The sequence below is a fragment of the Xylanibacter ruminicola 23 genome (assembly GCF_000025925.1).
In the GTDB taxonomy this organism is placed as follows: Bacteria; Bacteroidota; Bacteroidia; order Bacteroidales; family Bacteroidaceae; genus Prevotella; species Prevotella ruminicola.
In genome coordinates, this window is sequence record NC_014033.1 from 3500072 (window position 1) to 3557742 (window position 57671).

Below are 57671 nucleotides of genomic sequence, written 5' to 3' on the forward strand. Positions count from 1 at the left end.
TAACAGTCAGTTTGCCATTAGGCGATACGGGCTGCTGAGCCGACAGGCTGAGCGATCCCAAGCAGATGGTAAGTATAATCAAAAACTGCTTCATGGGAATTATAAATGTTTCTTGATATGAATACGATAACCGTAGGCTGTTACCACGAGGAAACAGATGAGTGGCAGTACGAACGAGATGTTGGTGGCTGGCATACCCATCAACGTGCCCTCGTCGATAATCATAGCCTGCAGCGGGGGCAGTACCGAACCGCCTAAGATGGCCATGATAAGACCTGCTGCACCAAACTTGGCATCGTCGCCCAGTCCGTCGAGTGCAATACCATAGATGGTGGGGAACATGAGCGACATGCAACCGCTAACGCATACCAGACAGTACATGCCCAAACGATCCTGGAAACCGATAACACCCAGTGTAAATACCATGGCCAGTACACCAAAGATGGCCAGCAGCATGGCGGGCTTTACGTATTTCATCAAGAAGGTGGCGATGAAACGCGAACAGATGAAGAACAGCATGGCAAAGATGTTGAATCGCTGCGACAGTACTTCGGCAGCCTGTTCGTCCATACCCTCGGCCATAAATACGCGCGTACCATATTGTATAATAAAGGTCCAGCACATAATCTGCGCACCTACATAGAAGAACTGGGCAATCACACCCTCGCGGTAGTATTTGAGTGCAAAGATTCGCTTGATGGTTACCAGGAAGTGGATGTCGTGGTTGGCATCGCCGATTTTGGGCATCTTGGTAAAGCGCATCAGTAGTAGCATGCCCACAATCACCAGTCCGATAATCAGGTAAGGCGAAATCAGTACGCTCAGGTCGGCATCCTTCAGTGCCTCGAACTCTGTGTCGCTCAGCAGGGCACGCTCGTCGCTGCTCATGGGGTTGAGCTTGGCCTGAATAAAGTTCATGGCCACAAACATACCGATGATAGAGCCGCAGGGGTTAAAGCACTGTGCCATATTCAGGCGGCGCGTAGCTGTTTCGGCTGGGCCCATGGTCAGAATGTAAGGGTTGCACGAAGTTTCGAGGAACGAGAGTCCGCACGTCATGATAAAGTAGGCGATGAGGAAACAGCCGTAGATACCGATGGCCTTGGCAGGGAAGAACAGCAGGGCACCGGCAGCATAGAGTCCGAGTCCCATCAATACGCCCGCCTTGTACGAGAACTTACGGATAAAGATGGCTGCAGGAAACGCCATGCAGAAGTAACCGCCATAGAACGCTACCTGCACCAGTGTACCATCGGTTACGCTCATGCGGAAGATTTTAGAGAATGCTTTCACCATGGGGTTGGTAATATCGTTGGCAAAGCCCCAGAGTGCAAAGCAGAATGTTACGAGTATAAAGGGGATGAGGTAGTTAACCCCATCCTTGACTATCAGAGATTGTTGTTGCTTTTCCATTTTCTTTAGTAGGTTTTTAGAAGTGAACTAAGATACGGAATACCTTGCCAGGTGCCTCGCTCCACTGCAGCATGGCCTTGGGGGCCTGCTCGGGTGCTACGTCGGCACTAATCAGACGGTCAACCGGACATGTGCCACGCTCCAGGTAGTGGATCACTGCACGGAAATCCTGTGGCTGGGCATTACGCGAACCACGAATGTCGAGCTCCTTCTGTACAAAGAACTTGGTTTGGAACGATACGTCGGTCTTGGCATAGCCGATGCAAACCACGCGACCGGTGAAAGCTACTTCGTTTACAGCCATCTGGTAGGTAGGTGCGCTACCCACAGCCTCGATAATTACATCGGGACCGAAACCCTCGGTCAGCTCCAGCAATCGGGCATGTACATCCTCGGTCTTGGTGTTGATGGCGTAAGTGGCGCCCATCTCCTTGGCCAGTGCCAGCTTCTCGTCGTCGATATCGGCAGCAATCACGGTAGCACCGCGCAGGGCCGAACGTACGATAGCTCCCATGCCAACCATACCGCAACCAATCACCACTACGGCGTCGATATCGGTTACTTGGGCACGATTCACGGCGTGGAAACCAACACTCATAGGCTCGATGAGGGCGCAGGTGCGGGGATCGAGATTACCAGCGGGAATCACCTTCTCCCAAGGCAGAGCGATGAACTCGCGCATGGCACCGTTGCGCTGTACGCCTAGTGTTTCGTTATGCTGACAGGCGTTTACGCGCTGGTTACGGCACGAGGCGCACTTGCCGCAGTTAGTGTAAGGATTGCAGGTTACCACCATGCCGGGCTTCAGGTGTTCGGGCACGTCGGCACCCACCTTTTCAATCACGGCACCCACCTCGTGGCCAGGTATAACGGGCATTTTTACCATGGGGTTCTTACCCAGCCATGTGCTCAGGTCGGAACCACAAAAACCTACATACTTGAGGCGCAGCAGCACCTCGTTGGGCTTCATTTCCTGCTCAGGAATGTTTACTATTTCCATCTGGCGCTCGCCAGGAATCTGTATTGCTTTCATTGGATTATTTGACTATTTCACTATTTACTATTATACTATTCGCTCATGTTTTTGATGTAAGGGAGCTCGGGCAGCTCGCCGAAGCCGAAGAACTGCTTGGCGTTCTGGCCTAGGAACATACGCTTCTCATCGGCGGTTAGGTCGGCCGATTTTTCTACAAAGTCGTAACTCATCTTGTAGGTGATGGCGGTGATGGTGCGGGGATAATCGCTACCCCACATCAACTTGTCCATGCCCACCTCGTCGGCAGCCTGCTTAATGGCGCGGATGGCTGATGGGAAGGGGTAGAACTCGTCGTTAAACAGCCAGGTAATACCACCGCTTTCCACGTATACGTTCTTGTGGCGTGCCAGGCTAATCTGACTCATCCAACCCTCGCGTGTTACCATGCCGAAATGGCCGATGGCTATTTTCAGGTTGGGGCACTCCTGTATCAGCTCTTCCATCTGTCCTACCTGTGTGTCGCCGTCCTGCAACTCGATGCCTAGTATCTTACCCTGCTTCTCCATCAACTGCAACAACTGCAACATTGCATCGGTTAGGAACTGCTGGGGTAATCGGGCAGCGGGTATCTTGATGCCTTTAAAGGCCTCTACCACGCCTGGAGCGTTCTGCATAAAGTCGGGATTGCGGTAATCCAGCATACCGAAGGTGAAAAAACGGTTGGGGTAGCGGCTCTCTACCTGTAGCAGGTAGCTATTTTGTATGCCGTCGATAAACTCCTGCGTAACCACGGCGGCTGCCACCTGGGCGTAGTCCATGTTACTCAGAAAGCGCTCGGCCGTATTCTGTCCGTCGGTCATAAATGGCGGCAACATCTGTCGCTCCTCGCCGAAAAACAGCGAGCGACTGCGGTTGGGCTCTAACTGGCAGATACGCTGGTTGTTAACCACCGTGTCCTGGTTCAGCCACAGATGACTGTGGGCATCAATTATGAGTTTTTCCATCTTACAAACATTTGGTCGCCGATAATCTCCTGTACCTTCTTAACCAGCTGCTCGTCCATAGGCTCGTTAACGTACTGTATGTTCTTGAGCACGTTCTTGGGGTTGGCGCTGCTGAACAGGGTAGTAGCGATGCGTGGATTCAGACTGGTTGAGAACTGGATGGCCAGCTTGTCGATAGGATAGCCCTGCTCTTCGCAGTACTTGGCAGCCTTGGCACAAGCCTCCTGCAAATCCTTGCCAGCTGGGTGCCATGCGGGGGCGCCACGTTGCGACAGCAGGCCCATTGAGAATGGCGAGGCGTTGATAACACCTACGTTGTGCTGCTCAAAAAATCCCAGGTAATCGGCCAGCAGGGTGTCGTTCAGCGAGTAGTGGCAGAAGTTCAGGATGCTTTCTACCGTACCCTCGGGGGCATGCTCTACCACCCACTTCAGGTTCTCGGGCTGCAGGTCGGTAATACCCACGTGCTTTACAATACCTTTTTCGCGAAGTTCTACCAGTGCAGGCAGGGTTTCGTCAACAATCAGTTGCAGGCCGCCTTCCATGTCGCCCTGGAACTCAATGTCGTGTACATTAATCAGGTCGATGTAATCCACGTTCAGGCGTTCCATACTCTCGTACACACTCTCCTGAGCGCGCTTGGCGCTGTAGTCCCAGGTGTTCACGCCGTTATGTCCGTAGCGGCCCACTTTGGTAGATATGAAATACTTACTGTGTGGAATCTCCTTCAGCGCCTTGCCCAGTACGGTTTCGGCCTTCAGGTGACCATAGTAGGGCGACACGTCGATAAAGTTGATACCATTGTCAACGGCTGTGTGTACAGCCTCTATTCCCTCTTCTTCGCGGATGCTATGGAACACGCCGCCCAGCGATGAGGCACCAAAACCTAAGTTCGATACCTTCATACCTGTTTTCCCGATTTCGTTATAAATCATATTTATTGATATAAGTTAGTTCTGATATGCTTGGTTAGTCATCTCTACGGCTACGGTTTCCTGGCAGAAACGTGCCATGGGATAGTATTCCAGTCCGCCGTACGGACCTTGGTCGCCCCACGAGTTCTTCATGATAAAGTAGCGCTCGCCATCCTCGTCGTGGGCCAAGCCTACGATGGCCATGGCGTGGTTCTCGTCTTCCCAGCACACACCGTGGTGGTTACGCACGGCACGCTCGGTCTTAGCCAGCAGCGAGTCCATCGGTATGTTCAGATAGCGCTCGTGGGTCCAGTTGTCGGGCACCTCCAGCTCGGCCTCCTCGTTATAGGACTGATGGCTGTTGCTGGTCAGGGCAATGTACTCGCCAGGCTTGCACACGCTGCGGGCAAACTCCTGCGGGGTGTACTGTGCGCCCAGCATAAACACCCACTGGGGGGCGGGCGTCGTAATCTTGCGCATGGCGTCGTAGCCGCATATGCCGTATTTCTCAATCATGCTGATAAGGGTGGTGGGCTCGCCACGCTTGGTGGCGGGACAGGCCTTCTCCTGCTCAATCATCTTCTCGATATAGTAGGGTGACAGGTTTACCGAGTCGCCCCAGCTCAGGTGCTCGGTCTCAATGGCGGCCAGCATGGCGTAAATCCAGCAAGTCTGGCTTTCGCCCTGGTCCTTAATGGGGGTCATGCGGTTCAGTACTTCGTTGGTAAAGTGCTTGCCCCCAGGGGTATAGACACTTGGCTGGTGGGCACAACTTCCCATCAGCATCACCAAAGCAACTGCACATGCCATCACGGTTTTAAGTTTCATGCTGCAAAGATAATATATTTTGGAGCGAATTCTGCGAATTAACATGAAAAATATATGGCCGAACGAAAAAAAATCGATAAAATCCATAATACGTGCCGAAAAAGTAGTATCTTTGCAGCCCAATTCAATTAAGTATGCATATCGCAGTAGCAGGAAATATAGGTAGTGGCAAGTCTACGCTCACCAAGCTCCTGGCCAAACACTATGGCTGGGAACCGAGGTTCGAGGCCGTAGAGCATAACCCGTATCTCGAGGATTACTACCGCGATATTCACCGTTGGTCGTTTAATATGGAGGTGTATTTCCTGAAGGAACGCTTCCGCGATCTGATTACGATTGCTCAGGCTGATCACACTATTATTCAGGACCGTACCATCTACGAGGGTGTGTATGTGTTTATGGAGAATAACCGCGATATGGGTAACCTGAGCGAGCGCGACTACGAGACTTACATGGAACTGTTTGAGCAGATGATGACGGTGGTGAAAGTACCCGACCTGATGATTTATCTGCGTGCTTCGGTGCCCCATCTGGTTAGCAATATCCAGAAGCGTGGCCGCGACTACGAACAGAGCATACAGCTGGAGTATCTGCAGAACCTGAACCGTCGTTACGACGATTTCATTAAGAACAAATACCCCGGCCGTGTGATTACTATCGAGAAAGACAATCTCGACTTCCTTAACATTCCTAAGGACCTCTCTGGCATCATCGACAAAATCGATGCAACTCTCTTTGGACTGTTTTAATGTTTAATATTTAATCTTTAACGTAAAGATAGTATGCATATTGCAGTAGCAGGAAACATTGGTAGTGGCAAGACCACGCTTACTAAGTTGTTGGCACATCGTTACAACTGGATTCCCCGTTTCGAACCAGTTGATAATAACCCGTATCTGGCTGATTTCTATGCCGATATGCCTCGTTGGTCGTTTAATCTTCAGATCTATTTCCTGAACAAACGTTTTAAGGAGGTGGTTGAGATTTCGCAGAGCAAGGATACTCTGATTCAGGATCGTACCATTTTTGAGGACGCTCGCATTTTTGCGCCCAACCTGCACGATCAGGGAATGATGAGCGATCGCGACTTTGCTAACTATACCGACCTGTTCGACCTGATGATGTCGCTCGTGAAACTGCCCGACCTGATGATTTATATCCGTTCGAGCATACCTACGCTGGTAGAGCAGATTGCCAAGCGCGGACGTGAGTACGAGCAGACCATGCGCCTGGATTACCTGCAGGGATTGGAGAAACGTTACGAGGACTGGATTGCTACCTACAAAGGTCCGCTGATTATTGTGAATGGTGATACCTGTAAGTTTGGCGATCGTCCAGAGGACTTCCAGAAGGTTTGCGAACTTATCGACCAGAAGCTGTACGGTCTCTTCCCCATGGAGTAAAAAAATAAGGATATGATACAAGATTACGAAATAATGGCACCTGTGGGCTCGCGCGAGAGCCTTGCAGCTGCAATACAGGCTGGTGCCGACAGTATTTACTTCGGCATCGAGAAGTTGAACATGCGTGCCCATTCGGCAACTACTTTTACCATCGACGATCTGCGCGAGATTGCCCAGACCTGCGATGAACATGGCATTAAGAGCTACCTTACAGTTAATACCATCATCTATGGCGAGGATATCCCCTTGATGCACGAGATTATCGATGCCGCCAAGCAGGCTGGCATTTCGGCTGTGATTGCCAGCGATGTGGCTGTAATGACCTACTGTCGCAAGGTGGGTCAGGAGGTTCACCTCTCAACCCAACTTAACATCTCTAATATCGAGGCCCTGAAGTTCTACGCACAGTTTGCCGATGTGGTAGTGCTGGCCCGCGAGCTGAACATGGACCAGGTGGCCGAGATTTTCCGTCAGGTTGAGGAGGAGCACATCTGCGGTCCCAGTGGCAAGCAGATACGTATCGAGATGTTCTGTCATGGTGCCCTGTGCATGGCCATCAGCGGTAAGTGCTACATGAGTTTGCATGCTGCTAACCGCAGTGCCAACCGCGGCGAGTGCATTCAGATTTGTCGCCGTTCGTACACCGCTACCGACAACGAGACTGGCTACCAGCTGGATATCGACAATAAATATATTATGAGTCCGAAGGATCTGAAGACCGTACGCTTTATCGACCGTATGATGAAGAGCGGCGTGCGTGTATTTAAGATCGAGGGTCGTGCCCGTGGTCCCGAATATGTTTACACCGTGGTTACTGCCTACAAGGAGGCCATTAAGGCTGTGCTGGATGGTACGTTTACCGAGGAGAAGAAGGACGAGTGGGATGCCCGTCTGGCTACTGTGTTTAACCGCGGTTTCTGGGATGGCTACTATCAGGGTCAGACCATGGGCGAGTGGAACAAACACTATGGTAGTAACGCCACCGAGCGCAAGGTTTACATTGGTAAGGGCGTGAAATACTTCTCGAACCTGGGTGTGGCTGAGTTTACGGTTGAGGCAAACACCTTTAAGGTAGGCGACAAGATGCTGATTACCGGTCCTACCACCGGTGTGATGTATGTAACGGCCGAAGAGATTCACGGCGATAACGGTCCGGTTGAGGTTGCCGAGAAGGGCACCCGCGTATCGATAGCCGTAACAGGCAAGGTACGTCAGAGCGATAAGCTGTTTAAACTCGAACAGGTTGAACCTGCTGAATAACAATAAATTAGGGGCGCATCACTGCGCCCCTAATTTGTCTAACTTACTAACCAATTACTAATCATTATACTAACAAAAACTATAAATGTATGAAAAAACTAACTCATTACCATTAATTATATGTACTATTGATCACTTTTTCTGGTGCAAAGGTATGCCGAAAGGTTGAACTATACAAATCTCTTCAACCAAATGGGCTTATTTTTCAGCCAATCGCCCGATTTATATTTTCTTAAGAAGCCCGAAAATCAAAAAGTTTACAGAAACGTTTGGATGTTTACGGAAAAAACACTATCTTTGCCACCGCAGAAACCTCTTAAAACTATATTGTTGATACTGTCATGGATACGAAACGTCGGATGCTTACGGTCATCCTAACCCTATGCTTTAGTATGGTACCGTTTACAATGGCGGCACAGGACGAAACCATTGTGTTTACCCCCCAGTGGACGGCGCAGGCGCAGTTTGCCGGCTATTATGTGGCCGAGGCCAAGGGCTTTTACCGCGAGGCCGGTGTAAAGGTGCGTATTGAGCACCCCACGCCCACGCAGCCCGCCATGGCCCGATTGCAGCAGAACCGGTGCCAGGCCACCACGTTGCAATTGTGCCAGGCCTTGGAGATAGTGGATGGCGGCGTACCACTGGTAAACATTCTGCAAACATCCATGAACAACGCCATGGTGATTGTATCGGCCCGTAACGAGGACCCGCTCAAGCAAAAGGGCGCTCGCGTGGGTATCTGGAGTGTGGGCTTCGGTCAGCTGGCCATCTGCATGAGTATCATGGATCACCTGAACTACGAGTTTGTGCGTTTTGCCCAGAACGTGAATCTGTTTGTGGCGGGGGCTCTGGATGCTACGCTGGCAATGAGCTACAACGAGTACTACCAGCTGGTGCAAGCAGGTATTACCGTAACCGATAAGAACGTGTACCGATTTTGCGACCACGGCTACAACGTGCAGGAGGATGGTGTGTACATGGCGCGCAGCTACTACGAGAAGCACCGCGACAAGGCCATGCGCTTTGCCCAGGCCAGCAAGAAAGGGTGGGAGTATGTGGCTAAGCACCCCGACGAAGCGCTTGATATCGTGATGAAGTATGTGGACAGGGAGAAGATTGGTACCAACCGTGTGATGCAGCAGCTGATGCTGAAGGAGGTGTTGCGACTGCAGGTGGATCGCGAGTCGAAGAAGCGCGAGTTCCGTTTGCGCCCCGATATGGTAAAACGTGCCAGCCACCTGATGGTACAGAACCGCATGCTTGATCGCGAGGTAACATACCAGGAGTTAATAGCAAAATGATAGTTGACCGTTATGAATGAAGTAATTGCATATATACGTCGTAAGCTATCCATCAGGGTTAGTTTGTGGGTGGTAATGTTTGCCGCCGTTATCTTTGTGGCTGCCCTCGGGTTCCTGTTCTATCAGTCGCGCGAGGCAGTGCGCCAGGAGGCCATCCATCGTGCCACCACCATTCTTGATCGTACATCGCTGCAGGTAGAGGGTATCCTGAACCGTGTTGAGGTGGCCACTAACATGACCGTGTGGCTGGTGCAGCGCCATCCTAACGTGGCCGACTCGATGTTTGTGTATAGCGAGGGTACTCTGCGTAATAATCCCGATTTCTACTCGTGCTCAATCGCCTTCGAGCCTTACTATTTCAAGGAGTATGGCCGTTATTTCTCGGCCTACTCAAAATACGAGGGCGACAGTATTCGTACCCTGCAGGGCGGTAGCGATAACTACCAGTACTTTTTTATGGACTGGTACCTGATGCCCACGTTGCTGGGGCACCCCTGCTGGACCGATCCTTACATGGATCTTGATGCGCCCACCAATACTTACGAGATGGTTACTACCTACTGTCAGGCCATCAAAAACAAGCAGGGCGCGGTAATTGGCGTTATCAACACCAGTTTGTCTATCAACTGGTTGTCGCAAACCATCTCGGCAGTAAAACCCTATCCTAACTCTTACAGTATTATGATAGGTCGTGGCGGTACGTACTTTGTGCATCCCGACAGTACCAAGATTACCCGACAGACTATTTTTACGCAGACCATGCTGGAGCCCGACACGGCTCTGACAGCCCTGGGCCATGCCATGCAGCGTGGCGAAGAGGGTATGCGCCGTATGGTGATAGATGGCAAGGATAGCTACGTGTTCTACAAGCCGCTGGGCAAAACGGGCTGCTCTATGGCCATTGTGTGCCCCGAGAGCGACATTTTTGGCGGCTTTAACCGCCTGCGCCACACCGTGATGGGTATTGTGTTTGTTGGCTTGTTGGTTATGTTGTGCGTATTTATTAATGTAATTACGCGCGAGCTCAAGCCTTTGCACCGCCTGGCACGCGAGGCCGAGACCATCGCCTCGGGTAATTTTGATGCCGAACTGCCCGACTTTGAGCGTACCGACGAGATTGGTCAGCTCAGTCACTCGTTCGGTTACATGCAGCAATCACTGGTAAGGTATATCGACGAGCTGAAGCTTACCACCGCCCAGAAAGCGTCTATTGAGAGTGAGCTTAACGTGGCCAGCAACATACAGATGAGCATGCTGCCCAGTGTGTTCCCCAACCGCGAGGGACTGGATATGCATGCCTCAATGACACCCGCCAAGGAGGTTGGTGGCGACCTTTACGGCTATCTGCTCAAGGGCGATAACCTGTACTTCTGCGTGGGCGATGTGAGTGGTAAGGGTGTGCCAGCCTCGCTGTTTATGGCGCAGGTAACCCGCCTGTTCCGTACGCTGGCCAACCAGCAGATGGCACCTGCCGATATCTGTACCCACATGAACGAGGCCCTGTCGGGCGACGAGAACCCCACCAACATGTTTGTAACCATGTTTGTGGGCATGGTTAATCTGCAGTCGGGTCACCTCAAGTTCTGTAATGCCGGTCATAATCCACCTGTGATAGGTGGTGGCGAGCACCATGGTGAGTTCCTGCAGATGCTGCCTAACTTCCCTATCGGTGTGCTGCCGGGTTTGGAGTTCCAGGGCGAGGAGATTGATACCATCAAGGGACGTGCGCTGTTCCTTTATACCGACGGACTGAACGAGGCCGAGAACCGCGAGCACGAGCAGTTTGGCGACGACCAGCTGCTATCTATCCTGCGCAACACCCATTTCGAGAGCGCCCAGCAGGTAGTTGAAACCCTTTATAACGAGGTTCAGCGCCACCGCGACGGCGCCGATCCGAACGACGATCTTACCATGATGTGCCTGCGCATGCAGTAAAGTTTAAGTGAGTTTTGATTGATATGAGAAATCGATGAGGTTGAGTGTTAAATTACACTAATCGTCGATTTCTCCTTTTTTCTTGTCTATTTCTCCCTGATTTTCAGTACCTTTGCAGCCCAAAAGGAAAAATTAAACGGGCTGGACATGATAGGATAACAACACAGAACAATGCCCTGAACTTACTAAGTACTGAAGATTTTTTTATGACAGATGACAAGAAGCTGAGTGTAGCCGATCTTGAAGAACGCTTACTCTACGATGATGACGATGATGCCGCCTCCAGTATCGACATGTCGATGCGCAAGCACGGCTATTATTATGGCTACGGCTTTTATGGTCGCTACGGGCGTTATGCCTACTCGCACTACGGAAATAATAACGATAAAAGTATAAAGAGATGATTATTGCAGTTGATTTCGACGGTACCATCGTTGAGAACCGTTACCCTTACATTGGCAACGAGAAACCCTTTGCCATCGAGACCCTTAAGTTGCTTACCCGCGACCACCATCAGTTAATACTATGGACCTGTCGCGAGGGCCGTTTGCTCCAGGAGGCCGTAGAGTGGTGTCGCCAGCGCGGTTTAGAGTTCTATGCTGTTAACAGTAATTACCCCGAAGAAACGCCCGCCGGCAATCCCACCTACTCACGCAAGCTGAATGTAGATGTGTTTATCGACGATAGCGGTCTGTGCCCACTGCCCGATTGGGGCACCATCTACCAGATGATAGCCCATCGCCCCGCCGTGCTCCAGTCGCAAAGCCACTGCAGTCGTCGCTGCCGCTGGTCGGTAGGTGGAGGTTTGGTGCTGGTGCTGTTTATTATGAGTATGCTGTTCACCTCGTGTGGTAGCAGTCGTGATGTGGCCTATCTGCAAAACAGCGAGCAGGTAGATCTGAGTAGCTCTCAGCGCCTTTACGATGCCCGTATCATGCCCAAGGACCAGCTCACCATCACCGTTAACACCACCAATCCCGAGGTGTCGGTACCATGACCACCCTCTGGTTCAGCGCCACCGGCATTGCCATCTCCCTCACCACGCTGCTGTATAATATACTGAAGTAAACAACAGTATCCTATTAATAGTTGCGGTTGTTACTATTAATGGTAGCAATTGCTACTATTAATACACGCAAATTTTCAGCCTGCTACGCGCTACAGTGCTACAGTTAGTTTTCGAGCCATTGCACACCTACAACTAACGTCTATATTATATATAATATATATTATATAAATATAGGTATTTGGTTTGGGTTTGGTGCCGACTTGATTTCTAACTGTAGCACTGTAGCGTGTAGCAATCCCTACCGTTTGGCCTCTCTTTGCAGTGAAGCCTAAAGGGAATCGGGGCAAGATTCTGTTTATCAATACATAACAAAAATGGGGGCAAAATATTAACCATATTTAATACGGGAGATGTTTGGTGGGATAGGGGAAATTTAGTAACTTTGCAGGCAAATTATATAAGCTATGACAATAAACGAAATACAAGACGAGATTATCGACGAGTTCAGTGGTTTCGACGACTGGATGGATAAGTATCAGCTACTCATCGACTTAGGTAATGAGCAGGAGCCGCTGGACGATAAGTATAAAACAGAACAGAACCTGATTGACGGCTGTCAGAGTCGTGTATGGTTGCAGGCCGACCTGGTGGATGGTAACATTCACTTCAGCGCCGAGAGCGATGCCTTGATTGTAAAGGGTATCGTGGCCCTGTTGATACGCGTGCTGAGCGACCACACGCCACAGGAGATTCTGAATGCCGACCTGTATTTTATTGAGCAGATAGGACTGAAAGAGCATCTGTCGCCTACTCGCAGCAACGGACTGCTGGCTATGGTTAAGCAGATAAAGATGTACGCACTGGCGTTTAACGAGACATTGAAGAATTAATCATAAATAATTAGAAACCTCATGATACAAACTGTAAAGAAGCGCGATGGGCGCATAGTGGGATTTAACGAACAGAAAGTGATGGCCGCCATACGTAAGGCCATGTTACATACTGACAAAGGCGAGGACGAGCGACTGCTGTACCAGATTACCGACCGTATTGCCCAGCGTGGCGAGAGTCAGATGACGGTAGAGGAGATTCAGGACTTGGTGGAGATGGAGCTGATGAAGTCGAGTCGTAAGGACGTGGCTCAGAAGTACATTGCCTACCGCAACCAGCGCTCGATTGCCCGTAAGGCCAAGACTCGCGAGGTGTTCCTGGATATCGTGAACATTAAGAATAACGATGTGACGCGCGAAAACGCCAACATGAACGCCGATACACCTGCGGGCATGATGATGAAGTTTGCCAGCGAGACTACCAAGCCATTCGTAGACGACTATCTGCTGAGCGAGGAGAGTCGCAACGCCGTTGAGCATAACTATCTGCACATTCACGATAAGGATTACTATCCTACCAAGAGTCTTACTTGCGTGCAGCACCCATTGGACAACATCCTGCAGAACGGTTTTACTGCCGGACATGGTGCCTCGCGTGCTGCCAAGCGTATCGAGACGGCCAGCGTACTGGCTTGTATCTCGTTGGAGTGCGCTCAGAACGAGATGCACGGCGGACAGGCTATTCCTGCCTTCGACTTTTATCTGGCACCATTCGTGCGCCTGAGCTATATCGAGGAACTGAAAGCACTCGAAGACCTGTATGGTGAGAGCTTACAGGACTTGTACGACGAGCCTTTGATGGACTATCTCAAGGCCCCTCTGGATGGCCTGGAGGGTAGAGATCGTGCCCGTCAGCATGCCATCAACAAAACGGTGGCCCGTGTACATCAGGCCATGGAGGCATTTATCCACAATATGAACACAATCCACTCGCGTGGTGGTAACCAGGTGGTGTTCTCGAGTATCAACTACGGTACCGACACCAGTGCCGAGGGCCGTTGCGTGATGCGCGAGATACTGCTGAGCACCTACGAGGGTGTGGGTAACGGCGAAACAGCTATCTTTCCCATTCAGATCTGGAAAAAGAAGCGCGGCGTGAACTACCTGCCCGAGGATCGCAACTTCGATCTGTATCAGTTGGCATGTAAGGTTACAGCCCGCCGATTCTTCCCTAACTTCCTGAACCTGGATGCAAGCTTTAACCAGGACAGCGAGTGGCGTGCCGACGATCCTAAGCGCTTTGTGCACGAGGTGGCTACGATGGGATGCCGCACACGTGTGTTCGAGAACCGATTCGGACCTAAGACCAGTATCGGTCGTGGTAACCTGAGCTTCTCGACTATCAACATTGTAAAGCTGGCCCTGGAGTGCCGCGAGGAGCAGGACGAGCAGAAGCGTATCGACATGTTCTTTGCCAAGCTGGATCAGATGCTGGAGATTACTGCCAAGCAGTTGGACGACCGCTTCCAGTTCCAGAAGACAGCCTTTGCCAAGCAGTTCCCCCTGCTGATGCAGTGCCTGTGGATTGGTGCCGACAAGCTGAAGCCTATGGACAGCATTGAGAGCGTGATTAACCAGGGTACACTGGGTATCGGCTTTATCGGACTGGCTGAGTGCTTGGTAGCCCTGATTGGCAAGCATCACGGCGAGAGCGAAGAAGCACAGGCGCTGGGTGTGAAGATTGTTACTTACATGCGCGACCGTGCTAACGAGTTCTGCGAGCGCTACCACCACAACTACTCGGTACTGGCCACACCAGCCGAGGGATTGAGCGGAAAGTTTACCAAGAAGGACCGTAAGGAGTTTGGTATCGTGCCCGGCGTAACCGATCGCGATTACTATACCAATTCTAACCACGTGCCCGTATATTATAAATGTAGTGCACGCCACAAGGCCGAGGTTGAGGCTCCTTACCACAACCTGACTCGTGGTGGACACATCTTCTACGTAGAGATTGACGGCGACGCTACCCACAACCCACAGGTAATTATGAGCGTGGTTGACATGATGGACCAGCTGGATATGGGTTACGGCAGTGTAAACCACAACCGCAACCGCTGCATGGACTGCGGCTACGAGAATGCCGACGACAACCTGGAGAAGTGTCCTAAGTGCGGTAGTAACAACATTGATAAGTTGCAGCGTATTACCGGCTATCTGGTAGGTACTACCGATCGCTGGAACAGCGGCAAGCTGGCCGAGCTGAACGATCGTGTAACCCACATCGACCACAGCGCACAGGATCAGGACTTGTTTAAATGATAAGAGTATTAGATATCATAGAAGATACAATGGTGGACGGGCCTGGGTTCAGGACGTCCATCTATTGTGCTGGATGCAATCATCAGTGCCCAGGCTGTCATAATCCGCAGTCGTGGGCATTTGATGGTGGCCGCGAGATGACCACACAGCAGCTGATGAAGATTATCGTGGCCGACCCCTTTGCCAACGTGACCTTCTCGGGTGGCGACCCGATGTATCAGGCTGCTGGCTTTGCCGAATTGGCACGCGCCATACACCAGCAAACCAATAAGGATATCTGGTGCTTTACAGGCTTTACGTTCGAGAGCCTGATACAGGAAGATCAGCGCGAACTGCTCGAGAATATCGACGTGCTGGTTGACGGACCTTTTATCGAGCGACTGAAAGATCCCGACCTGCTGTTCCGCGGCTCATCAAACCAACGCATAATAAACGTGCCCGCATCGCTTTACGAGGGGCACGTAGTATTGTGGAAGCCTGATGTTAGCGTTTAGACTTGGCTAACTTCAGTTCGTAATCGTTTATTTTCTTCATGTAGTGTTCGCGGAAATCGCGATAGTGATAGTAGGGTGCTATATCAGTTGGTATGGGTAGTGTAGCCTCGTTCTCGTTAAGTAGCACCTTGAAGATAATGTCAAGATCGTTCTCGTCCTTACGGTAGAACACAAACTGGATGTTGGCTGCCATGGGGAACACCTCGAAGTTAATCCAGCCGTCGATATCCAAACGGTCCAGATCGCGAATCGTGCGGCCGTAGCCGTTAAGATCCAGCAGACATGTTAGCGGCAAGATAATCGTCTCGTGTCCGAAACGCAGCGTGGCACCCGGGTGAGGGCGGATAATACAGCTGTCGGCATCCTCGATGATACGTTGCAGCAAGCGGCGCTGGGTAAACGGCTGTTTGCCGCCATTGTAGGGATTGCTGCCAAAGCTGAGGTACCAGAAAGCGTTGGCCTGCAACCAGTTGTTATACAGCTCGTCGGGGGTGTAGATGTCGAACAGACTGAACAGCTCGCGCATCTCGGTGCCCTGAACGCTCGAGGCAATCTTGAAAATGGCCTTGTTAAGCTCGTAGGCATCCACCTCGCTGTTAAAGTAAACCGAATCGTTAAACATCTTGCCCATGGCTGGCTTGTGGATTGCGTACTTGGCGCAGAAATCCCTGTAGGCCTGCTGGGTTTTCTTTGAGTAACGCTGCTTGTACAGCACCGAATCCTGCATGTTCATGTAGTACATATCGTGCTGCGAGGCATCGGTATTGAATATCAGCTTGGGATTGTTCTTGGCCAGCTGCAACAGCTCGTGCTGCATCGACAGGATGCAACGGATAACCACCGTACTCTTGGCCTCGATAACCGAGCGCCCCTCGAATACCTCAGGAAAGCGGTCGTACATGCGCTGGGCTATCTGCTGATGCTGTACGGCACCCAGGGGGGTCAGATCACCATATCGGCCACTCGCATCGTCGCGCAGGTAGCCAAGCAGTCGCAGAGCCTTCTGTCCCAACTCGGTAAGCTTGCCCAGACTGTCGGCTTTAAGCAGTACCAGATATGGGTAGTCGTACTCTTCGGCCTTGATGAGGTAACGCGACCCGTGGCGCGAATAGCTACTGATGTAAAACGGCTTCTCGCCCGATGGCGGAGGTGTTAGTTCGCGTGTTGGCCCCTGGTAAGCATAGTAGTTACTGCCAGCCTTCAGAAAATCGCGTTTCAACGTTTCGCGAACGTTTTGACCGCACACCGAGGCTACCGACAGTGCCCAAAAGGCAAATAATACCACTTTTCTCATAGTTTTTTCTCCTTTTCGGTGCAAATATACAAAAAAATCACTATTTTTGCAAAAAAATAGCGCATAATATGGCAAAAAACTCAAAATGGCAGGATGAATACTGGCTTCTGCTCATGCAGTTGTACTTACAAAAACCCACTGGCATAAAGCCCATGTACAGCAAGGCAATGGTTGATTTGAGTCTGGAGTTGCATATCGCACCCCAGCAGCTCTTCAATAAAATGTGCCAGATAGCCAACCTCGAAACACCGCGCATCGAACACATCTGGGAGGTGTACGGACAGAACCCGCGTAAGCTGAAGCGGGCCGTAAACCTGTTGCGCGAAATGTGGGGATTCAACAACGCCCTGGAGTTTTACGAAGGGGTGGAGACGATTGAGAGTTTCGAGAAGGAGTTTAAGCCTATAGCTGATGATACCACGCTAACACCAATGATGCTGGTGCTGATACTGGATGAGTACTTTCGCTTAACACCTATTACGATGGTGCCCGAGACCCCCGAGGTGCAGGCATTGGCCAAGATGATGAGGCTGAAGCCCCAGGAGGTGGTAGATGTGATGGAGGCTTTTCAGCACTGCGACCCATATCTGAATCGCAAGGACGAGATGAAGGGAAACTTGGTATTGGCCTGTCAGCAGGTGTGGCGCCGCTTTGGCAACAGCGAACCGCAGGAGTTGGCTTCGTATGCCGAACAGTTGAAGGACTATTTTGAACATTGAATATTGAAAATTGAGCATTAAGAATACACAGATACAGGAACAGCAGCAACTGCAGAAACTGGGACAGACATTCTCTCAACAGCAGTTGTTACAATCGTCGCTGATAGAGTTGCCAGTGACGCAGTTGATTGACCGTATCAACACCGAAATGAACGATAACCCCGCTCTGGAGAGCGAACAGCCCTACGACGATGATGCGATGGCCACCGAAGAGACCGACTTTGGCGGTGGTAGCGATAACGATGGCGCCGAGGATTTTGAGGCTGCCAGCGAGCGCGAAGAACGTCAGAGTGCACTCGACGAGGCCCTGAGCGGTATCGGTCGCGACGATGAAGACCTGCCTGTGTACCAGAGTGGCAGCTCGTATGCCGAGGAGCGCGAGGAGATCGTGTACGGCGAAACCGAATCGTTCTACGACCAGCTGAAAGAGCAGGTGGGCGAACTCGACCTGACTGATAAGGAACGTGATATTCTGGAATATCTGATTGGCTCGCTCGACGACGACGGATTGCTGAGAAAAGACCTCTCGATTGTTAGCGACGAGCTGGCTATCTATCATAACATCGATGCCACCGATAAGGAGATTGAGCACGTGCTGCAGATGCTGCAGGCTTTCGATCCCGCCGGTATCGGTGCCCGCTCGCTGCAGGAGTGCCTGCTGCTGCAGATTGAACGTCGCGACCCATCACGGTTGCGCGATCTGATGGAGCGTGTTATCAACCATTACTTTGAGGCATTTACCCGCAAACATTGGGACAAGATACAGGCCGACTTGCAGTTGAACGACGTGCAGGCCGAGGCCCTGTTCCGCGAACTGCGCAAGCTGAATCCACGTCCAGGTGCATCGCTTGGCGAAACCGTGGGTCGTAGCATGCAGCAGATAACCCCCGACTTTATTGTGGATACCCAGGATGATGGCACCATCACCTTTACGCTGAACAACGGCGAGGTGCCCGAACTCAAGGTGTCGCAATCGTTTGTTGATTCGATGCAGGAGTATCAGCAGAACAAGGACCACCTGAGTCGCCAGACCAAGGAGGCGCTGCTGTATATCAAGAAAAAGGTGGATGCCGCACAGGGCTTTATCGAGGCCATCAAAGTGCGCCGCCACACACTCACGGTTACCATGCGGGCCATCATCCAGTTACAGCGTCAGTTCTTCCTGGATGGCGACGAGGCCTCGCTGCGACCTATGATTCTGAAAGATGTGGCCGAAAAGGCCGGACTTGATATATCTACCATCTCGCGTGTAAGCAATTCGAAATACGCCCAAACGCGTTGGGGCACCTTCCCCTTGCGCCATTTCTTTAGCGACGGCTACGTTACCGAGAGTGGCGAGGAGCTGAGCACTCGACAGATTAAAGCTGCCCTGCGCGACCTGGTGGATGCCGAAGACAAACGTAAGCCGCTGAGCGACGACCAGCTGAAAGATCAGCTTGCTGCCAAAGGCTTTCCTATCGCCCGCCGCACCGTGGCCAAGTATCGCGAACAGTTGGGTATTCCTATAGCAAGATTAAGAAAATGAGTAGGGAAAAGAATATCATATTAACGGCAAGGGTGATGAGCATGGTGTTTACACCGTTCTACCTGCCTATTGTGGGGTTGCTGTCGCTCTTCTTTCTGAGCTACCTCAGCTTAATGCCCTTGGGCTACAAGCTCCAGGTGTTAACGCTGGTGTATTTCTTCACCATCCTATTGCCTACGGTGCTTATTCATCTGTATCGTAAGTACAACGGCTGGAACCTGATTGAGCTTGGACATAAGGAGCGTCGTATGGTGCCTTACGTTATCTCTATTCTCTGCTACTTCTTCTGCGTGTACATCATGGACATGCTGCACATACCGCACTTTATGGGCACCATCGTATCGGCTGCATTGGCCATCCAGATAGTGTGCGCCTTGGTAAACGTGTGGTGGAAGATTTCAACCCATACCTCGGCTATCGGTGGTGTGGCAGGCGCGCTGTTTGTGTTTGGCGAGCTGTTTGCCTTTAATCCCATCTGGTGGCTCTGTCTGGTGTTCATCCTGGCAGGCATGTTAGGCACCAGTCGAATGATATTGCGCCAGCACTCGCTTGCGCAGGTGGTAGCCGGGTTCCTGGTAGGCCTTGTGTGCTCCGTACTCGGTCTGCTGTATTTATAATGTTTTCTGAAATTTAATGTTTAATATATTATGAAGCCATTAGTAAGTATTATCATGGGCAGTACAAGCGATCTGCCCGTTATGGAAAAAGCGTTTAAGTTGCTCGACGAGATGCAGGTACCTTTCGAGGTTAATGCCCTGTCGGCTCACCGCACTCCCGATGCCGTCGAGGAGTTTGCACGTACCGCTAAGGATCGTGGCATTAAGGTGATTATTGCTGGTGCCGGTATGGCTGCTGCCCTGCCTGGTGTGATTGCCGCATCAACCACTCTGCCCGTTATCGGTGTGCCCATCAAGGGTATGCTCGACGGCTTGGATGCCATGCTTTCTATCATCCAGATGCCCCCAGGCATCCCTGTTGCTACAGTAGGTGTAAACGGTGCTCAGAACGCAGCTATCCTGGCTTGCGAGATGATGGCCTTGGCCGATCAGGAGTTGGCACAGCGCCTGGCTGTTTATAAAGGTAATCTGCGTATCAAGATCGAGAAAGCCAACGAGGAGCTGGCCGCGATTAAATACCAGTTCAAAACCAATTAATGTTTAATTTTTAATGTCTAATCTTTAATGTATAGCAGAAGACAATCTTCCGAAGCCCGTGTCGGCGGTATCGGCATTGGCGGTCAGAACCCCATCCGCATTCAGTCGATGGGAACGGTAGATACCAATAATACCGAGGGCTGTGTGGCCCAGGCCAAGCGTATTATCGACGCTGGTGGCGAGCTGGTTCGCTTTACCACCCAGGGTACCCGCGAGGCTGAGAACATGAAGAACATTTCGGCCCAGCTTAAGGCCGATGGTTACAATACACCACTGGTGGCCGATGTGCACTTTACTGCTCATACCGCCGATGTGGCTGCCCAGTACTGTGAGAAGGTGCGTATCAATCCAGGCAACTACGTTGATCCAGGTCGTACGTTCAAGCATCTGGAATATACCGATGAGGAGTATGCTGCCGAGTTGCAGAAGATCGAGAAGCAGCTGGTGCCTTTCCTGAATATCTGTAAGGAGCATCACACGGCAGTACGTATCGGCGTGAACCACGGTTCACTGTCGGATCGTATCATGAGTCGTTACGGCGACACTCCCGAGGGTATCGTTGAGAGTTGCATGGAGTTCCTGCGTATCTTTAAGCGTGAGAACTTTAACGATGTGGTTATCAGTATCAAGGCCTCTAACACCGTAGTGATGGTAACCACTATGCGTCTGCTGGTTAAAACCATGGATAAGGAAGATATGCACTACCCCCTGCACCTAGGTGTTACCGAGGCTGGTGAGGGCGAAGACGGTCGTATCAAGAGTGCCGTTGGTATTGGTGCCCTGCTTACTGAGGGTATCGGTGATACCATCCGTGTATCATTGAGCGAGGAGCCTGAGTGCGAAATCCCCGTGGCTCGCAAGCTGGTAGATATGATTCCTGAGTGTACCGCCCTGCGCGAGAAGGCTGAGGCAAGCATCAAGGACGATACCATCACGCTGGATGTGGATGCCCCCGATTGGGAAACCCTGCAGCTCAAGGCCGCTATGGCTGTTGGTGCTCTGCTGATAGATAAGAAGGCCCACAACCTGGTAATCAACAGTTCAACGTTCAAAGATCAAAGTTCAAAGTTGGTAGAGCTTTCTGACGCCATTCTGCAGGCTGCCCGTATCAAGTTTACCAAGACCGAGTATATTTCGTGCCCAGGTTGCGGTCGTACGCTCTACAATCTGCAGGAAACTATTGCCAAGATTAAAGCTGCCACCAAGGACATGGTAGGCTTGAAGATTGGTATCATGGGCTGTATCGTAAACGGTCCTGGTGAGATGGCCGATGCCGACTACGGTTACGTAGGTGCCGGACGTGGTAAAATCTCGCTCTACAAGGCTAAGGAGTGTATCGAGAAGAATATTCCCGAAGAAGAGGCTGTAGAACGTCTTATCGAATTCATCCGCAAAGACCGCGGCCAGAAATAAAGACACGATTTTATAGGCACGGATAAACACGGCTCTTTTTTATAAAGAAACACGGCTTTAGTTGCAATACCAAAGCCGTGTTTTTAATTTATTAAAGCCGTGTAATCCGTGCCAAAACCTTATTCGCTAAGAATCTTTACGAGTTCTTTCATACCCTCGCTGGCGCCTTTCTGTATCTGTGTTACGCGACCACCGGCGTTGATGGGATTGGGATCGATAAGGTAAACGGGCACATCGGGACGGGCATAGTGCAGCAAACCTGCGGCAGGATAAACCACCAGCGAGGTGCCGATGATAATCAGAATGTCGGCCTCCTGTACCTCTTCGGCTGCTATCGTGATGTTAGGCACCGCTTCGCCAAAGAATACGATAAACGGACGCAGTAACGAGCCGTCGCCAGCCTTGGTGCCTGGTTCTATCTCGCAGTTGTCGGGTGTAAGCTGAATTTGGTAGCGTGGGTCGTCCACATCGCGACTCGAACAAACCTTCATCAGTTCGCCATGCAGGTGAATCACCTTACTTGAGCCTGCCATCTCGTGCAGGTTGTCAACATTCTGCGTTACAACCGTTACGTCATAGTTTTTCTCAAGTTCGGCCACCAACTTATGTCCCTCGTTTGGCTGCACGTTCCAACACTTCTTACGCAGCATATTGTAGAAGTTTGTTACGAGCGTAGGATCGGCCAGCCAACCCTCGTGGGTGGCTACCTTCTGTACGGGATAATTCTCCCACAAACCATCGGCATCGCGGAAAGTCTTCAGTCCACTTTCTACCGACATACCTGCACCAGTTAAGACAACAATCTTTTTCATAAGAATGATTTTTAAGTTTGATGTTGCAAAAATACAACTTTTCTGATATAAAAAAGAAATTTTAGCAATTATAATGCATCGGAATAAGAAAAAAAGTGTAACTTTGCAGCCGTTTTTTAGACGTTACACATTATTAATAAATAGAGAATGGATAAATTAAGTTATGCTTTAGGTCTGGGCATCGGTCAGCAGTTGGCTCAGATGGGTGCTGACAACATCAGTGCCGAGGACTTTGCACAGGCTATCAACGACGTGTTGAAAGGCAACGAGCTGAAGGTTTCACACCGTGAGGCTCAGACAATCGTACAGGACTATTTCCAGAAGCAGGAGCAGAAGCTCCAGGCTGAGCGTGCCGAGAAGGGAAAGGCACATAAGGAGGCAGGCGAGAAGTTCCTCGCCGAGAATGGCAAGAAGGCTGAGGTGGTAACACTTCCCAGCGGACTGCAGTATCAGGTACTGAAAGAGGGTAACGGTAAGAAGCCATCAGCTAAGGATACCGTTATGTGCCACTATGAGGGTACACTCATCGACGGTACTGTATTCGATAGCTCATACCAGCGTGGTGAGCCCGCTACATTCCCACTCCAGCAGGTTATCGCTGGTTGGACCGAGGGTCTACAGCTCATGCAGGAGGGTGCCAAGTATCGTTTCTTCATCCCTTACCGTCTGGCTTATGGCGAGGGTGGTGCAGGTGCTTCTATTCCTCCATTCGCAGCACTCATTTTCGATGTTGAGTTAATACAAGTAGTTTAAAATAATAACAGAAAGCAATGAAAAAATTATCAATCGTAGCCGTTATGGCTATTGCTGCTGCCGGTTTCACCGCATGTGGCAACTCTACCCCTAAAGCAAGTCTGAAGACAGACGTAGACACTATGAGCTACGCCATTGGTATGGCTCAGACTCAGGGGTTGAAGGAGTATCTCGTAGGAAGTCTGGATGTTGACACCGCTTACATGGCCGAGTTCATCAAGGGTCTGCAGGAGGGTGCTAACGCTGGCGACAACAAGAAGAAGGCCGCTTACTATGCTGGTATCCAGATCGGTCAGCAGATTGCTAACCGTATGATCAAGGGTATCAACCACGAGGTATTCGGTGATGACTCTACAAAGACGATCTCTCTGAAGAACTTCATGGCTGGTTTCATCAGCGGTACTACAGGCAAGAAGGGTCTGATGACTGTTGATTCAGCTCAGATGGTTGCTCAGCGCATGATTCAGGAAATCAAGGCTAAGGAGATGTCAAAGACCTATGGTCCTAACAAGGAGGCTGGTGAGAAGTTCCTCGCTGCCAACGCTAAGAAGGCTGGTGTAAAAACTCTGCCTAGCGGTGTTCAGTACAAGGTTATCAAGGAGGGTACAGGTGCTATCCCCGCTGATACTTCACTCGTTAAGGTACACTACGAGGGTCGTTTGATTAACGATACTATCTTCGATAGCTCATACAAGCGTGGCGAGCCCACAACATTCCGTGCCAACCAGGTTATCAAGGGTTGGACAGAGGCTCTCACTCACATGCCTGCTGGTTCAGTTTGGGAGGTTTACATTCCTCAGGAGCTGGCTTACGGCGAGCGTGCTCAGCGTAACATCGATCCTTTCTCAGCACTGATCTTCAAGATCGAGTTGCTCGAGGTAAATCCTAAGAAGTAACAATGAAGAAGTCATTGATATTTGCACTCGCCCTCGTGGCGGGTGCTTCTTTATCTACAGTAGATGCTGCCAAGAAAAAGAAGGTGGTAGTAAAGGAGGAGGCTCCTGTTGTTGAGGCTTTCAAACTCGCTACCAGTTCTGATTCTATCAGCTATACTGCAGGTATGAGTAGCACAATGGGTTTGGTTAACTTCCTGCTTCAGCAGAAGGTAGATACTGCTTACATGGCTGATTTTGTACGTGGATTTAACGAGACTGTTTCAAGAAATCTCGACAATCCCCAGGAGAAGGCTTATATGATGGGTATCACCATCGCTCAGCAGCTGGTTGACCGCATGATGCCTGGTGTGGCTAAAGAACTTGAGGGAACTCCCGACTCGTTGGTTTCGGGTGCTTTCTTCAAAGGTTTTACCGATGCCCTGCTGCAGGATACTACTTTCTTTAAGGTGGATGCTGCCGAGAACATCTTCAGAACCAAGATGGAGGCCAACAAGGCTGAGAAGGAAGAGCGACTCTATGGCGCAAACCGCGAGGCTGGCCGTCAGTTCCTGGCCGAGAATGCTAAGAAGGATGGTGTGATTACACTGCCCAGCGGACTCCAGTACAAGGTGCTTACCCAGGGAACAGGTGCTGTGCCTACCACCAGCGATAAGGTACAGGTACATTACGAGGGTCGTCTGATCGACGGCACCGTATTCGATGCCTCAAGAAATCATGGCGACGAGCCTGCTGAGTTCCGTCCAACTGATGTGATCAAGGGCTGGACCGAGGCACTTACCATGATGCCTGTAGGTTCAAAGTGGCAGGTTTATATCCCCTTTGAACTGGCTTACGGTAGTCGCGATGCCGGACAAATAAAACCTTACAGCGCGTTGATTTTCGATATTGAGCTTGTTGGAATCGTAGGTGACAAACCTGCACCAGCAAAGACCGCAAAATCGTCGAAAAAAGCTAAGAAATAAGCAAGTGTGTCACAAAAGTGGCACACTTTTTTAATTTTTTCTTCAAAAAAGTTGCATTGTTCAATTAATTTGCGTAATTTTGCTGACAAAATGTAACTAAAGGGAGAAAAAATGGAAAAAATTGATTTTTTGGACAAAAAGATTCTGAGTATCCTTTCCAAGAATGCACGTATTCCTTTCAAGGATGTTGCTGCAGAATGTAATGTATCGCGAGCTGCTATCCACCAGCGTGTTCAGCACCTGATTGATGCCGAAGTGATTACAGGTAGTGGCTTCGATGTTAATCCTAAGAGTTTAGGTTATTCTACTTGTACCTACGTGGGTATCACCCTTGAAAAGGGATCGATGTATAAAGAGGTGGTAGAGCGTTTGCAGCATATCCCCGAGATAGTAGAATGTCACTTCACTACTGGTCCTTATACGATGATGGTTAAGCTCTATGCTAAGGATAACGAGCAGCTGATGGAATTGCTGAATGGCAAGCTGCAGGGTATTCCTGGCGTAGTTGCTACCGAAACATTGATCTCGTTGGAACAGAGTTTGAAACGTGAGATTCCCATCGTGCTCGACGATGAAGACAAAAAGCTATGAGCAGATTTGAACTCCAGTCGCATCTGAATGATGTGTATGCCCACTTCCCAGAAGCTGAGAAGCGTCCTGTGATTGGTATTACTGGCAATTACGAAGACCTGACATGTAAGTTGGGTCGAGGCTATTATCAGTCGGTAGTAGCAGCAGGTGGTGTGCCCGTTGTTATTCCGCCTGTGGCCGATAAGCATGTAATTGTAAATACCTTAGAGCATATCGACGCCCTTATCCTGAGTGGTGGAGGTGATATCAATCCCCTTTGGGCAGGCGAGGAGCCTTCGCCCAAGCTGCATGGTATCAATCAGGAACGCGACCTGCCCGAATTGTTGATTGCCCGTTTGGCCTACAACCGTCAGATTCCTATGCTGGGTATCTGTCGTGGTATCCAGACGCTGGCTACAGCGTTTGGCGGCAAGGTGGCACAGGACATCAGCGATGTGGCAACCATCAAGCATTCGCAGGATGCCGACCGTTCGGAACCTACACATAGCGTGATTATCGACGAAGATTCAAGTTTGTTCGATATTTATAAATCTACCAAGGTGATGGTTAACTCGTTCCATCATCAGGCTGTGGCCGAAGCTGGCGATAAGTTCAGAGTAATAGCCAAGTCGCCCGATGGTATCATCGAAGCGATGGAGAGTAGCGAGTTTAAATCGATATTGGGTGTTCAGTGGCATCCCGAGTGTTTGGAAGAAGGCCTGCCCTTGTTCCAGTGGTTGGTTAACGAGGCCAAGAGTTTTCGTGAAGCTCATACCACTCACGATCGTGTGCTTACACTCGATACCCATTGCGATACACCTATGTTCTTTCCTCAGGGCATACACTTTGAGCAGCGCGACCCCAAGATTCTTGTAGATTTGCACAAGATGACCGAAGGTCGTCAGGATGCTACCATCATGGTAGCTTATCTGCCCCAGCCAACCGAGAATCCTACGGCCTTTGCTGATAGCATTTTCGACCAGATTGAGGTGATTGTTGGGCAGAACAGCGATTATGTACGTATCGCTAACACGCCTCGCGACCTCTGGATGAACAAGCATCAGGGCTTGAAGAGCATTATGCTTGGTATCGAGAACGGTATCGCTATCGACGGTAAGCTGGAGAATCTGCAGCATTTTGTGGATCGCGGTATCGTATATATGACTCTCTGTCATAATGGTGATAACGATATTTGCGATTCGGCTTCGAAAACACAGCACACGCATCATGGTGTGAGTGCTTTCGGCGAGCAGGTTATCAAGGAGATGAACCGTTTGGGCGTGCTTGTTGATATGAGCCATGCTGGCGAGGAGAGCTTCTATCAGGCGCTCGAAATCAGCAGCAAACCTATTGTTTGCAGTCACTCGTCGGCACGTGCGCTTTGCGATCATCCTCGTAACCTTACCGACGACCAGATGCGTGCCCTTGCACAGAAAGGTGGCGTAGCACAGACTACCATCTATCACGGATTCCTGAAGAAGGATGGCGAGGCTACCATCAACGATGTGATTGCTCACTTAGAGCATGCCATTGATGTGATGGGTATCGACCATGTGGGTCTTGGTACCGACTTTGATGGCGACGGTGGTGTTCGTGGCTTGGCCGATTCGTCGGAACTGATTAATTTTACCCGTAGATTGCTGGCCCGTCGCTTCAGTGAGCACGACATCCAGAAAATCTGGGGTGGTAACTTCCTGCGTGTGATGGAGGAAGTACAAAAAGTTAGATATTAAACATGAATAAGAATATTTTTGCGGTTATATCGCTGGTGCTTTTGGTGGCCAGTTGTGGTAATTTAAAGAAGCAGACTACCGATGAGTCGGCTTCTTTGCAGCCTGTTGGTCCTGTGTTCTGTGCCGATAGTGCTTATCTGTACTGTCAGGCTCAGTGCGATTTCGGTCCACGAACCATGAACAGCAAGGCGCACGACGATTGCGAAAAGTGGATTATCTCAAAGTTCGAGAGTTTCGGCATGCAGGTAACCCCACAGAAAGCTGTGTTGAAGGGCTACGATGGTACATCGCTCAACAGCACCAACATCATTGCCAGCTATCGTCCTGATCTGACCGACCGCGTATTGCTGTGTGCCCACTGGGACAGTCGTCCTTGGGCTGATAACGATCCCGACGAGGCTAACTGGAAAACACCTGTGATGGCTGCTAACGATGGTGCATCGGGCGTGGCTGTGATGTTGGAGATTGCCCGTTTGCTCTCTAAGGATACCTTGCAGCTTGGTGTTGATTTTATCTGCTTTGATGCCGAAGACTGGGGCGTACCACAGTGGAACGAGGATAATTTCGATAGCGAGTCGTGGGCGCTTGGTGCTCAGTATTGGTCGACTAATCTGCATAAGAAAGGCTATCGTGCCCGCTTTGGTATCCTGCTTGATATGGTAGGCGGTCAGGGTGCGCAGTTCTATAAAGAGGCCATGTCTGTTCAGTATGCCAATCATATCGTAGAGAAAGTATGGCGCGCTGCTCAGGTAGTAGGTTACGGTAGCTTGTTCCCCTCGCAGCAGGGTACTGGCGTTACCGACGATCATATCTCGGTGAACACCAAGGCTAAGATTCCAACTATCGATATCATCCCTTATTATCCTAACTGCGAGCAGAGTTCGTTCGGACCTACTTGGCATACCGTTAACGATGATATGGAACATATCGACAAAAATACCCTACAGGCAGTAGGGCAGACATTAATTCAGGTACTCTTCTCCGAGAAGTAGTACCTGAATTATTCTTCTTGTAATTCTTATTTCTTAGGTTGCTCGGCTTCCAACTTCTCTACGGCGCCTGTCAAGGTGTTGAGAAGTAGGCGTGTGGTGTATTTCTTGTTGAACAAAGCACCACTCAGCAGCTCTACATTGCCGAACTGGGCTGCAGGAAACTCGTTGCTGACAATCTGATTCTTAGCATCGAAGATGGTTGAGCGCAACTTGCCTGGGATGTTTACATAGATGCCCGACTGCTGCGGCTTGGCAGCTTTCTTGGGATCTACGGGCGCAGGTTCGTCAACCGTTTTCAGGTCCTCTATATTAATATAATAAGGTGTACCCGACAAATCATCGCTGTCAACCACTCCGTAATCAGGCGAGAAACGGAACAGTACATCGCGTTTCGTTGGCTTGTCAACCACGTAGGTAAACGTATGTGTGGTGGTATCGTTCTCGGTGGTGCCGATAAACATACTGGTGAGCGCCTCGTTCTGTGTGTTCAGTTCCTCCAGCATCAGTTTCAGTTGCTCGCCATCCTTAGGCATAAAGTCGGCCTGGCCCTTGGCCAGCATGCTTTTGCTCTCACGTATCTCGTAGATCTCCTGAGCAGTAAGCTCGGCCATCTTGGCGGTGCTGCCTGCCGAGAGAATCTCTTCGTTCAGATACGATTTGGGCGATTTCTTTAAAGGACGGATCTGCTGCACTGGGGCAGAAATGCTCTTAGACTGCTGCTTGGCATCGGTGTTGATGGCTAGCAGGATACCCTTGTCGCTCAGGCGTACGTTGCAGGCCGATGTCTTGGCATCAAACTTCACAGCGTAACACTTCGATGTGTCGGCTACAGCAAATGGCTCCTGCTTTACCGACAGGATGCGATATTTGGTAGATGCGCTGGCAGGCACATCTTTCATACGTAGAAATTTCTCCGAATACTTGCAGAATTCACCTGGGGTATAGGTACTCTTCTCCACCTGCATGGTAACGCGGATGGCTGTTTTGGGCAGATAATATACGGCGCCCTCGCTGGTAACACCAGGTTTGTACGAACTGATTACGGTTTGTGCCAGCGAACTGGCAGTGCCTAATGTAAAGGCTATCAATAAAGTGCTAAATAATTTCATTCATTAAGTCGTTTAAATGCATAAGGCAAGTTCTGAATCAAATCGCTGGCTATTACGCTTTCCTCGCCCAGCTCGCGAGCGGCAATGTCGCCAGCCAGTCCGTGCAGATACATACCTACAACACATGCGTTTTCTTGATTATAGCCACGAGCCAGCAGTCCTGTGATGATACCTGTTAGCACGTCGCCGCTACCGGCAGTAGCCATACCGGCATTACCAGTAGAGTTAAAGATGATATGACCGTCGGGCAGGCACAGCGAGGTGTGGTGCCCTTTCAGTACGATGTAGGCCTGCAGGCGCTCAGCCAGATCGCGCGCCTTCATCAGACGCTCAAAGCTATCGCCCGAATGACCTTCCAAACGGTCGAATTCCTTGGGGTGGGGGGTCATGATGATACCCTTGGGCAGTTGCTGCAGCCATGCGCGATGACTGGCCAGAATATTAATGGCGTCGGCATCTACCACTGTGGGGCATTGACTGCGGCGCAGCTGTGCAATGATGGCAATTGCCGTTTGCTCGCTGGTTCCCAAGCCAGGACCAATGCCCAACGCATTGAAGTCTTCGGTGTCAACCGCCTCCGAGAAAGTGGTTTCCTCTCTGTCGAACTGTATGATGGCTTCGGGAACGCTCACCTGCAGAATGTTGCAGTTGCGTTTGGGTGTGTGGGTAGTGACCTTTCCTACACCTACGCGCAAACATGCTTTGGTGGCCAGCACCGAAGCACCTGCCATACCGTAGCTGCCGGCAATAATCAGGGCGTTGCCCATCTTGCCTTTGTGGGCAAACGGGTCGCGCTTCAGCAGGCGTGGGCGCACGTCGTTCTCCTCCAGCAGCGTATAGTTGGCATCAATCTTCTCCATGCCCTGTTTGCTCAGTCGGATATCCAGCACCTTCAGTTTGCCGATGAATATCTGGTTTTCGGGGAACAGGAACGACAGCTTCGGCAACTGCAGTGTTAGCGTCATATCGGCACGGATAATGTTGGCTCTTACGTTGTAAGTGTTGTCTTCGGTCATCAGTCCCGATGGCACATCGATACTTACCACCTGAGCGGGCGAGGCGTTGATGTATTTCACGAGCGACGAGAAACCACCGGCCAACGGCTTGTTGATGCCCGATCCGAACAGTCCGTCAACCACCAGCATGCCCTCCTCTAACTGTGGGGGCTCAAACTCCTGGGTTACCTCAATCAGCGCTTTCGAGCGTTTCTCAATCAAACGCTTCTTGTTTATCATGCAGTCTTCCGAGAGATGACCTGATATGTTAAAAAGGTAGGCTGTTACATCGTAGTTTTTGTCAATCAGCATGCGGGCAACGGCCAGTGCGTCGCCGCCATTATTGCCTGGACCTGCGAATATGATGACGGGCGTGGTATAACCCCAGCTGTCGGCGATAGCTTGGGTCAGGGCTTTAGCGGCACGCTCCATCAGGTCGACCGACTTAATGGGCTCGTTCTCTATGGTGTATTTGTCCAATTCGTGGACTTGTGCGCTCGTAAATATCTTCATAATGGTGCAAAAATACGAAAAAATTGCTAATGAATGATAGAGTTTGGCAGATTTTTTGTAATTTTGCACAAATTTTTAATTCTTTCAGCGTATGAGTATCGTAAAGATAAAGGACAAGTCGTTCAAGATCTCCATTACGGAGGCTGAGATTAAGGAGCGTGTAAAGGCTGTTGCACAGCAGATTAGTAAGGATATGGAGGGCAAGAATCCTCTGTTGTTAGGTGTGCTGAATGGCGCTTTTATGTTTGCTGCCGATCTGATGCGCGAGATGACTATTCCTTGCGAGATTTCGTTTGTTAAGCTGGCCTCTTATCAGGGTACCACTTCTACTGGTAAAATCAAGGAGGTGTTCGGTATCAACGAAGACTTGACCAATCGTACGGTGATTATTGTAGAGGATATTGTGGAGAGCGGACTCACCATGAAGCAGATGATTGAGTCGTTAGGCACACGTAATCCCGCATCTATTCATATCTGCACCCTTTTCTTCAAGCCCAGCAAGCTGAAGGAGAAAATTAACCCCGAGTATGTTGCCTTCAGCATTCCTGACGACTTTATCCTGGGTTACGGACTTGATTACGATCAGCAGGGTCGCGGACTGAAAGATGTATACACCATTATCGAGTAAGTAACTTAAATTAAACTAAATATCAGGATAATGAAGAATATCGTTATTTTTGGTGCTCCCGGTTCAGGTAAGGGAACACAGAGTGATAAGATGATTGAGAAGTACGGTTTGAACCACATTTCAACTGGTGATGTACTTCGTGGTGAAATTAAGAATGGTACCGAGCTGGGTAAGACTGCTGCCAGCTATATCGAGAAGGGACAGCTGATCCCCGACGATCTGATGGTAAGCATTCTCGCTTCGGTTTACGATAGCTTCGGACGTGATAGCAAGGGTGTTATCTTCGATGGTTTCCCCCGCACCATCCCACAGGCCGAGGCCCTGAAGAAGATGCTCGACGAGCGTGGCGACAAGGTTGCTGCTATGATCGAGCTCGATGTTCCCGAGGACGAGCTGATGAAGCGCCTCATTCTGCGTGGTCAGCAGAGCGGCCGTGCCGACGATAATGAGGAGACCATCAAGAAGCGTCTCGTGGTTTACCACTCTCAGACAATGCCACTTATCGAGTGGTACAAGCAGGAGGGTGTTCACTATCACATCGACGGTCTGGGTGAGCTCGACCGCATTTTTGCAGACATTTGCCAGGTTATTGACAATATCTAAATGGAGAGTAATTTCGTAGACTACGTAAAGATTTACTGCCGCTCTGGAAAGGGTGGTAAGGGCAGTATGCACTTGCGCCATGTAAAGTATAATCCCAATGGCGGTCCTGATGGTGGTGATGGTGGAAAAGGCGGAAGCATTATTCTGCGTGGAAACCATAACTACTGGACTTTGCTCCACTTAAAGTACGAGCGCCATATTTTTGCCGAGCACGGTGGAAATGGCGGTCGCGACAAGTGTCATGGTACCGACGGAAAGGATGTTTACATTGATGTGCCTTGTGGTACCGTGGTGTATAATGCCGAAACCGGTAAGTACGTCTGCGATGTTACATACGATGGTCAGGAAGTCATGCTGCTTAAGGGCGGTCGTGGCGGATTGGGTAACTTCCAGTTCCGCACAGCCACCAATCAGGCGCCCCGTTATGCGCAGCCTGGTGAGCCCATGCAGGAGATGACTATTATTCTTGAATTGAAACTTTTAGCTGATGTGGGCTTGGTAGGTTTTCCTAATGCAGGAAAATCTACCCTGGTCTCATCGCTGTCAAATGCTAAGCCCAAGATTGCCAATTACCCATTTACTACGATGGAGCCTTCGCTGGGTATCGTAGGTTATCGCGACAACAAGTCGTTTGTGATGGCCGATATTCCTGGTATTATCGAAGGTGCCTCTGAAGGTAAGGGCTTGGGACTTAGATTCTTACGACATATTGAGCGCAACTCGCTCCTGCTGTTCATGGTACCAGGTGATACCGATGATATCAAGCGTGAGTATGAGATTCTGCTCAACGAACTTCAGCAGTTCAATCCCGAGATGCTCGACAAGCATCGTGTGCTGGCCGTTACCAAGTGCGACCTGCTTGATGAGGAGTTGGTTGAGATGCTGAAGGAAACCCTGCCTCAGGATCTGCCTGTGGTATTCATTTCAGCCGTAACGGGTTATGGTCTCGACGAACTCAAGGATGTGCTTTGGAACGAGTTGAATGCCGAAAGCAACAAGCTTAACGTCATCACCTCGGAGGATTCGCTGGTACATCGCGACAAGGATATGAGCCGTTTTGCTCAGGAGCTTGCCGACGAGGGCGAGGACGAGGATATCGAGTACATCGACGAGGATGATATCGAAGATATCGAGGACTTTGAATACGAGGACTTCGACGACGAAGCATAACGTTACGCAACAAATTTTACCAATTTTTTAAAAAATAGCCGATTTATAACTTTAAATCGGATTTTTTTTCATATCTTTGCACCGAAATTTAAACAATCCGGATTATATCCGCTCATTTAATTAATTAAAACAGTTCTAGTTTATGCAGAAAAGATTGCTCTTTCTGGTTGCTTTAATGTTAACTTTCTCGTTAACATTGATGGCACAAATCACAACTTCAAGTATGGCTGGAAAGGTGACCCTCGACACAGCGAATGGCGAGGAAGTCATCGGTGCTACAGTTGTGGCTGTACACGAGCCCTCTGGTACTCGTTACACAGCAGTAACTAATACCACAGGTCGTTTCTCGATCAATGGTATGCGTACTGGTGGTCCTTACGCAGTGACCATCTCTTACATTGGTTTCCAGCCCAAAACCGTCAAGGGTATTACCCTCCAGCTGGCTGAAACCTACAACCTGAATGTATTCCTCACCGAGGATGCTACCGAGCTTGCAGAGGTTGTTGTAAGCGGTAAGGCTTCAAAGTTTGCTGCTGAGAAGACGGGTGCTGCTACTAACATTAACAGTACGCAGATCACAAACCTGCCAACCGTTAGCCGTTCTATTACAGATGTAACACGTCTGTCTCCTTACGGAGGTAACGGCATGAGCTTCGCTGGTAGCGATGGTCGTAACGCTAACTTCACCGTTGATGGTGCTAACTTCAACAACAACTTCGGTCTTTCTGACAAGTTGCCTGGTGGTGGTAACCCAATCTCTATCGATGCTATCGAGGAGTTGCAGGTTGTTATCTCTCCATACGATGTTCGTCAGACCAACTTCATCGGTGGTGGTGTAAACGCTATTACCAAGTCGGGTACTAACACCTTCAAGGGTAGTGCTTATGTTTACCACAAGAACGAGAACATGCAGGGTGACGCTGTAAATCGTCAGCAGATCCAGGGCGCTCGTGAGAAGGCTCAGACTACTACTTACGGTTTCACACTGGGTGGTCCAATCATTAAGAACAAGCTCTTCTTCTTCGTAAACGGTGAAATGATCAAGATTCCTTCAATCGTTAACCGTTGGAAGGGTTCAGATGATGGTAAGGCCGATGCCGACAACTACATCTCTCGTACTACTAACAAGGATCTTGAGGCTGTTTCTAAGTACATGGCCAGCAAGTATGGTTATGATACCGGTTCATGGACCAGCTTCCCTGCTGATGAGAGCAACTACAAGCTGATGGCTCGTTTGGACTGGAACATCACCGATCGTCATCACCTGGCTTTGCGCTATAACTATACAAAGAATAATATCTGGAACTCGCCTAACGGTACTTCTATGGACGGTGGTACTCGTATGGCTTCTTACCGTATGTCACAGACTTCAATGTCGTTCGCTAACTCAATGTACTCAATGGAGAACCTCGTTCACTCTTGGTCATTGGATTTGAACAGCCGTCTGACCGACAACCTGTCGAACCAGTTCCTGGCTACTATCTCTAAGCTCGACGACGTTCGTGGCACTAACTCTGCTGAGTTCCCATTCATCGATATCACTCGCGATGGCGATAACTATATGGCTCTCGGTTACGAGCTGTTTACTTGGAACAACGCCGTTCATAACACTATCTGGAACATCAAGGATGATGTTACCTATTATATGGGCGACCACAAGATTATGGCTGGTATTACCTTCGAGCATCAGATGGCCGACAACCAGTACATGCGTAATGGTTCTGGTTACTATCGCTACAACATCACCGACGATATGTATGTAGGCGGTGTACTGCAGCCAGATATGCTGTTCAACAGCACACCTGAGGTATTCTGCTTGACTTACGGTTACGATGGTGAGGCTGCTCCTGCAGCTCGCGTACAGTTCAACCGTCCTGGTATCTATGCTCAGGATGAGTGGAACGTTAACAATAAGCTGAAGCTCACATACGGTCTGCGTGTTGACGGTCTGTTCTTCAACAACAGCGACCTGATGACTAACGCTGCTATTCTGAACCTCGACTACAACGGTCGTCACATCGATACCGGTAAGTGGCCTAAGAACAGCATCACCTTCTCTCCACGTCTCGGCTTCACCTACGATGTATTCGGTGACAAGAGTCTGAAGGTTCGTGGTGGTACTGGTCTTTTCTCTGGTCGTCTGCCTTTGGTATTCTTCACCAACATGCCAACCAACGGTGGTCTGGTTCAGTATCAGGCACAGATCAACGAGAAGAACGCTGCCAAGAAGGGCTTCTCTATGGACGTGTTCGCTGGTGGTCCTATGACCAAGGTTAGCGATATGATTGCTAAGCTGCAGAGCCTGGGCTATCCTACAACTGTTAAGCCTGAGGACGGAACTGTTCCTTCAGCTGTTAACGGTGTAGATCCTAAGTTCAAGATGCCTTAGGTATGGAAGACTTCTGTTGCTATCGACTATCAGCTGCCTGTTGACTTCCCATTCTCAGTTTCTGTTGAGGGTATCTACAACAAGACTATCAATGCTGTGTCAATCTCTGACTGGAGCATTAAGAACGTAGGTGGTTTCGCTCGCTTCAACGGTGCCGACAACCGTCCTATCTTCCCCGATGATTTCCGCAGCGGTACAAAGGCATTCGTGCTCGAGAACACCAGCAAGGGTTACGGTTGGAGTGCTAACGTTACTCTGAACGCTCAGCCTGCTGATTGGATTAGCTTGATGGCTGCTTATACTCACACTGTATCTAAGGAGGTTACCGGTATGCCTGGTTCGGCTGCTGAGTCTGCCTTCACATACGTTCCTACTTACGAGGGTCCAAACAACATCAAGTTGCACAACTCTCAGTATGTAACTCCTGATCGTCTGATCGCTTCTGCTACTATCCACGATAAGTGCGGTAACCACTATAACTTCATCTACGAGGCATATCGTGGTGGCTACAACTACTCTTACACAACTGTTAACGATATGAACGGCGACGGTTACAACTACGACGCTATCTATATCCCAACAGATGATCAGGTAGGTGTTGGTACAGGCGACTTCCGCTTCAAGACTCAGGACGACCTGACTCGCTTCATGGACTATGTTCATAAGGATAGCTACCTGAGCAAGCATCAGGGTACTTACGCCGAGGCTTACAGCGTTTACTCTCCATGGGTACACCGCATCGACTTCGGTTACAAGCACGACTTCAAGTTCAACGTAGGTCAGACTAAGCACATGCTGCAGCTCACCTTCGATATGAAGAACGTTCTTAACTTCTTCAACTCTTCTTGGGGTGTTGCTAAGCACCTGAATCCTGAGATTGGTAGCGAGGCTAAGATCCTGAAGTACGAGGGCGTTGATGCACAGGGTTATGCAACCTTCTCTACACCTTCTTCTATCAGCGGTAATACTCAGACTTGGACTACCAACTACGCTATCGGTCAGTGCTGGTACGCTTCTGTAGGTATCAAGTATTATTTCAACTAATTAATTAAGGTAAGATTAATATGAAACTTAAATATTTCATTCCGTCTCTCGTAGCAGTTGTAGCAGCTGTATTCACAAGCTGTTCTGACGGTAAGGATGCTACCTATCTTGAGGGAATTCGCGTTTCTCAGTCGTATGTAGCTCTGAACACTGCTGGTGGTTCTGCCTCTATCGATGTAACCACCAATGGTAGCTGGACTGTTACTGAGGTTCCCAACTGGCTCACCGTTTCGCCTGCCTCTGGTACAGGTAACGGTACTATCACTTTCTCGGCCGACGCTGGCGAGGGTCGTAGCGGTTCAGTAAAGCTTAACTGTGGCGACGAGACTCAGATCGTCAACATCATTCAGGGTGTTGTAACTATCAGCCCTGCTACTTGTGCTGAGGTTCTGGCTGGTCCCGACTCTAAGACTTATCAGGTAACTGGTACTGTTACCAGCATTGTAAATACCACTTATGGTAACTGGTACTTGAACGATGGTACTGGTGAGGTTTACATCTATGGTACACTCGACTCTAAGGGTAGCACCAAGAACTTCAGCAGCTGGGGCCTCGAGGTAGGCGACCAGATTACTGTTCAGGGTCCAAAGACTACTTATAATGGTACTGTAGAGCTGGTTGACGTAACTGTTGTTAAGATTGTTAAGTCACTCATCAAGGTTGATTCTCTCACAGTTGGTGGCGTTAAGGCTACTGAGCTGCCTGTAGCTGGTGGCGAGATCACTGCTCACCTCACCTGCAAGGGTACTGGCGTAGCTGTTGAGATTCCTGCCGACGCTAAGGATTGGCTGGGTGTTACCTCTTCAACAGTAGGTACTAACCCAACTGTTACCTTCTATGCTAAGGCTAACGAGGGTGGCGACCGTGAGACAACTGTTACCTTCAAGACCACCGATGGTTCTAAGGAGTACAGCTCACAGGCTACTATTTCTCAGAAGGGTGCTATCGTTGAGTGCAGCATTGCCGACTTCCTGGCTGCTGCTGTAGGTAATACTCAGTTCCGCCTCACTGGTGTTATCACCAAGATTGCTAATGCATCTTATGGTAACATCTACATTAAGGACTACTCTGGCGAGACTTACGTTTATGGCGTAGGTTCTAAGGGCGACTTCGAGAAGCTTGGCCTGAAGGGGGGTGATGTTATTACTCTCGTAGGTAAGCGTGGCGAGTACAAGGGAACTGCCCAGATGACTGGTGGTCAGTTCGAGAAGTCAATCAAGGTAACTGAGGTTTCAATCGCCGAGTTCCTGGCTAAGGAGGATGCTGCTAATGTTTACTATAGAGTATCTGGTACTATCGACGAGATTGCCAACGATACTTATGGTAACCTGTACATCACAGATGGTACCAACCGCCTGTATGTATATGGCACATATCCTGGATGGGGTGCTACCGGTGATAACCGTAAGGGCGCTATCAAGAATCTGGGTATCGCAGTAGGCGACAAGCTCACCGTTATCGGTGTTAAGTCAACCTACAAGGATACTCCTCAGGTTAATGGTGGTATCTACTTCTCTCACGAGAAAGCTGAGTAAAAATTAGATAAAGCTCAAAACTAACGCGCCAAAATGTTGTGGATAGCGACATTTTGGCGCTTTTAAATTCGATAAGTATGAATAAGATGTTTTATTCTTTAGCAGTCTTTGCATTTGTTGCTTGCGGTGGTGGTAGCAGTAGTAGCGATGGTCCTAATCCTACTCCCGATCCAACGCCTACACCTACACCAACTCCTACAGTAGGCAATGCTAATAAGAACGATGCTTCTGAGAATGCCTATCTGGCTCGTTTGGAAATGCCTAAGGCTCGTACCGATTCAAAGGTTATTACCCATACTACCAAGGATTATGGCGTAACCTATTCGGTAGAGTGGGATAGTAATATCCGTGCTCAGCGCTGGACTTGTTACGATATGAACAAGCGCAACGCTGCCAAGAACGGTAATACCCGTAAGTCGCTTTGGCCTGATGGTGATCCCTGGAACTACGATCCCGATGTAGCTACGAGCGATCAGCAGGCCACCTATAGCGAGCTCAGCAAGAGCTATTATCCTGGTTCTAAGGATTATTACGAAAAGGGTCACGTTTGTCCTTCAAACGACCGCCTTTATACCAAGGATGCTAACGAGCAGACTTTCTACATGACTAACATTCTGCCAATGGTAGGTAAGTTTAATGGTAAGCTTTGGCAGAAGATGGAGCTGCAGGTAAACAGCTGGGCTCAGAAGTTGGGCGATGGCGACACCATTTTTATCTGTAAAGGTGGTACCATCGATAAGGCCGATCAGATTCTTGGCAAGACAATCAACAATCATGTCGTGCCCAAGTACTTCTTCATGGCGCTGTTGTTTAAGAACGCTTCTGGCCCCGTACGTATGTTAGGCTTCTGGGCCGAGCATCTGAACGAAGACCATTCGAACGATGCCCTGAAAGGCTATGTAGTAAGCATCGACGATCTGGAGCAGAAAACAGGTATCGATTTCTTCTGTAACCTGCCCGACGATGTCGAGGAACAGTTAGAGGCTACGAAGAGCGAAGACATCATTTCTGCTTGGGGCCTTTAAGCTACTATTTGAAAAGTACTTAGATTTCAATTGAAAAGTACCTGGAACGCAAATGTTTTCTAGGTACTTTTCATTTTTTGTGGTTTTTATGTCAAAAAAACTTGCATCATATTGTTTTATTTTGTATCTTTGCCCCGCAAGTGGAACAATTTAACTGGTTGAAGATGAAAAGACTTTCTACATTACTATTTGTACTTTTGACAATATCGCTTTCTGTTATGGCTCAGGTTACTACATCTGGTATTACAGGTGTGGTGATGGCTGATGGCGAAGAGGCTATCGGTGCTACCGTTACGGCCAAGCATGTGCCTTCGGGCTCTATCTATCGTGGTGTTACCAATATCGATGGTCACTACACGATTACAGGCATGAAGGCGGGCGGACCTTACGAGGTTGAAATATCGTATATCGGTTTCCAGACATCGCGTTTTACCGATATCCAGTTGGCCCTGGGTCAGAATGCTGTGGTTGATGCCACGCTGAGCGAGGGCTCAGAGATGATTCAGGAGATTGTGGTAACAGCTAAGGCCAACAACACTATGCGTAGCGACCGTAGTGGCGCTGTAACCAGCCTGAACGCTAACCAGATGGCTGCTGTGCCTAATATCGGTCGTTCTATGCTGGATATCATGAAGATGACGCCACAGTCGAGCTCGGCCAGCGGTATGGCTATTGGTGGTGGAAACTACCGCCAGTCGTATGTCACCATCGATGGTGCCTCGTTCAACGATTCGTTCGGAATGGAACCCAGTCCGCTGCCTGGTGGCGGCACTCCCATCTCGCTCGAGGCACTCGATCAGATGACCGTTTCGGTTACGCCTTACGATGTGCGTCAGAGTGGTTTTACTGGCGGTGGTGTGAATGCGGTTACCAAGAGTGGTACCAACACCTTTAAGGGTATGGCCTATACCTTCCTGACCAGTTCCGACCTGAAGGGTAAGAAGATTCGTAACGACCGGTTGCCCGTATCCAAGGGGCATAACAGCACCTTTGGCTTGAGCTTTGGCGGACCGATTATCCAGGATAAGCTCTTCTTCTTCCTTAACGGCGAGTACGAGGATAATGTGACGGCTGGCCCAGCCGTGATGGCTTATAACCGCAGCGACCAGCCCTATTCGGCCACGAATCGTCGCCCCAAGTTGGCCGAGCTCGAGAGTCTGTCCACCTACATGCAGAACGCTTATGGTATTACCACAGGTCCTTGGCAGAATTATAACCTGAAAACGCCCGCCTACCGTATTCTGGCCCGTATCGACTGGAACATCAACGACGATCATAAGTTTAATGTGCGCTTCACCAAGTCGAACCGTAAGGAGGCCAACCCCGCTTCGGCATCGCGTAGTATCGGTAGCAATCGCACCTCTATTATCTATGGTGGCAACCAGAACTCGTATGGCGGCAATACCGATTATGGTATGTCGTCGCTCTCAAGCCGTTATATGACCGAGTTCCGCTTCACTTCGGTGGCTGCCGAGCTCAATAGCAAGTTCGGTAAGCTGCATAACACCCTGCGTGGCACCTACTCGTATCAGGACCAGCCCCGTAGCAACGAGTATGGTGTTGATGTACCTGTGGTTGAGATTGTGATGAGCGATGGTCAGGGCCATTATCCTTACTGGGCGCTTACCGGCGATTTGTTTACTTATGGCAATGTGGCCAAAACCAAGACTACCGTGATTACCGACGAAATCAATATCCAGTTGGGTAAGCACAACCTGTTTGGCGGTTTGCAGTACGAGCACAACTGGGCTGCCAACGGCTATGCTCAGGCAGGTGCCGGCTATTATGCCTTCCAGGCCAGTCAGGACGAGATAGATAAGGCCATCGTAAACAACGACTGGGGGCCGATTTTCGCAGTAGATCACACCCGCTTGTTTGGTATCACCTATGGCAATGGCGACAATCACGATCATTTTTTGGCTAAGATGAGCACCAACCAGTGGTCGCTCTATCTGCAGGACAACATGAGCCTCTCCGATCGTTTCCGCATGTCGCTTGGTCTGCGTTTCGAGCTGCCGTCTTATCCCAGTCTGAAGGATAATTTCAACGAGGAGTATTATAAGATTAGCTTTGGTGGCGAGCATTTCCGCACCGATAACGTGCCAAATGCCAGCATCTCGGTATCGCCGCGTGTGGGCTTCAACTGGGATATCACCGGCAATCGTAACCTGATACTGCGTGGTGGTTCGGGCCTCTTCATCGGTCGCCTGCCGTTTGTTTGGCTCATCTCGGCTGTAGGCAACTCAGGTATGGGACAAACCTCGTATATTGCCTCGCAAACCAAGGGTATTATTCCTACCTTTACCACCAGTCAGCAGAATATGCTGCAGCAGATAGGTGCTCAGAGCAAGATTTCGGTGCCCAGCAGCGCCACTATCCTGAGCGATAACCTGCGTATGCCCAAAACGTGGAAAACCTCGTTGGCACTCGATGCCAAGCTGCCTGGCGATATCGACTTTACCATCGAGGGTATCTATAACCGCGATATCAACCCCGTAGTAGTGGCCAATCGCGACATCTACTGGGATGGCACTTCTACTATCGACTTAGGTCACGGCGATGTGCGCCATAAGATGTCGTATTACGATGCCAACTCTTCCGCTTATGTGCTCGAGAATGCAGGTCATAAGGCCTACTATATGTCGCTCAGCGCCCAGTTGCGTAAGAAGTTCGACTTTGGTCTCGATCTCTCGGCCAGCTACACCATCTCAAGGGCCAAGACCTATACCGATGGTATCGGCAACCAGGTGGCATCGGCCTATAACAACTACCGCAACTCGGTTAATGCCGTTAATGATAACGAGCTGGGTTACGCCACCTACGTGGCTCCTAACCGCTTGCTGCTCTCGGCCAGCTACACACTCAACGAGGGAAAGAACAACACCTCGCACTTCTCGTTGGTTTACGATGGCTACCAGTATGGTTTCCTTACCGAGTATGCCTTCAGCCGTTACAGCTATATCTTCTCGGCCAATGTTAACAGCGACGCCTTGGCGCCTGCCAACCTGATTTATGTGCCCGCCTCGCGCCAGGAACTCGACAGCTGGGACTTTGCCGAGAGTACCTACGGCGCTAACCATCAGGTATATACCGCCCAGATGCAGCGCGACGATTTCTGGGCCTATATCCAGCAGGACGATTATCTGAAGCATCGCACCGGTAAGTATGCCGAGCGTGGTGGCGCTAAGATGCCTTGGCACCATCAGATCGACTTTAAGTTCGAGCATGATATGAGTCTCCTCTGCGGTAAAACCAAGCACACCCTGCAGTTAGGTGTCGATATCCTCAACCTGCCCAATTTCCTTAACAAGAAGTGGGGACTTTACAAGCAGGTTACCGAAACGTCGCTGCTCTCTTATAGCAAGGGTCAATACACCTATAACACCGTTAATGGCGAGCGCCACCTGCACACCTATTCCGATTTCCTCGGTCTGCAGTCAACGTATCAGATTATGTTTACTATTCGTTATCTGTTTAATTAATAGAGATTAATCCTCGCCAAAAGGCGGGGATTTTCTATGATTTTATGTTAATTATCAACTTTCAATTCTCAATTATCAATTTATTTGTGTAACTTTGCAGCCAAATTATATTATAGTAAATTGTCAAATTGTAAATAGAGATGGCACAAGAAGATGTATTTAAGAAGATCGTGAGCCACTGTAAGGAGTATGGCTTTGTATTCCCCTCAAGTGAGATTTACGATGGTTTAGGAGCCGTTTACGATTACGGTCAGAACGGTGTAGAGTTGAAGAATAACATTAAGCAGTATTGGTGGAAGGCTATGACGATGCTTCACGAGAACATCGTTGGTATCGATAGTGCCATCTTTATGCACCCCACCATTTGGAAGGCATCAGGTCACGTTGATGCTTTCAACGATCCCTTGATTGACAACCGCGACTCAAAGAAGCGTTACCGCGCCGATGTACTCATCGAGGATCAGATTGCCAAGTACGACGAGAAGATCCAGAAGGAGGTTGAGAAGGCCCGCAAGCGTTTTGGCGACAGCTTCGACGAGGCAAAGTATATGGAAACCAGCGAGCGCGTAAAGGAGACTAAGGAGAAGCGCGACAATCTGCACGCCCGTTATGCCGAGGCTATGCAGGGTCCCGATCTCGAGGCTCTGAAGCAGATTATCCTCGACGAGGAGATTGTTGATCCTATCAGCGGTACCAAGAACTGGACCGACGTTCGTCAGTTCAACCTGATGTTCGCTACCGAGATGGGTGCCAGCGCCGATGCTTCGATGAAGGTTTACCTGCGTCCTGAGACTGCTCAGGGTATCTTCGTAAACTACCTGAACGTGCAGAAGACCGGTCGTATGAAGATTCCTTTCGGTATCGCTCAGATTGGTAAGGCTTTCCGTAACGAGATTGTAGCCCGTCAGTTCATCTTCCGTATGCGTGAGTTCGAGCAGATGGAGATGCAGTTTTTTGTAGCTCCTGGTACCGAGCTCGAGTGGTTCCCCAAGTGGAAGGAAACCCGTATGAAGTGGCACCAGGCTCTGGGCTTCGGCGCCGAGAACTATCGTTTCCACGACCACGAAAAGTTGGCTCACTATGCTAATGCAGCTACCGATATCGAGTTCAAGATGCCATTCGGCTTCAAGGAGGTTGAGGGTATCCACTCTCGTACCAATTTCGACCTGAGCCAGCACGAGAAGTTCTCTGGTAAGAGCATCAAGTACTTCGATCCTCAGACCAACGAGAGTTATACTCCATACGTTATCGAGACTTCTATCGGTGTCGATCGTATGTTCCTCAGCATCATGTGCCACGCTTTCGAGGAGGAGAAGCTCGAGAATGGCGAGACTCGTACCGTACTCAAGTTGCCCGCAGCCCTCGCACCAGTTAAGTGCGCTGTTATGCCTCTGGTTAAGAAGGACGGTCTGCCCGAGAAGGCACGCGAGATTATCGACCAGCTCAAGTTCCACTTCAACTGTCAGTACGACGAGAAGGATTCTATCGGTAAGCGTTATCGTCGTCAGGATGCCATTGGTACTCCTTACTGCGTAACTGTCGATCACGACACCCTCACCGATGGTAAGGTAACTCTGCGTTTCCGCGACACTATGGAGCAGGAGCGTGTAAACATCAGCGATCTTAACTCAATCATCGAGGATAAGGTAAGCATCGCCAGTCTGCTTAAGAAGCTTCAGTAAACAATGAAGAATTTAAAATACATATGGCTCGCTTTGATACTGTTCCCACTTGTGGGAATGGTATCATCGTGCACCGAAGATGAGACCGAAGAGGGAGAGTTCGACAACTGGAAACAGAAGAACGAGTCCTACTTTAATCAGGTAGTTTCTAATCCAAACTACAAGAAAATCCTGACCTACACAAAGGATACCACAAATCCCAGTATTACCGATGCCGACTACATCTACGTAGATGTGCTGGAGGAGGGAAGTGGCACCGAAACAGCACTTTTCACCGACTCTGTGTTCTATACCTATCGCGGTAGATTGATTCCATCAAAGACGTACGAGAAGGGTTATGTGTTCGATCAGTCGTTCTTGGGCGATTTCGATTGGTCAAAATCTGCTATGCGAAAGGCATGCGCTAGTTGGAATCCAGTTGTCACAGCGTCGGGTACAATAAACACTTTGTGGAGCGAGGGATTCTGCACAGCCCTGCAGCATATGAAGAAAGGCGACCATTGGATGGTTTATATCCCCTATCAGCTTGCTTATGGAGAATCTGGCAATCGAGATGGAAGCGTTCCTGGATATAGCAATCTTGTTTTTGAACTTGCCGTTTCCGATATATGGCACCCAGGCGAATCGCGCCCTGCTTTTAAGTAAGTAGCACTAAGAATAACAAAACTTTTTATAAAATCCATTGCCTATGCCTAAATACGCCGATTACATTAAACGCATCGAGATCGACTCGCTTTGGAGCGGGAAGAAACATATTGTGTGGGAGCTTAACCGTCAGGTTAACATCCTCAGTGGTACTAACGGTCAGGGCAAAAGTACCATCCTGAATAAGGTGGTAAAGGGTTTGATTGCAGGTGGCGAGTTCCCCTCGCACATGCTCAAGGGTGTTCACTTGGATGTGGTGCCCGAGGATGCCAAGTGGATTCGTTACGACATGATTCGTTCGCTCGATACCAACCTGCAGCAGGCATTGGCCGAGGGCGAGGGATTCCTCCGTCAGGCCTTTTCGGCATTGGCTGGTGTTGGTGGCGGTTCGCTGCTCGATATCCAGCTCTACAACCTGCAGCGCAAGTACCTTGATTATCAGGTAAACATAGGCAATCGCATTATCGAAAAACTGCAGAGCGGCGATACCGATGCCGCTCAGCAGCTTTCACAAAAAAAGTCACGTTTCCAGGACATTGTAGATGACCTGTTCCGCGAAACGGGCAAAAAGATTATCCGTACCGAGAACGAACTGCGCTTCACCCAGATAGGCGAGGTGCTGCTGCCCTATCAGTTGTCGAGCGGCGAGAAGCAGATGCTCATCATCCTGCTCACCGTGCTGGTCGAGGACAACCAGCCTTACGTGCTGTTTATGGACGAACCCGAGGTGTCGCTCCATCTCGAATGGCAGAAGCGTCTGGTCGATCTCTGTGTCGAACTTAACCCTAACGTACAGATTATCCTCACCACCCATTCGCCCGCCATCGTCATGAATGGTTGGGTTGATGCCGTTACCGAAGTAAGCGATATAACAGTATAATTTAGCAGCGGACTACACGACTTTAGGAATAAGGAAAATCGTAAAGTCCTGTTGTCCGTTGCAAATAAATGAAGAATGGGAAGTAGATTAAAAGATAATCTGAATAGCAAGTATTTCGAGGCGGCCAATGCGCTCACCTCTAAAAAGGCGCGACGTAGGATAGTGGCCTATGTCGAGAGCTACGATGATATCTACTTCTGGCGCACCGTTCTCAGCGAGTTCGAGAACGATAAGCGCTACTTCGAGGTGATGCTGCCCTCAAAAATCAATCTCACACGCGGCAAGAAATCCGTACTGATGAACTTCCTCGAGGGCGAGCCATTGGGACGCGATATGATTGCCTGCGTAGATGCCGATTACGACTACCTGATGCAGGGTCGCACCCATCAGTCGCAGCGCATCCTGAACAGTCCGTACGTGTTCCACACCTACGTGTATGCCATCGAGAATTTTCAGTGTTACGCCCCTTCGCTGCATAATGTATGCGTGTCGGTAACGCTCAACGATCATCGCATCTTCGATTTCCGCGATTACTTCCAGCAGTTCTCCGAGGCCATCTTCCCACTTTTTGTGTGGAGTGTCATGGTGTATCGCAATGGCAATTACTCACGGTTCTCTATCACCGACTTCTGTCGTATTGCCGATCCGGGCGGTTTCAGTGTGCAGAATCCCGCAGCCTCTATCAACAACGTGAAGCGTAAGGTGCGCACCAAGATCAACGATCTGCAGCGCCAGTTCCCCGATGCCAAAGATGAGTATCTGCGTACCAAGGACGATATCCGTGCTTTAGGCGTAACGCCGCAAACCACCTATCTTTATATACAGGGTCATCATTTGTTCGACACCGTTGTGTCGCCCATCCTGTCAAAGGTGTGCAATCTGTTACGCCAGGAGCGCCAGAACGAAATCTATCACGCCTCTGCCCATCGTACGCAGAAGCGAAACGAAATGTCCTGCTACGAAAACTCGCTGCAGGACATTAAAACGATGCTTAAGAAAAACACGGGCTACATGAGTTGCGAGCAATTCCAACGCCTGCAGTCCGACATCCATAATTATTTAGGCACGGATTAACACGGCTTTATAAATAAAGACACGGCTGTTGTTAACGAAAAAGCAGCGTCTCTCTAAAAGAGAGCCGTGTTAATCCGTGCCAAAAATAATTAAACGAACGTCTCTAAGAATTTTACTTCGCCAGATACTTTTACTTCGGCGGTAGTGGCGGGCTGCAGGATGGTGTCACCCATGCGGAAGGTTGTCTCCTGGCCGTTGGCTTTGATGGTGCCCTCGCCCTTTACGGCAATCAGGATTACAAACGAGTCAAGCTCTGTGTAATCGAGTGTCATAGGCTCAGTCAAGTCGTAAATGGCTGTGGTAAAGTAGGGGCATGTAGCCACCTGTACGCCCTCGTTCTTGGTGCGCTCGTACTCGGCACGATAGTTGGGCAGCACGGTGTAGTCGATGCTCTCGGCCGCCAGCTCGGTGTGCAGCTCGCGGTAGTTGCCGTTCTTGTCCTTACGCTTAAAGTCGTAAATGCGGTAGGTTACGTCGCTTGTCTGCTGTATCTCAGCCACAAAGCAACCGGCACCAATGGCGTGTATGCGGCCGGCTGGAATAAAGAATACGTCGCCCTCGTTCACCTCGTAGCGTGCCAGCGCATCCGTAATCGTATCGTTCTCAACCATCTGCTTGTACTGCTCAGGCGTAATCTGCTGTTTCAGTCCGTTGTACAGCTGTGCACCTGGGGCACTCTCAAGGGCATACCACATCTCGGTTTTGCCGCGTGTTTTACCCTGTCGGTGGGCAATCTCATCGGTAGGGTGTACCTGTATGCTCAGGTCCTGACGGGCATCTATAAACTTAATCAGCAGGGGAAACTCGTCGCCAAAGCGCTCGTAGTTCTCCTGGCCCACCAGCTTATCTTTCAGCTCGCGTACCAGTTGGTTCAGGCTCTTGCCTTTGTACTCACCCTCGCTTACGATGGTCTCGTTGTCCTTTACACCCGAAATCTCCCAGCTCTCGCCTACATTCTCCAGGGTGTCGTTTAAATGCTTAAAGGGGATAATCTTGTCGCCTCCCCACAGTGTCTGCTTCAGCAGCGGTTCAAATTTAATCATAGCTATATTAGTGTTAGTTTAATTTTCTTTCCAGAAGGTACGTGTAAACAGTACCAGCACCGTCATAATCTCCAGACGTCCCATCAGCATCAACGGACACAGAATCCACTTTATGTATTCGGGCAGTATCGACCACGACATCACCGGTCCTATCTGCGTGCCCAGTGTTGGGCCTACGTTGCTCACACAGCTCAGGGCTATGGTAATGGCGTTGGTGTTATCAATGCCAGCCACAATCATAATGGTGGCCGTTACTAATGTCATCAGCATGGTGAGCGTGAAAAAGGCAAACAGTGCCACCAGTTTTGATTGTGGAATACTCATGCCGTTAATCTTTACAGGCAGCACAGCATTGGGGTGCAGTATCTGGCGGAAGTTATTACGTACCACTTTTAGCAGCATCACGCCTCTGATACACTTAAAGCCACCGCTGGTACTACCTGCACAGGCACCTAAGTACATTACCACACCCAATATCACCCAGGTGATATGTGGCCAGGTACCCGCATCCTCGTTAAACATACCCGTGGTGGTGATAAACGATACCACCTGGAACAATGCAGCACGGAAGGCATGCTCTAAGTCGTAGCCCATACGTGTCAGCAGCAGGTACATAATCCACAGTGTTGCACCTATCACCACGCTTACGTACAGCTTGAATTCCGAGTTGGTCAGCAGCGCCTTCAGTCGCATTTTTACAATGCTTAAATATAATAAGGTGAAGTTGATGCCCGACAGGAATTGGAATGTAATCGAGATATAGTCGATGGTAGGCGAGTGGAAGTACTCCGTGCTCTCGTTGTGTATCGCAAAGCCGCCCGTTGCTGTAGTGGTCATGGCGTAGTTCAGTGCCTCAAACCAGTTCATGCCTGCAGCACAGTACGATAATACGCAGGCCAGCGTTAGTATCAGGTAAATACTCCAGATCCATTTGGCAGTTGTGGTTAGTCGTGGGTGCATCTTGGCCTTGATGGGGCCTGTAGCCTCGGCGGCAAACACCTTTACACTACCACCCACCAACGATGGCAGGATGGCGATGGTAAAGAATACGATTCCCAATCCGCCAATCCACTGGGTGAGTGATCGCCAGAATAATATGCCGTGTGGCAGTATCTCCACATCGTCGATAATCGAGGCGCCCGTAGTGGTAAAGCCCGATGTTGATTCAAAAAAAGCGTCGGTAATGTTGGTAATACAGCCGTGGGTCAGAAACGGAAACATGCCGAATACCGAGAACACCAGCCAGGCGGCCGTTACCAGCAGGTAAGCGTCTCTACGGCTCAGACTGTTGTCTGCGTTACGTCCCATATACATAAACGTAAAACCGCTGCCAAAGGTTATCAGCAGCGATATCAGGAATGCCATCAGGTCGTCCTCGTGATACGAGAAAGCCACCAGTGCGCATAGCGACATAAACAATGCCTCTATGAGCAGCAGCGAGCCTATGATTTTACTGATGATACGGAAGTTTACCATATCGCATTCTTCTTGAAGTACTTTTCTATGTTGTTCAGTTTCTGTTCATGACAGAACACCATCACCGAGTCGCCCGCCTCAATCTGCGAGTTACCATTTACCAGCATACCGCGCCCGTCGCGCACCAGTCCGCCAATGGTCACACCAAATGGCAGTCCTAAGTCCTTAACCGGTTTCTTGGTTACCTTCGAATCCTCGGCAGCCGTAAACTCAGCCACCTCGCTGTCCACCATCATCAGCGATCGCAGGTTGTTCACGTCGGCATCCAACAGCATCTGGTAGATATGGCTGGCGGCGATGGTCTTTTTATTGATAATCGTACCGATATCCAGACTTTCGGCCATGCTCACGTAGTCCAGATTCTCCACCATCGCTACTGTTTTGCGCACGCCCATCTTCTTGGCAGTCAAACAAGCCAGAATGTTGGTCTCGGCATTCTCGGTCAGCGCCACAAAGGCCTGTGTATTTCTGATGCCCTCCTCTTCCAGCAGTCCCAAGTCGCGTCCGTCGCCGTGTATCACCATCGTGTCCTGGTTCTCCAGCAGCTCGTTCAGCTTCTCGCAGCGCTTGGCATCCTTCTCAATAATCTTCACGTGCATGTAGTCGGGTGTGGTCAGCGCCGCACGTACGGTGGTTTTGCCGCCGCCCATCATAATCACGTTCTTCACGTCGGTATAGTGCTCCTTACCTACTATCTTGCGTATGTAAGGTATATACTCCTTGGTAGTCATAAAGTAGGCCAGGTCGCCCACTCTCAGTTCGTCCATACCGCTTGGTATAATCGTGTCGCCTCCGCGCTTAATAGCCACAATGTGGTACGGGTCGTCGGGGCCGCACAGGTCCTTCAGCGGCTGGTTCAGTATCTCGGCCTGCTCTCTCAGCTTGATGCCCAGCATGGTCAGTGCACCGTCGTGTACATCCCAGCGCTGGCGCACCCACGATAGCTTTAAGCCGTTGTTGATATCAATGGCCGCCAGTACCTCGGGGTAAATTAGCGAGTCAAGTCCTAAGTTCTTAAAAAAGGGTTGTAAGCTGGGTGCCAGGTACTCGTAGTTATCAATACGTGCTACGGTTTTCTTGGCGCCCAAGGCGTGTGCCAGTATGCAGGCGTTAATGTTCGTGCTCTCTTCGGGTGTTACGCCCACAAACAGGTCGGCATTAGGCACACCGGCCTCTTTCAGAGCTCTAATGCTGGTTGGCGATGCGCAATACGTCATCACGTCGTACTCGCTCATTTTAGCCAGTCGCTCCTCGTCGTCATCAATCAGAATACAGTCCTGATGTTCTCTCGACAGCAATTTCGACAGGTGAGTACCTACGGCGCCTGCACCTACTATCACAATTTTCATGCCTCCAAAATAGCTTTCTTAATGCCTTCTTCGTCAATGCCCACAATGTGCTGCAGCTCCTTTACGGTGCCGTGCTCCACAAAGTTGTCGGGCAGTCCCAGTCGTGTCACCTTTGGTGCGTAACCGTGATCGTTCATCCACTCCAGCACAGCGCTACCCAGTCCGCCTTGGCGTACACCGTTCTCAACGGTAATCACCTTCTTAAACTTCTTGCCTACCTCTTCCAGAATCGATTCATCAATCGGTTTGAGGAATCGCATGTCGTAGTGTGCAATTGATAATTGACAATTGATAATTGACAATTGTTCTATCGCTCTGGTGACATTATTGCCAATCGGGCCAATGCTCAGTACAGCTATGTCGTCGCCGTCGTGCAGTTTACGTCCGGTACCCACCTTTATCTCCTCCAGTGGGCATCGCCAGTCCTGCAGCTCGCCGCCACCACGTGGATAGCGTATCACGAACGGACCCTTGTTAGGCAGCTGGGCGGTGTACATCAGTCGTCGCAGCTCGTGCTCATCCAGTGGCGAGCTAATCGTCAGGTTTGGTATGGGGCGCAGGGCAGCCAGGTCAAAGGCACCATGGTGTGTGGCACCATCCTCGCCCACCAGTCCCGAGCGGTCAAAGCAGAACACCACGTTCAGGTTCAGCAGTGCCACGTCGTGTATAATATTGTCGAATGCACGCTGCGCAAAGGCGCTGTAGATATTGCAGAAGGGCAGCAGTCCATCTTTGGCCATACCGCCGCTGAATGTCACGGCGTGTCCCTCGGCTATACCCACGTCAAACGTGCGTTCGGGCATCTCTTTCATCATGATGTTCATCGAGCAGCCGCTGGGCATCGCAGGAGTCACACCCACAATCTTTGGGTTCTGCTTAGCCAGTTCCAGCAGCGTGTGTCCGAATACATCCTGGTATTTCTGTGGCTTGGTGGGGTCGTTGTCCACCAGGCGCTCACCAGTGTCGGGGTTAAACTTGCCCGGTGCGTGCCATACCGTCACATCCTTCTCGGCAGGTGCATAGCCATGTCCCTTCTTGGTGTGCAGGTGCAGCAGTTTGGGTCCGGTCATATTCTTCAGCTGACTCAGTATGCGCACCAGTTCCTTCACGTTGTGTCCGTCAAACGGTCCGAAGTACTGTATGTTCATACCGTCAAAAATGTTCTGCTGGTGACTGATGGCGCTCTTCATGGCGTTTGTCAGTCGTATCAGGCCTTTCTTGCGGTCGTCGTTCAGCATACCGTGACGGTTAAACCAGCGTGCCGTCTTAAACTTAATGGCGTTATACGTCTCGTTGGTGCTCAGGTTCAGCAGATACTGCTTCATGCCGCCCACACTGCGGTCGATACTCATGTTGTTATCGTTCAGTATGATCAGCAGGTTGTTAGGGCTGCTCGAAACATTGTTCAGTCCCTCAAAAGCCAGTCCGCCGCTCAGTGCACCGTCGCCAATCACAGCCACCACATGGCGGTTGTGCTTGCCCTCCAGTTCAGCTGCTACGGCCATACCCAAGGCTGCCGATACCGAGTTGCTGGCGTGTCCGCAGGCAAAGGTGTCGTACTCGCTCTCTTCGGGCGATGGGAAAGGCTTAATTCCGCCCAACTTACGGTTGGTGCAGAATCGGTCTTTACGGCCAGTCAGAATCTTATGTCCGTAAGCCTGGTGTCCCACGTCCCAAACTATTCTGTCTTCGGGGGTGTTATATACGTAATGTAGTGCAACCGTAATTTCGGCCACACCCAAACTCGAGGCTAAGTGTCCAGGGTTCACTGCCACTTCTTCAATGATGTCGCGTCGCAGTTCGTCGCAAACCTGTGGCAATTCATCCACCTTTAGTTTTCTCAAATCATCAGGTGTCTGGATCTTATTTAAAAGAGTAAACTCAGTTTTTTCCACACAAAAATTCTTTTATTTCGAGTGCAAAGATATACATTTATTATTAAACTGCAAAATATATTAGCAATTTTCTTAGTTTAAATCTGCCCACTCTCCACCATCAGCACCACGCGTTCGGTCAGTCGGTCCACGCCCTTTGCGTCGTACTCCTTTTTCAGGCTGGCACCAAAGCCCCAGGCAAACACCTGCCAGAATCCCGCTCTCAGGGGTCCCATAAAGGCTTTAATCATATCGTAGCTGCTCGAGTGGCATTCTCGGTCAATCAGTTTTATCAGCAGCTTACCTTGGCTGTAGGTCAGTTTTTTCATTTTGGGTTTGTAGGTTTTAAATATGTCGGCTTCTACGCGCTTCATGTGTTCCGCCTTTTCCTGGTCTGTTTGCAGCGTTTCCAGGTATTCGGTGGTTTCAATCAGCATCATGCGTGCCTCTTTGGCTATAGGCAGCACTTTCTTCACGTTGTTCACCAGTCGCATGTACTGCTGGGCCTGTTTTTTGTTTTTAAATGTCAGTTGCGGGTACACATACACATTGTTCATCTCCATGTATTGTATGCTGTCGCCCTCGTGCAGCACTTTTCCCACCTTTACGGTTGGTACAAATGTAGGCGAGTCCATCTCCGCCAGCACCTGCTCGGCGGTTATCCGTTGTTCCTCCTGCGCCTGGGCGCAAGCAGCACAACACAGCAATGCTATGATAAACCCTTTTCTCATTTTCGGGTGCAAAGGTACAAAAAAAATCGCAACGGCATCACTCCGTTACGACTTTTTAATTCATTTAATGTTTAATGTTTCATGTTTAATGTTTCATGTTACAACGTGCCAACGCACGATGTGGCTCCCAGCGCCGTCACTATCGCCGTAGCGATACTAGCAATCATCTGCACGATGAACTTTAATGTCTCCTTCTTGCTCATAATCTTTAATCTTTAATGTTTCATGTTTCGCTCGACATCCCGTAGGGTGGCGCTTGCTACCGAAGGGACGCAAGAATGTTTAATCTTTAATGTTTAATGTTAGGGTGGGGCTTTCGCCCCAACCCTTTAGTCTCCAATCGGCTCGTTATGATTTCCGCCGCCACCGGTATTGCCACCAGTGTTTCCACCGGTATTGCCACCGCCATTGCTTGGCTCGTCGGGATCCTCAACCGTACCTGGGTCTGTCGAGGTCACACGCTTAATCTCCTTACCATCGCGGTCGTAGCAGGTAATCTGGATGGCTGTGCCTGCCAGCTCCTCCTTCAGATCCACCGCAGGGGTGAAGATAATGCGGCGACTGGTTACCAGTCCGGCTTTCACCTCATCTACCTTGGCTACACTCTTGGCGCGGATACCGAATCGCATGGTTCCCAAACCTGGCAGCGCAACCGAGTGACCCTCAGTGGCCCACGCCTTAATCACCTCGCCAGCAGCATCCCAGCAGGCCTGCATAATGCCTTTGCTAACGCCGCTGCGCAGAGCAGCCTCCTTAATCACCTTGTCCTGAGAGAGTGAGGTGTACAACTCAGGCATCATGATGTAGCGATAAGTGCCCTCATACTTGCCAATCTTCTGCAACTTTTCCTGTGCTTTAACTTTCAATGCCATAATTCTAGTTTAATTTTTGTGTTGTTGTAAAATAATTTTTAATGTTTAATCTTTAATGTTTAATGTCTCAACTCCGATGTTGGTTTTGCGGCCTCACGTGGCAGATTTTCTTAATGCACGTGGGAGAATCTTTTTCCTCGTGTGGGAGCGTCATCTCCATCTTTATCTTGACAATGCAAAGGTACGAAATTTTCGTCATACTATGAAATATCAACTGTTAATGAATTGTTAAAATCTCCAAGGTGCTGTAAGTGTTACAGTAGTGACAGTTACAGTTTCTTTAATGAGCCCTAAAAACTAACAACTAAAATTTTACTATATATAATATATATTATATATAGTAATTTGTTTTTGTAAATATTTCTTTCTTTTTGCATATTTGCTCGCCTAAAAAACTGTAACTGTAACAATTGTCACACAGAAATCTCTACAAAATTTGGTCGAATCAAAGATTTGTGCTATCTTTGCAAGCAAATCAACAATTAGTGGATATGCCCGTAGATAAGCAAGTATTATTAAGATATAGAGTTCTGAATAGATGTTTCAGAAACCCCTTTACTGAATATACTCTCGACGATTTGGTTGAAGAGTGCAACAAATCACTGGTTGCTGAGTTCAACAAGCAGGTTGGCAGCCGGGCTTGGACTTCACTTCGCGGGCTGCATGATAGTGTGCTTATCGATACCTTGATTGCCAAAGGTGTTGATGTTTCGGCTGTTTATGATGGTGTAACTATCTCATTTAAGCGAAAAATCGCTTTAAATGCGGATAAAACTAAGGTTGTGTTTGCGTAGTTCGTTTTTTTGTGTTATTTTTGCAGTGATAATTAAAAATAGATAAGATGGCAAGTAACCAGAACCAGAATTCTTCGACTATAACCGGCGACGCAAAAAGCCGTATAGATAAAATTTGGGATACGCTATGGGCAGGTGGAATCACCGTGCCCGTTACAATCCTTGAACAACTTACATATCTGTTTTTCATCAAGTTGCTGGATGACAAGCAGCGACGCGAGGAGAGTAACGCTATCGAGTTTGGTTACGAACTCGAAGACCCTTTGTTTAAGAAAGGGCAGAAGTGGACCAACCCTGAAACCAACCAAGAGGTACCTTACGAGGAATTGCGCTGGTCGGTATTCAAGAGCTTCTCGGCTCAGAATATGTTGCACCACGTGCGTAATAATGTGTTTGTGTTTATCAAGGGCATTGGAAAAGAGAGTGGTTCGGCTTATAGTCGCTATATGCAGGATGCTGTGTTCAGCATTCCTAAGGCAGATGTACTGCAGTCCGTGGTAGATGATATCGACCTGCTGGATATGGAAGATGCCGACACAATGGGCGATGTGTATGAGTATATGCTGGCGCGCATGTCGGAGAAAGGCCAGAATGGACAGTTCCGTACCCCTCGCCACATCATCCGAATGATCATTACGATGGCCGAGCCTAAGATCGATGATGTGATTTGCGACCCTGCGATGGGTAGCGCAGGATTCATCATGGAGGCTGCCAAGCAGATATACGACCAGAATCGTGCTGTAATCCAGTCGAACGAGGATGTGCGTAAACGCTATTATTCTACCATGTTCAACGGTTTTGATACCGACCAGACTATGTTGCGTATCGGTGCGATGAACATGCTGCTGCATGGTATCCCTTCGCCCAATATCAAGTATCAGGACTCGCTGTCGGAGGATAATACCGATCAGAGCCGCTATACACTCTGTGTGGCCAATCCGCCATTCTCGGGTAAAGTGCTTAAAGGCACTATCAGCAAGAGTCTGCTCTCTATAGCCAATACCAACGCTACCGAACTGCTGTTTGTGGCGCTGTTTGTACGCTCGCTTAAGGTGGGTGGCCGATGTTTCTCGGTAGTACCCGATGGCGTGCTGTTTGGTAACGATAAGGCCCACATGGCCATCCGTAAGGAGCTGGTTGATAAGCAATGCTTACGTGCCGTTATCTCTATGCCTGCTGGTGTGTTCCAGCCATATAGCGGCGTTTCTACCGCCATCCTGGTGTTTACCAAAACCGATGCTGGTGGTACGGATAAGGTGTGGTTCTACGAGATGCGTGGCGATGGCTTTACGCTCAATGCCAAGCGCACACCTTGCAGCGACGATGATATCCCCGATCTGCTGCAGCGTTGGCAGCATTTGGATGCCGAGACCGATCGCACACGAAAGGACCAGAGTTTCTTGGTGCCTGTGGATGAAATCCGTCAGAACGACTACGACCTGACCTTTAATAAGTACAAGGAAGTGGTTCGCGAAAAAGTGGTTTACGACGATCCCAAGGATGTGTTTGCCCGTATCGAGGCCCTTGAGACGCAGTTTGCTGCTAAGCAGCAGGAGTTTAAAACCAAGTATTTGTAATTTTCCACGCACTGCGTACACAATTTGAAACAAGACTATGAATAAGGAAATACAGTTATCTGGCGAAAAACTGCTACGAGCTGTAGCTGATATTAAAGAAGCCATTTTGCAAGGCCAGTATGAGGCCAGCAAGGGCGTGAATCGCATACAGTTGGCAGTGTATTTTGGTATCGGAAAATATATCTCCCAGCATACACGAAAGGGTGTATGGGGTACTGGCGCATTAGATGCAATCAGCAATCAGTTACGTAGAGAATTGCCTGGACTGCGTGGATTCTCGGCTACCAGTCTGAAGAAAATGCGATTGTTTTATGAACATTGGGCATTTTTGGACGCAAAATCGTCCGTCACAACGGACAATTTCAATTCGTCCGTCGCAACGGACGATATTTCAGGAAGTGAGCTTGCTGATAATTCGGCAACTTCAATTGTAAAATTGGAAGAAATTGATATTTATAATACGATTCAAGTTCCTCTTACACAAGATTTTCCTATAGAGGACTTCTTTAGAGTTCCATTTACGCACCATGTCGAAATATTCAAGATTACCAATCTTGATGCACGCTATTACTACATACATAGGACTGCTGAGGAACATCTTCAAGTAGAGAGGCTAAAGAAGTTGATCAAGGAGGATGCCTACGGCCATCGTGAGCAGATGCCCAGCAA

Annotated in this window: 50 protein-coding genes and 2 pseudogenes (2 of these 52 running past the window's edge); 35 read left to right on the forward strand and 17 right to left on the reverse strand. The window is 49.6% G+C overall.

Translation table 11 applies throughout. From position 1 onward, the window contains the following. The 6 genes in view from PRU_RS14565 to PRU_RS14590 are tightly spaced (at most 35 nt apart) and all read right to left on the reverse strand, a layout consistent with a single transcriptional unit that may run on beyond the window. Nucleotides 1–94 carry the 5' end (the start) of a glycoside hydrolase family 97 protein gene (locus tag PRU_RS14565; RefSeq protein ID WP_013063726.1) on the reverse strand. Its footprint begins 1772 nt before the window's first position, so 94 of the gene's 1866 nt are visible here — the first part of the coding sequence; it begins with the start codon at nucleotides 92–94; the stop codon falls past the left edge of the window. A 5-nt stretch (nucleotides 95–99) separates the two neighbouring features. Beyond that, entirely contained in the window at nucleotides 100–1413 is a 1314-nt protein-coding gene (gene fucP, locus PRU_RS14570) for an L-fucose:H+ symporter permease (RefSeq protein ID WP_013063200.1), read from the reverse strand. A gap of 16 nt (nucleotides 1414–1429) precedes the next feature. Beyond that, nucleotides 1430–2446 carry a zinc-binding alcohol dehydrogenase family protein gene (locus PRU_RS14575; protein ID WP_013064398.1) on the reverse strand — a complete coding sequence of 339 codons (1017 nt, stop codon included), beginning with the start codon at nucleotides 2444–2446 and terminating at the stop codon, nucleotides 1430–1432. Nucleotides 2447–2481: 35 nt separating this feature from the next. Further along, on the reverse strand, nucleotides 2482–3393 hold the full coding sequence (locus tag PRU_RS14580) for an amidohydrolase family protein (RefSeq protein WP_013065168.1): 912 nt from the start codon (nucleotides 3391–3393) through the stop codon (nucleotides 2482–2484). Beyond that, a complete protein-coding gene (locus PRU_RS14585; protein WP_013063211.1) occupies nucleotides 3378–4328 on the reverse strand; it encodes an aldo/keto reductase in 951 nt (316 codons plus the stop codon). The genes PRU_RS14580 and PRU_RS14585 overlap by 16 nt, the downstream gene beginning before the upstream one ends. Before the next feature lie 15 nt (nucleotides 4329–4343). Beyond that, nucleotides 4344–5135 (reverse strand): C1 family peptidase, encoded by a 792-nt coding sequence (locus PRU_RS14590; protein WP_041386400.1) that lies wholly within the window; start codon nucleotides 5133–5135, stop codon nucleotides 4344–4346. Between the two features lie 134 nt (nucleotides 5136–5269). On the opposite strand from PRU_RS14590, the gene PRU_RS14595 reads away from it, so the two are divergent. The 10 genes and pseudogenes from PRU_RS14595 (at nucleotide 5270) to nrdG (ending at nucleotide 15689) form a co-directional block, all read left to right on the forward strand. Continuing rightward, on the forward strand, nucleotides 5270–5884 hold the full coding sequence (locus PRU_RS14595; RefSeq protein WP_013065311.1) for a deoxynucleoside kinase: 615 nt from the start codon (nucleotides 5270–5272) through the stop codon (nucleotides 5882–5884). 33 nt (nucleotides 5885–5917) lie between these two features. Beyond that, entirely contained in the window at nucleotides 5918–6538 is a 621-nt protein-coding gene (locus tag PRU_RS14600; protein ID WP_013064125.1) for a deoxynucleoside kinase, read from the forward strand. 12 nt (nucleotides 6539–6550) lie between these two features. Further along, nucleotides 6551–7798 (forward strand): peptidase U32 family protein, encoded by a 1248-nt coding sequence (locus PRU_RS14605; RefSeq protein ID WP_013065324.1) that lies wholly within the window; start codon nucleotides 6551–6553, stop codon nucleotides 7796–7798. A 392-nt stretch (nucleotides 7799–8190) separates the two neighbouring features. After that, nucleotides 8191–9099 carry an ABC transporter substrate-binding protein gene (locus PRU_RS14610; protein WP_224082999.1) on the forward strand — a complete coding sequence of 303 codons (909 nt, stop codon included), beginning with the start codon at nucleotides 8191–8193 and terminating at the stop codon, nucleotides 9097–9099. Nucleotides 9100–9111: 12 nt separating this feature from the next. After that, nucleotides 9112–11034, forward strand: a complete 1923-nt coding sequence (locus PRU_RS14615; protein ID WP_013063482.1) for a SpoIIE family protein phosphatase — start codon at nucleotides 9112–9114, stop codon at nucleotides 11032–11034. A gap of 206 nt (nucleotides 11035–11240) precedes the next feature. Beyond that, a complete protein-coding gene (locus PRU_RS14620) occupies nucleotides 11241–11438 on the forward strand; it encodes a hypothetical protein (protein ID WP_041386406.1) in 198 nt (65 codons plus the stop codon). Beyond that, a pseudogene (locus PRU_RS16385) lies at nucleotides 11435–11767 on the forward strand (BT0820 family HAD-type phosphatase); the annotation flags it as partial. The gene PRU_RS14620 and the pseudogene PRU_RS16385, both read left to right, overlap by 4 nt. 740 nt (nucleotides 11768–12507) lie before the next feature. Continuing rightward, nucleotides 12508–12933, forward strand: coding sequence for a SufE family protein (locus PRU_RS14630; protein WP_013065510.1), 426 nt, complete (start codon nucleotides 12508–12510; stop codon nucleotides 12931–12933). Nucleotides 12934–12954: 21 nt separating this feature from the next. Then, complete coding sequence (locus PRU_RS14635; protein ID WP_013064836.1) at nucleotides 12955–15195, forward strand: anaerobic ribonucleoside triphosphate reductase; 2241 nt, start codon at nucleotides 12955–12957, stop codon at nucleotides 15193–15195. After that, nucleotides 15192–15689 (forward strand): anaerobic ribonucleoside-triphosphate reductase activating protein, encoded by a 498-nt coding sequence (gene nrdG / locus PRU_RS14640; protein ID WP_013063954.1) that lies wholly within the window; start codon nucleotides 15192–15194, stop codon nucleotides 15687–15689. Before PRU_RS14635 ends, nrdG begins: the two co-directional genes overlap by 4 nt. Here the strand turns inward: nrdG and PRU_RS14645 are convergent. Continuing rightward, entirely contained in the window at nucleotides 15679–16983 is a 1305-nt protein-coding gene (locus tag PRU_RS14645; RefSeq protein ID WP_013064560.1) for a histidine-type phosphatase, read from the reverse strand. The two genes, nrdG and PRU_RS14645, sit on opposite strands and share 11 nt — an antisense overlap. A gap of 68 nt (nucleotides 16984–17051) precedes the next feature. Here PRU_RS14645 and PRU_RS14650 point away from each other — a divergent pair, with 68 nt between their 5' ends. Genes PRU_RS14650 through ispG form a run of 5 tightly spaced genes read left to right on the forward strand, consistent with a single transcriptional unit; the run spans nucleotide 17052 to nucleotide 21794 of the window. Further along, the gene (locus tag PRU_RS14650) at nucleotides 17052–17702 is read left to right on the forward strand and encodes a hypothetical protein (RefSeq protein ID WP_033150470.1); all 651 of its coding nucleotides are present in this window, start codon (nucleotides 17052–17054) and stop codon (nucleotides 17700–17702) included. A 16-nt stretch (nucleotides 17703–17718) separates the two neighbouring features. Then, nucleotides 17719–19227, forward strand: a complete 1509-nt coding sequence (gene rpoN / locus PRU_RS14655) for an RNA polymerase factor sigma-54 (protein ID WP_041386943.1) — start codon at nucleotides 17719–17721, stop codon at nucleotides 19225–19227. Continuing rightward, nucleotides 19224–19844 carry a phosphatase PAP2 family protein gene (locus PRU_RS14660; protein ID WP_033150472.1) on the forward strand — a complete coding sequence of 207 codons (621 nt, stop codon included), beginning with the start codon at nucleotides 19224–19226 and terminating at the stop codon, nucleotides 19842–19844. Before rpoN ends, PRU_RS14660 begins: the two co-directional genes overlap by 4 nt. Nucleotides 19845–19874: 30 nt before the next feature. Further along, complete coding sequence (gene purE / locus PRU_RS14665; protein ID WP_013065668.1) at nucleotides 19875–20381, forward strand: 5-(carboxyamino)imidazole ribonucleotide mutase; 507 nt, start codon at nucleotides 19875–19877, stop codon at nucleotides 20379–20381. A gap of 27 nt (nucleotides 20382–20408) precedes the next feature. Further along, nucleotides 20409–21794: a (E)-4-hydroxy-3-methylbut-2-enyl-diphosphate synthase gene (gene ispG / locus PRU_RS14670; RefSeq protein WP_013064623.1), complete on the forward strand. Its 1386-nt coding sequence runs from the start codon at nucleotides 20409–20411 to the stop codon at nucleotides 21792–21794. A gap of 119 nt (nucleotides 21795–21913) precedes the next feature. On the opposite strand, the gene PRU_RS14675 is transcribed toward ispG, so the two are convergent. Next, nucleotides 21914–22606, reverse strand: coding sequence for an SIR2 family NAD-dependent protein deacylase (locus PRU_RS14675; protein ID WP_013064206.1), 693 nt, complete (start codon nucleotides 22604–22606; stop codon nucleotides 21914–21916). Nucleotides 22607–22753: 147 nt separating this feature from the next. Here PRU_RS14675 and PRU_RS14680 point away from each other — a divergent pair, with 147 nt between their 5' ends. From PRU_RS14680 to PRU_RS14705, 6 genes are all read left to right on the forward strand, one after another. After that, complete coding sequence (locus PRU_RS14680; protein ID WP_013063037.1) at nucleotides 22754–23359, forward strand: FKBP-type peptidyl-prolyl cis-trans isomerase; 606 nt, start codon at nucleotides 22754–22756, stop codon at nucleotides 23357–23359. A gap of 17 nt (nucleotides 23360–23376) precedes the next feature. Beyond that, nucleotides 23377–24255, forward strand: a complete 879-nt coding sequence (locus PRU_RS14685; RefSeq protein ID WP_013065343.1) for an FKBP-type peptidyl-prolyl cis-trans isomerase — start codon at nucleotides 23377–23379, stop codon at nucleotides 24253–24255. 2 nt (nucleotides 24256–24257) lie between these two features. Then, nucleotides 24258–25217 (forward strand): FKBP-type peptidyl-prolyl cis-trans isomerase, encoded by a 960-nt coding sequence (locus PRU_RS14690; RefSeq protein WP_013065615.1) that lies wholly within the window; start codon nucleotides 24258–24260, stop codon nucleotides 25215–25217. Nucleotides 25218–25328: 111 nt separating this feature from the next. After that, nucleotides 25329–25808 (forward strand): Lrp/AsnC family transcriptional regulator, encoded by a 480-nt coding sequence (locus PRU_RS14695; RefSeq protein WP_013064402.1) that lies wholly within the window; start codon nucleotides 25329–25331, stop codon nucleotides 25806–25808. Beyond that, complete coding sequence (locus PRU_RS14700) at nucleotides 25805–27520, forward strand: fused gamma-glutamyl-gamma-aminobutyrate hydrolase/peptidase (protein WP_013064111.1); 1716 nt, start codon at nucleotides 25805–25807, stop codon at nucleotides 27518–27520. The genes PRU_RS14695 and PRU_RS14700 overlap by 4 nt, the downstream gene beginning before the upstream one ends. 2 nt (nucleotides 27521–27522) lie before the next feature. Next, the gene (locus PRU_RS14705; protein ID WP_013063322.1) at nucleotides 27523–28512 is read left to right on the forward strand and encodes a M28 family peptidase; all 990 of its coding nucleotides are present in this window, start codon (nucleotides 27523–27525) and stop codon (nucleotides 28510–28512) included. 26 nt (nucleotides 28513–28538) lie between these two features. Here PRU_RS14705 and PRU_RS14710 read toward each other — a convergent pair whose 3' ends face one another. Beyond that, nucleotides 28539–29621: a DUF4831 family protein gene (locus PRU_RS14710; RefSeq protein ID WP_013064539.1), complete on the reverse strand. Its 1083-nt coding sequence runs from the start codon at nucleotides 29619–29621 to the stop codon at nucleotides 28539–28541. After that, nucleotides 29618–31129: an NAD(P)H-hydrate dehydratase gene (locus tag PRU_RS14715; protein WP_013065352.1), complete on the reverse strand. Its 1512-nt coding sequence runs from the start codon at nucleotides 31127–31129 to the stop codon at nucleotides 29618–29620. The genes PRU_RS14710 and PRU_RS14715 overlap by 4 nt, the downstream gene beginning before the upstream one ends. A gap of 91 nt (nucleotides 31130–31220) precedes the next feature. On the opposite strand from PRU_RS14715, the gene hpt reads away from it, so the two are divergent. The 11 genes and pseudogenes from hpt (at nucleotide 31221) to PRU_RS14770 (ending at nucleotide 47286) form a co-directional block, all read left to right on the forward strand. Next, on the forward strand, nucleotides 31221–31757 hold the full coding sequence (gene hpt / locus PRU_RS14720; protein WP_013062998.1) for a hypoxanthine phosphoribosyltransferase: 537 nt from the start codon (nucleotides 31221–31223) through the stop codon (nucleotides 31755–31757). A 30-nt stretch (nucleotides 31758–31787) separates the two neighbouring features. Beyond that, entirely contained in the window at nucleotides 31788–32360 is a 573-nt protein-coding gene (locus PRU_RS14725) for an adenylate kinase (protein WP_013063890.1), read from the forward strand. Next, nucleotides 32361–33530, forward strand: coding sequence for a GTPase ObgE (obgE, locus tag PRU_RS14730; RefSeq protein ID WP_013064968.1), 1170 nt, complete (start codon nucleotides 32361–32363; stop codon nucleotides 33528–33530). A 142-nt stretch (nucleotides 33531–33672) separates the two neighbouring features. Next, nucleotides 33673–36963, forward strand: a pseudogene (locus tag PRU_RS14735) (TonB-dependent receptor). Between the two features lie 20 nt (nucleotides 36964–36983). Next, on the forward strand, nucleotides 36984–38498 hold the full coding sequence (locus PRU_RS14740; RefSeq protein WP_013065084.1) for a BACON domain-containing protein: 1515 nt from the start codon (nucleotides 36984–36986) through the stop codon (nucleotides 38496–38498). 77 nt (nucleotides 38499–38575) lie between these two features. After that, nucleotides 38576–39523 (forward strand): DNA/RNA non-specific endonuclease, encoded by a 948-nt coding sequence (locus tag PRU_RS14745; protein ID WP_041386410.1) that lies wholly within the window; start codon nucleotides 38576–38578, stop codon nucleotides 39521–39523. Nucleotides 39524–39741: 218 nt separating this feature from the next. Continuing rightward, on the forward strand, nucleotides 39742–43005 hold the full coding sequence (locus PRU_RS14750; RefSeq protein WP_049769199.1) for a TonB-dependent receptor: 3264 nt from the start codon (nucleotides 39742–39744) through the stop codon (nucleotides 43003–43005). Between the two features lie 140 nt (nucleotides 43006–43145). Next, complete coding sequence (locus tag PRU_RS14755) at nucleotides 43146–44687, forward strand: glycine--tRNA ligase (protein ID WP_013063866.1); 1542 nt, start codon at nucleotides 43146–43148, stop codon at nucleotides 44685–44687. A 3-nt stretch (nucleotides 44688–44690) separates the two neighbouring features. Continuing rightward, nucleotides 44691–45332 (forward strand): FKBP-type peptidyl-prolyl cis-trans isomerase, encoded by a 642-nt coding sequence (locus PRU_RS14760; RefSeq protein ID WP_013063259.1) that lies wholly within the window; start codon nucleotides 44691–44693, stop codon nucleotides 45330–45332. 43 nt (nucleotides 45333–45375) lie between these two features. Beyond that, nucleotides 45376–46212 (forward strand): AAA family ATPase, encoded by an 837-nt coding sequence (locus PRU_RS14765; RefSeq protein WP_041386415.1) that lies wholly within the window; start codon nucleotides 45376–45378, stop codon nucleotides 46210–46212. Nucleotides 46213–46287: 75 nt separating this feature from the next. Continuing rightward, on the forward strand, nucleotides 46288–47286 hold the full coding sequence (locus PRU_RS14770; RefSeq protein ID WP_013064467.1) for a DUF4435 domain-containing protein: 999 nt from the start codon (nucleotides 46288–46290) through the stop codon (nucleotides 47284–47286). 89 nt (nucleotides 47287–47375) lie between these two features. Here PRU_RS14770 and PRU_RS14775 read toward each other — a convergent pair whose 3' ends face one another. The 7 genes from PRU_RS14775 to PRU_RS14800 all read right to left on the reverse strand — a co-directional run bounded on the left by PRU_RS14775 (nucleotide 47376) and on the right by PRU_RS14800 (nucleotide 54631). After that, nucleotides 47376–48329: a type I phosphomannose isomerase catalytic subunit gene (locus PRU_RS14775; protein WP_013064340.1), complete on the reverse strand. Its 954-nt coding sequence runs from the start codon at nucleotides 48327–48329 to the stop codon at nucleotides 47376–47378. Between the two features lie 18 nt (nucleotides 48330–48347). Continuing rightward, complete coding sequence (locus PRU_RS14780; protein WP_013063436.1) at nucleotides 48348–49805, reverse strand: TrkH family potassium uptake protein; 1458 nt, start codon at nucleotides 49803–49805, stop codon at nucleotides 48348–48350. Continuing rightward, the gene (gene trkA / locus PRU_RS14785; RefSeq protein WP_013065411.1) at nucleotides 49799–51154 is read right to left on the reverse strand and encodes a Trk system potassium transporter TrkA; all 1356 of its coding nucleotides are present in this window, start codon (nucleotides 51152–51154) and stop codon (nucleotides 49799–49801) included. Before trkA ends, PRU_RS14780 begins: the two co-directional genes overlap by 7 nt. Beyond that, nucleotides 51151–53049, reverse strand: a complete 1899-nt coding sequence (gene dxs / locus PRU_RS14790; protein WP_013064005.1) for a 1-deoxy-D-xylulose-5-phosphate synthase — start codon at nucleotides 53047–53049, stop codon at nucleotides 51151–51153. The genes trkA and dxs overlap by 4 nt, the downstream gene beginning before the upstream one ends. 77 nt (nucleotides 53050–53126) lie before the next feature. Continuing rightward, nucleotides 53127–53663 carry a DUF4294 domain-containing protein gene (locus tag PRU_RS14795; protein ID WP_013064610.1) on the reverse strand — a complete coding sequence of 179 codons (537 nt, stop codon included), beginning with the start codon at nucleotides 53661–53663 and terminating at the stop codon, nucleotides 53127–53129. A 194-nt stretch (nucleotides 53664–53857) separates the two neighbouring features. Further along, nucleotides 53858–53962: a smalltalk protein gene (locus tag PRU_RS16210; protein WP_013065065.1), complete on the reverse strand. Its 105-nt coding sequence runs from the start codon at nucleotides 53960–53962 to the stop codon at nucleotides 53858–53860. 126 nt (nucleotides 53963–54088) lie between these two features. Beyond that, a complete protein-coding gene (locus PRU_RS14800; RefSeq protein WP_013063648.1) occupies nucleotides 54089–54631 on the reverse strand; it encodes an HU family DNA-binding protein in 543 nt (180 codons plus the stop codon). 464 nt (nucleotides 54632–55095) lie between these two features. Between PRU_RS14800 and PRU_RS14805 the strand changes: the two genes are divergently transcribed. The 3 genes in view from PRU_RS14805 to PRU_RS14815 are tightly spaced (at most 47 nt apart) and all read left to right on the forward strand, a layout consistent with a single transcriptional unit that may run on beyond the window. Next, nucleotides 55096–55425, forward strand: coding sequence for a hypothetical protein (locus tag PRU_RS14805; protein ID WP_143040097.1), 330 nt, complete (start codon nucleotides 55096–55098; stop codon nucleotides 55423–55425). Nucleotides 55426–55472: 47 nt separating this feature from the next. Then, nucleotides 55473–57002 (forward strand): type I restriction-modification system subunit M, encoded by a 1530-nt coding sequence (locus PRU_RS14810; protein WP_013064263.1) that lies wholly within the window; start codon nucleotides 55473–55475, stop codon nucleotides 57000–57002. 37 nt (nucleotides 57003–57039) lie between these two features. Continuing rightward, nucleotides 57040–57671, forward strand: partial view of a PDDEXK nuclease domain-containing protein gene (locus tag PRU_RS14815; protein ID WP_013064864.1) — the 5' portion only. The gene runs 583 nt beyond the window's last position; the window shows 632 of its 1215 coding nt (coding positions 1–632); the start codon lies at nucleotides 57040–57042; its stop codon lies off the right edge, out of view.

Coding starts and splice junctions, on each gene's coding strand:
- PRU_RS14795 (WP_013064610.1), bottom strand. CDS start 53,663: ATGGACTCGCCTACATTTGTACCAACCGTAAAGGTGGGAAAAGTGCTG.
- nrdG (WP_013063954.1), top strand. CDS start 15,192: ATGATAAGAGTATTAGATATCATAGAAGATACAATGGTGGACGGGCCT.
- PRU_RS14600 (WP_013064125.1), top strand. CDS start 5,918: ATGCATATTGCAGTAGCAGGAAACATTGGTAGTGGCAAGACCACGCTT.
- PRU_RS14595 (WP_013065311.1), top strand. CDS start 5,270: ATGCATATCGCAGTAGCAGGAAATATAGGTAGTGGCAAGTCTACGCTC.
- PRU_RS14575 (WP_013064398.1), bottom strand. CDS start 2,446: ATGAAAGCAATACAGATTCCTGGCGAGCGCCAGATGGAAATAGTAAAC.
- PRU_RS14620 (WP_041386406.1), top strand. CDS start 11,241: ATGACAGATGACAAGAAGCTGAGTGTAGCCGATCTTGAAGAACGCTTA.
- PRU_RS14700 (WP_013064111.1), top strand. CDS start 25,805: ATGAGCAGATTTGAACTCCAGTCGCATCTGAATGATGTGTATGCCCAC.
- PRU_RS14645 (WP_013064560.1), bottom strand. CDS start 16,983: ATGAGAAAAGTGGTATTATTTGCCTTTTGGGCACTGTCGGTAGCCTCG.
- PRU_RS14705 (WP_013063322.1), top strand. CDS start 27,523: ATGAATAAGAATATTTTTGCGGTTATATCGCTGGTGCTTTTGGTGGCC.
- PRU_RS14650 (WP_033150470.1), top strand. CDS start 17,052: ATGGCAAAAAACTCAAAATGGCAGGATGAATACTGGCTTCTGCTCATG.
- PRU_RS14810 (WP_013064263.1), top strand. CDS start 55,473: ATGGCAAGTAACCAGAACCAGAATTCTTCGACTATAACCGGCGACGCA.
- PRU_RS14755 (WP_013063866.1), top strand. CDS start 43,146: ATGGCACAAGAAGATGTATTTAAGAAGATCGTGAGCCACTGTAAGGAG.
- PRU_RS14585 (WP_013063211.1), bottom strand. CDS start 4,328: ATGATTTATAACGAAATCGGGAAAACAGGTATGAAGGTATCGAACTTA.
- PRU_RS16210 (WP_013065065.1), bottom strand. CDS start 53,962: ATGAGCAAGAAGGAGACATTAAAGTTCATCGTGCAGATGATTGCTAGT.
- PRU_RS14725 (WP_013063890.1), top strand. CDS start 31,788: ATGAAGAATATCGTTATTTTTGGTGCTCCCGGTTCAGGTAAGGGAACA.
- PRU_RS14780 (WP_013063436.1), bottom strand. CDS start 49,805: ATGGTAAACTTCCGTATCATCAGTAAAATCATAGGCTCGCTGCTGCTC.
- PRU_RS14590 (WP_041386400.1), bottom strand. CDS start 5,135: ATGAAACTTAAAACCGTGATGGCATGTGCAGTTGCTTTGGTGATGCTG.
- PRU_RS14750 (WP_049769199.1), top strand. CDS start 39,742: ATGGCTCAGGTTACTACATCTGGTATTACAGGTGTGGTGATGGCTGAT.
- PRU_RS14605 (WP_013065324.1), top strand. CDS start 6,551: ATGATACAAGATTACGAAATAATGGCACCTGTGGGCTCGCGCGAGAGC.
- PRU_RS14775 (WP_013064340.1), bottom strand. CDS start 48,329: ATGATTAAATTTGAACCGCTGCTGAAGCAGACACTGTGGGGAGGCGAC.
- obgE (WP_013064968.1), top strand. CDS start 32,361: ATGGAGAGTAATTTCGTAGACTACGTAAAGATTTACTGCCGCTCTGGA.
- PRU_RS14685 (WP_013065343.1), top strand. CDS start 23,377: ATGAAAAAATTATCAATCGTAGCCGTTATGGCTATTGCTGCTGCCGGT.
- PRU_RS14675 (WP_013064206.1), bottom strand. CDS start 22,606: ATGAAAAAGATTGTTGTCTTAACTGGTGCAGGTATGTCGGTAGAAAGT.
- PRU_RS14765 (WP_041386415.1), top strand. CDS start 45,376: ATGCCTAAATACGCCGATTACATTAAACGCATCGAGATCGACTCGCTT.
- PRU_RS14760 (WP_013063259.1), top strand. CDS start 44,691: ATGAAGAATTTAAAATACATATGGCTCGCTTTGATACTGTTCCCACTT.
- PRU_RS14610 (WP_224082999.1), top strand. CDS start 8,191: ATGGTACCGTTTACAATGGCGGCACAGGACGAAACCATTGTGTTTACC.
- fucP (WP_013063200.1), bottom strand. CDS start 1,413: ATGGAAAAGCAACAACAATCTCTGATAGTCAAGGATGGGGTTAACTAC.
- PRU_RS14690 (WP_013065615.1), top strand. CDS start 24,258: ATGAAGAAGTCATTGATATTTGCACTCGCCCTCGTGGCGGGTGCTTCT.
- trkA (WP_013065411.1), bottom strand. CDS start 51,154: ATGAAAATTGTGATAGTAGGTGCAGGCGCCGTAGGTACTCACCTGTCG.
- PRU_RS14710 (WP_013064539.1), bottom strand. CDS start 29,621: ATGAAATTATTTAGCACTTTATTGATAGCCTTTACATTAGGCACTGCC.
- PRU_RS14580 (WP_013065168.1), bottom strand. CDS start 3,393: ATGGAAAAACTCATAATTGATGCCCACAGTCATCTGTGGCTGAACCAG.
- PRU_RS14770 (WP_013064467.1), top strand. CDS start 46,288: ATGGGAAGTAGATTAAAAGATAATCTGAATAGCAAGTATTTCGAGGCG.
- hpt (WP_013062998.1), top strand. CDS start 31,221: ATGAGTATCGTAAAGATAAAGGACAAGTCGTTCAAGATCTCCATTACG.
- PRU_RS14630 (WP_013065510.1), top strand. CDS start 12,508: ATGACAATAAACGAAATACAAGACGAGATTATCGACGAGTTCAGTGGT.
- PRU_RS14695 (WP_013064402.1), top strand. CDS start 25,329: ATGGAAAAAATTGATTTTTTGGACAAAAAGATTCTGAGTATCCTTTCC.
- PRU_RS14680 (WP_013063037.1), top strand. CDS start 22,754: ATGGATAAATTAAGTTATGCTTTAGGTCTGGGCATCGGTCAGCAGTTG.
- PRU_RS14745 (WP_041386410.1), top strand. CDS start 38,576: ATGAATAAGATGTTTTATTCTTTAGCAGTCTTTGCATTTGTTGCTTGC.
- ispG (WP_013064623.1), top strand. CDS start 20,409: ATGTATAGCAGAAGACAATCTTCCGAAGCCCGTGTCGGCGGTATCGGC.
- PRU_RS14660 (WP_033150472.1), top strand. CDS start 19,224: ATGAGTAGGGAAAAGAATATCATATTAACGGCAAGGGTGATGAGCATG.
- PRU_RS14740 (WP_013065084.1), top strand. CDS start 36,984: ATGAAACTTAAATATTTCATTCCGTCTCTCGTAGCAGTTGTAGCAGCT.
- PRU_RS14800 (WP_013063648.1), bottom strand. CDS start 54,631: ATGGCATTGAAAGTTAAAGCACAGGAAAAGTTGCAGAAGATTGGCAAG.
- PRU_RS14715 (WP_013065352.1), bottom strand. CDS start 31,129: ATGAAGATATTTACGAGCGCACAAGTCCACGAATTGGACAAATACACC.
- PRU_RS14615 (WP_013063482.1), top strand. CDS start 9,112: ATGAATGAAGTAATTGCATATATACGTCGTAAGCTATCCATCAGGGTT.
- purE (WP_013065668.1), top strand. CDS start 19,875: ATGAAGCCATTAGTAAGTATTATCATGGGCAGTACAAGCGATCTGCCC.
- PRU_RS14635 (WP_013064836.1), top strand. CDS start 12,955: ATGATACAAACTGTAAAGAAGCGCGATGGGCGCATAGTGGGATTTAAC.